The sequence below is a fragment of the Streptomyces sp. JW3 genome, from assembly GCF_052216785.1.
Classification (GTDB): domain Bacteria; phylum Actinomycetota; class Actinomycetes; order Streptomycetales; family Streptomycetaceae; genus Streptomyces.
On record NZ_JBQOUX010000032.1, the window covers coordinates 1 to 57,671 of the forward strand.

At 72.6% G+C, this 57,671-nt stretch carries 40 protein-coding genes, 3 tRNA genes and 3 pseudogenes (1 of these 46 running past the window's edge); 23 read left to right on the plus strand and 23 right to left on the minus strand.

What is annotated here, in order from left to right:
* Nucleotides 1–4,472: HAD-IC family P-type ATPase (locus tag ACTT8P_RS15410; protein ID WP_442832201.1), on the plus strand; the 4,472-nt coding region annotated here is incomplete at its 5' end.
* A gap of 19 nt (nucleotides 4,473–4,491) precedes the next feature.
* Here the strand turns inward: ACTT8P_RS15410 and ACTT8P_RS15415 are convergent.
* Nucleotides 4,492–5,349 (minus strand): oxidoreductase, encoded by an 858-nt coding sequence (locus ACTT8P_RS15415; protein WP_442832202.1) that lies wholly within the window; start codon nucleotides 5,347–5,349, stop codon nucleotides 4,492–4,494.
* Nucleotides 5,350–5,478: 129 nt separating this feature from the next.
* On the opposite strand from ACTT8P_RS15415, the gene ACTT8P_RS15420 reads away from it, so the two are divergent.
* Entirely contained in the window at nucleotides 5,479–6,132 is a 654-nt protein-coding gene (locus ACTT8P_RS15420) for a DNA-binding response regulator (protein ID WP_442832203.1), read from the plus strand.
* 29 nt (nucleotides 6,133–6,161) lie between these two features.
* On the opposite strand, the gene ACTT8P_RS15425 is transcribed toward ACTT8P_RS15420, so the two are convergent.
* Together ACTT8P_RS15425 and ACTT8P_RS15430 are read right to left on the minus strand one after the other, a co-directional pair.
* Nucleotides 6,162–7,052: an aminotransferase class IV gene (locus ACTT8P_RS15425; protein WP_442832204.1), complete on the minus strand. Its 891-nt coding sequence runs from the start codon at nucleotides 7,050–7,052 to the stop codon at nucleotides 6,162–6,164.
* 51 nt (nucleotides 7,053–7,103) lie between these two features.
* Nucleotides 7,104–8,555, minus strand: a complete 1,452-nt coding sequence (locus tag ACTT8P_RS15430; RefSeq protein WP_442832205.1) for an MFS transporter — start codon at nucleotides 8,553–8,555, stop codon at nucleotides 7,104–7,106.
* A 126-nt stretch (nucleotides 8,556–8,681) separates the two neighbouring features.
* Between ACTT8P_RS15430 and dusB the strand changes: the two genes are divergently transcribed.
* Nucleotides 8,682–9,824 carry a tRNA dihydrouridine synthase DusB gene (gene dusB / locus ACTT8P_RS15435; protein WP_442832206.1) on the plus strand — a complete coding sequence of 381 codons (1,143 nt, stop codon included), beginning with the start codon at nucleotides 8,682–8,684 and terminating at the stop codon, nucleotides 9,822–9,824.
* Here the strand turns inward: dusB and ACTT8P_RS15440 are convergent, their stop codons facing one another.
* Both ACTT8P_RS15440 and ACTT8P_RS15445 read right to left on the minus strand, forming a co-directional pair.
* Nucleotides 9,825–11,543 carry a CDP-alcohol phosphatidyltransferase gene (locus tag ACTT8P_RS15440; RefSeq protein ID WP_442832207.1) on the minus strand — a complete coding sequence of 573 codons (1,719 nt, stop codon included), beginning with the start codon at nucleotides 11,541–11,543 and terminating at the stop codon, nucleotides 9,825–9,827.
* 205 nt (nucleotides 11,544–11,748) lie between these two features.
* A complete protein-coding gene (locus ACTT8P_RS15445; RefSeq protein WP_442832208.1) occupies nucleotides 11,749–13,698 on the minus strand; it encodes an amylo-alpha-1,6-glucosidase in 1,950 nt (649 codons plus the stop codon).
* A 160-nt stretch (nucleotides 13,699–13,858) separates the two neighbouring features.
* Here ACTT8P_RS15445 and ACTT8P_RS15450 point away from each other — a divergent pair, with 160 nt between their 5' ends.
* On the plus strand, nucleotides 13,859–15,079 hold the full coding sequence (locus tag ACTT8P_RS15450; RefSeq protein WP_442832209.1) for an ROK family protein: 1,221 nt from the start codon (nucleotides 13,859–13,861) through the stop codon (nucleotides 15,077–15,079).
* A 415-nt stretch (nucleotides 15,080–15,494) separates the two neighbouring features.
* A complete protein-coding gene (gene ppdK, locus ACTT8P_RS15455) occupies nucleotides 15,495–18,224 on the plus strand; it encodes a pyruvate, phosphate dikinase (protein WP_442832210.1) in 2,730 nt (909 codons plus the stop codon).
* Nucleotides 18,225–18,684: 460 nt separating this feature from the next.
* Here ppdK and ACTT8P_RS15460 read toward each other — a convergent pair whose 3' ends face one another.
* Entirely contained in the window at nucleotides 18,685–19,404 is a 720-nt protein-coding gene (locus tag ACTT8P_RS15460; RefSeq protein WP_442832211.1) for a GntR family transcriptional regulator, read from the minus strand.
* A 67-nt stretch (nucleotides 19,405–19,471) separates the two neighbouring features.
* Between ACTT8P_RS15460 and ACTT8P_RS15465 the strand changes: the two genes are divergently transcribed.
* Both ACTT8P_RS15465 and ACTT8P_RS15470 read left to right on the plus strand, forming a co-directional pair.
* Complete coding sequence (locus ACTT8P_RS15465; RefSeq protein ID WP_442832212.1) at nucleotides 19,472–20,287, plus strand: class I SAM-dependent methyltransferase; 816 nt, start codon at nucleotides 19,472–19,474, stop codon at nucleotides 20,285–20,287.
* A 166-nt stretch (nucleotides 20,288–20,453) separates the two neighbouring features.
* On the plus strand, nucleotides 20,454–20,918 hold the full coding sequence (locus tag ACTT8P_RS15470; protein ID WP_442832213.1) for a hypothetical protein: 465 nt from the start codon (nucleotides 20,454–20,456) through the stop codon (nucleotides 20,916–20,918).
* Nucleotides 20,919–20,978: 60 nt separating this feature from the next.
* Here the strand turns inward: ACTT8P_RS15470 and ACTT8P_RS15475 are convergent, their stop codons facing one another.
* Complete coding sequence (locus tag ACTT8P_RS15475) at nucleotides 20,979–21,506, minus strand: excalibur calcium-binding domain-containing protein (protein ID WP_442832214.1); 528 nt, start codon at nucleotides 21,504–21,506, stop codon at nucleotides 20,979–20,981.
* 280 nt (nucleotides 21,507–21,786) lie between these two features.
* Here ACTT8P_RS15475 and ACTT8P_RS15480 point away from each other — a divergent pair, with 280 nt between their 5' ends.
* Entirely contained in the window at nucleotides 21,787–23,001 is a 1,215-nt protein-coding gene (locus ACTT8P_RS15480; RefSeq protein ID WP_442832215.1) for a cytochrome P450, read from the plus strand.
* Nucleotides 23,002–23,010: 9 nt separating this feature from the next.
* Nucleotides 23,011–24,093 (plus strand): type III polyketide synthase, encoded by a 1,083-nt coding sequence (locus ACTT8P_RS15485; RefSeq protein WP_442832216.1) that lies wholly within the window; start codon nucleotides 23,011–23,013, stop codon nucleotides 24,091–24,093.
* Here ACTT8P_RS15485 and ACTT8P_RS15490 read toward each other — a convergent pair.
* The 4 genes from ACTT8P_RS15490 to ACTT8P_RS15505 all read right to left on the minus strand — a co-directional run bounded on the left by ACTT8P_RS15490 (nucleotide 24,068) and on the right by ACTT8P_RS15505 (nucleotide 29,351).
* Nucleotides 24,068–25,012: an SMP-30/gluconolactonase/LRE family protein gene (locus ACTT8P_RS15490; protein ID WP_442832217.1), complete on the minus strand. Its 945-nt coding sequence runs from the start codon at nucleotides 25,010–25,012 to the stop codon at nucleotides 24,068–24,070. The two genes, ACTT8P_RS15485 and ACTT8P_RS15490, sit on opposite strands and share 26 nt — an antisense overlap.
* 180 nt (nucleotides 25,013–25,192) lie before the next feature.
* Nucleotides 25,193–25,543, minus strand: coding sequence for a nitrite reductase small subunit NirD (nirD, locus tag ACTT8P_RS15495; protein WP_442832218.1), 351 nt, complete (start codon nucleotides 25,541–25,543; stop codon nucleotides 25,193–25,195).
* On the minus strand, nucleotides 25,540–28,137 hold the full coding sequence (gene nirB, locus ACTT8P_RS15500) for a nitrite reductase large subunit NirB (RefSeq protein ID WP_442832219.1): 2,598 nt from the start codon (nucleotides 28,135–28,137) through the stop codon (nucleotides 25,540–25,542). The genes nirD and nirB overlap by 4 nt, the downstream gene beginning before the upstream one ends.
* Complete coding sequence (locus ACTT8P_RS15505; protein ID WP_442832220.1) at nucleotides 28,137–29,351, minus strand: NAD(P)/FAD-dependent oxidoreductase; 1,215 nt, start codon at nucleotides 29,349–29,351, stop codon at nucleotides 28,137–28,139. The genes nirB and ACTT8P_RS15505 overlap by 1 nt, the downstream gene beginning before the upstream one ends.
* A 128-nt stretch (nucleotides 29,352–29,479) precedes the next feature.
* Here ACTT8P_RS15505 and ACTT8P_RS15510 point away from each other — a divergent pair, with 128 nt between their 5' ends.
* Nucleotides 29,480–30,262, plus strand: coding sequence for a sulfite exporter TauE/SafE family protein (locus ACTT8P_RS15510; RefSeq protein ID WP_442832221.1), 783 nt, complete (start codon nucleotides 29,480–29,482; stop codon nucleotides 30,260–30,262).
* Nucleotides 30,263–30,268: 6 nt separating this feature from the next.
* On the opposite strand, the gene ACTT8P_RS15515 is transcribed toward ACTT8P_RS15510, so the two are convergent.
* Nucleotides 30,269–30,892, minus strand: a complete 624-nt coding sequence (locus ACTT8P_RS15515) for a class F sortase (RefSeq protein WP_442832222.1) — start codon at nucleotides 30,890–30,892, stop codon at nucleotides 30,269–30,271.
* Between the two features lie 115 nt (nucleotides 30,893–31,007).
* On the minus strand, nucleotides 31,008–31,541 hold the full coding sequence (locus ACTT8P_RS15520) for a hypothetical protein (protein WP_442832223.1): 534 nt from the start codon (nucleotides 31,539–31,541) through the stop codon (nucleotides 31,008–31,010).
* A gap of 148 nt (nucleotides 31,542–31,689) precedes the next feature.
* On the opposite strand from ACTT8P_RS15520, the gene ACTT8P_RS15525 reads away from it, so the two are divergent.
* Nucleotides 31,690–32,262, plus strand: a complete 573-nt coding sequence (locus ACTT8P_RS15525) for an NADPH-dependent FMN reductase (RefSeq protein WP_442832224.1) — start codon at nucleotides 31,690–31,692, stop codon at nucleotides 32,260–32,262.
* Between the two features lie 329 nt (nucleotides 32,263–32,591).
* Here ACTT8P_RS15525 and ACTT8P_RS15530 read toward each other — a convergent pair whose 3' ends face one another.
* The 3 genes from ACTT8P_RS15530 to ACTT8P_RS15540 all read right to left on the minus strand — a co-directional run bounded on the left by ACTT8P_RS15530 (nucleotide 32,592) and on the right by ACTT8P_RS15540 (nucleotide 36,715).
* Nucleotides 32,592–33,401, minus strand: a complete 810-nt coding sequence (locus tag ACTT8P_RS15530; RefSeq protein WP_442832225.1) for a helix-turn-helix domain-containing protein — start codon at nucleotides 33,399–33,401, stop codon at nucleotides 32,592–32,594.
* A 394-nt stretch (nucleotides 33,402–33,795) separates the two neighbouring features.
* Complete coding sequence (locus tag ACTT8P_RS15535) at nucleotides 33,796–35,916, minus strand: molybdopterin oxidoreductase family protein (RefSeq protein WP_442832226.1); 2,121 nt, start codon at nucleotides 35,914–35,916, stop codon at nucleotides 33,796–33,798.
* Nucleotides 35,917–36,013: 97 nt separating this feature from the next.
* Nucleotides 36,014–36,715 carry a SanA/YdcF family protein gene (locus tag ACTT8P_RS15540; protein WP_442832227.1) on the minus strand — a complete coding sequence of 234 codons (702 nt, stop codon included), beginning with the start codon at nucleotides 36,713–36,715 and terminating at the stop codon, nucleotides 36,014–36,016.
* 207 nt (nucleotides 36,716–36,922) lie between these two features.
* Between ACTT8P_RS15540 and ACTT8P_RS15545 the strand changes: the two genes are divergently transcribed.
* From ACTT8P_RS15545 to ACTT8P_RS15570, 6 genes are all read left to right on the plus strand, one after another.
* Entirely contained in the window at nucleotides 36,923–37,729 is an 807-nt protein-coding gene (locus ACTT8P_RS15545; RefSeq protein ID WP_442832228.1) for a sirohydrochlorin chelatase, read from the plus strand.
* 78 nt (nucleotides 37,730–37,807) lie between these two features.
* Complete coding sequence (locus tag ACTT8P_RS15550; protein WP_442832229.1) at nucleotides 37,808–39,076, plus strand: deoxyguanosinetriphosphate triphosphohydrolase; 1,269 nt, start codon at nucleotides 37,808–37,810, stop codon at nucleotides 39,074–39,076.
* 78 nt (nucleotides 39,077–39,154) lie between these two features.
* Nucleotides 39,155–40,417, plus strand: a complete 1,263-nt coding sequence (locus tag ACTT8P_RS15555) for an NAD(P)/FAD-dependent oxidoreductase (protein ID WP_442832230.1) — start codon at nucleotides 39,155–39,157, stop codon at nucleotides 40,415–40,417.
* A gap of 29 nt (nucleotides 40,418–40,446) precedes the next feature.
* Nucleotides 40,447–42,351: a DNA primase gene (gene dnaG / locus ACTT8P_RS15560; RefSeq protein ID WP_442832231.1), complete on the plus strand. Its 1,905-nt coding sequence runs from the start codon at nucleotides 40,447–40,449 to the stop codon at nucleotides 42,349–42,351.
* Between the two features lie 131 nt (nucleotides 42,352–42,482).
* Nucleotides 42,483–43,814, plus strand: a complete 1,332-nt coding sequence (locus ACTT8P_RS15565; RefSeq protein ID WP_442832232.1) for an RNA polymerase sigma factor — start codon at nucleotides 42,483–42,485, stop codon at nucleotides 43,812–43,814.
* A gap of 130 nt (nucleotides 43,815–43,944) precedes the next feature.
* Nucleotides 43,945–45,189: a GDSL-type esterase/lipase family protein gene (locus ACTT8P_RS15570; protein WP_442832233.1), complete on the plus strand. Its 1,245-nt coding sequence runs from the start codon at nucleotides 43,945–43,947 to the stop codon at nucleotides 45,187–45,189.
* On the opposite strand, the gene ACTT8P_RS15575 is transcribed toward ACTT8P_RS15570, so the two are convergent.
* The 4 genes from ACTT8P_RS15575 to ACTT8P_RS15590 form a co-directional block, all read right to left on the minus strand.
* The gene (locus tag ACTT8P_RS15575) at nucleotides 45,186–47,114 is read right to left on the minus strand and encodes an ABC transporter ATP-binding protein (RefSeq protein ID WP_442832234.1); all 1,929 of its coding nucleotides are present in this window, start codon (nucleotides 47,112–47,114) and stop codon (nucleotides 45,186–45,188) included. The genes ACTT8P_RS15570 and ACTT8P_RS15575 overlap by 4 nt on opposite strands.
* Nucleotides 47,114–48,847, minus strand: coding sequence for an ABC transporter ATP-binding protein (locus ACTT8P_RS15580; protein ID WP_442832235.1), 1,734 nt, complete (start codon nucleotides 48,845–48,847; stop codon nucleotides 47,114–47,116). Before ACTT8P_RS15580 ends, ACTT8P_RS15575 begins: the two co-directional genes overlap by 1 nt.
* Before the next feature lie 115 nt (nucleotides 48,848–48,962).
* Nucleotides 48,963–50,417, minus strand: coding sequence for a xylulokinase (locus ACTT8P_RS15585; RefSeq protein ID WP_442832236.1), 1,455 nt, complete (start codon nucleotides 50,415–50,417; stop codon nucleotides 48,963–48,965).
* A 75-nt stretch (nucleotides 50,418–50,492) separates the two neighbouring features.
* Nucleotides 50,493–50,795, minus strand: a complete 303-nt coding sequence (locus ACTT8P_RS15590; RefSeq protein ID WP_442832237.1) for a YtxH domain-containing protein — start codon at nucleotides 50,793–50,795, stop codon at nucleotides 50,493–50,495.
* Nucleotides 50,796–50,943: 148 nt separating this feature from the next.
* Here ACTT8P_RS15590 and ACTT8P_RS15595 point away from each other — a divergent pair.
* The 3 genes from ACTT8P_RS15595 to ACTT8P_RS15605 all read left to right on the plus strand — a co-directional run bounded on the left by ACTT8P_RS15595 (nucleotide 50,944) and on the right by ACTT8P_RS15605 (nucleotide 51,371).
* Nucleotides 50,944–51,016, plus strand: a tRNA-Asn gene (locus ACTT8P_RS15595).
* Nucleotides 51,017–51,022: 6 nt separating this feature from the next.
* Nucleotides 51,023–51,095: transfer RNA gene (locus tag ACTT8P_RS15600), tRNA-Asn, on the plus strand.
* Nucleotides 51,096–51,294: 199 nt separating this feature from the next.
* Nucleotides 51,295–51,371: transfer RNA gene (locus tag ACTT8P_RS15605), tRNA-Ile, on the plus strand.
* Between the two features lie 543 nt (nucleotides 51,372–51,914).
* Here ACTT8P_RS15605 and ACTT8P_RS15610 read toward each other — a convergent pair.
* Nucleotides 51,915–52,233, minus strand: a pseudogene (locus ACTT8P_RS15610) (asparagine synthase-related protein); the annotation flags it as partial.
* Nucleotides 52,234–52,296: 63 nt separating this feature from the next.
* Between ACTT8P_RS15610 and ACTT8P_RS15615 the strand changes: the two are divergent.
* A pseudogene (locus tag ACTT8P_RS15615) lies at nucleotides 52,297–52,715 on the plus strand (transposase); the annotation flags it as partial.
* 124 nt (nucleotides 52,716–52,839) lie between these two features.
* On the opposite strand, the gene ACTT8P_RS15620 reads toward ACTT8P_RS15615, so the two are convergent.
* Nucleotides 52,840–53,763 (minus strand): AraC family transcriptional regulator, encoded by a 924-nt coding sequence (locus ACTT8P_RS15620; RefSeq protein ID WP_442832238.1) that lies wholly within the window; start codon nucleotides 53,761–53,763, stop codon nucleotides 52,840–52,842.
* Between the two features lie 72 nt (nucleotides 53,764–53,835).
* Here ACTT8P_RS15620 and ACTT8P_RS15625 point away from each other — a divergent pair, with 72 nt between their 5' ends.
* Nucleotides 53,836–54,678 carry an SDR family oxidoreductase gene (locus ACTT8P_RS15625; protein ID WP_442832239.1) on the plus strand — a complete coding sequence of 281 codons (843 nt, stop codon included), beginning with the start codon at nucleotides 53,836–53,838 and terminating at the stop codon, nucleotides 54,676–54,678.
* A gap of 72 nt (nucleotides 54,679–54,750) precedes the next feature.
* Here the strand turns inward: ACTT8P_RS15625 and ACTT8P_RS15630 are convergent.
* Nucleotides 54,751–55,710 (minus strand): annotated as a pseudogene (locus ACTT8P_RS15630) (MFS transporter); the annotation flags it as partial.
* A 909-nt stretch (nucleotides 55,711–56,619) separates the two neighbouring features.
* Between ACTT8P_RS15630 and ACTT8P_RS15635 the strand changes: the two are divergent.
* Nucleotides 56,620–57,671, plus strand: the 5' portion of a protein-coding gene (locus ACTT8P_RS15635; protein ID WP_442832240.1) for a TerC family protein. It continues 1 nt past the right edge of the window; only the first 1,052 of its 1,053 coding nucleotides appear in the window; the start codon lies at nucleotides 56,620–56,622; its stop codon straddles the right edge of the window (only 2 of its three bases are visible, at nucleotides 57,670–57,671).

The following is a 57,671-nucleotide window of genomic DNA, read 5'->3' on the forward strand; positions in this document are numbered from 1 at the left end:
GCGTACGGACCGCGGACTTCGCGGCGCGGGCGGCCCGGGTGGCCCGCGCCGCACTGCCGGGCGGCACCGGCGACTGGCGGGCCGGCAACCGCGCCCACCTCGCGCTGCAGCCCGTCGAGACGGCGAAGGCGCGCCGGGCGGGCGGCGTGGAGGCCGCGGCCCGGCGGGTGGCGGCGGCGCTGGCCGCCCATCCGGACGTGGCGCTCGCCTACTGGGACACCGGACTGGCCCGCCTGGTGGTGACTGCCACCGAGGACGCGCTGACCGACCGGGTGGTGGACCGGGCGGCCGAGCTGGCCGAGGAGCACGGGCTCACCCGTGCCGACCCGGTGGAGGAACTGTCCCACCCCGGCGACCCCACCTCCGTGCGGGTCGCCGCGGCCGCGCTCGGCGCCGACGCGCTGGGCGTCGCCGCCGGGTTCACCGCCGCCGCGCTGCGGCTGCCGCCCTCGCCCCGGCTGGTGACGGCCGTGACCACCCTGCTGCGCGAGAACCCCGCCTTCCGGGCCTGGCTGCGCGACCGGCTCGGCGCCACCCGCATGGACGTGGTGCTCGCCGCCGCCAACGCCGCCGTGCACGGCGCGGGCCAGAGCCCGGCCTCGTTGGTCCTGGACGGGGCGCTGCGCGCCTGCCAGTTGGCGGAGGCGGTGGCCCGTACGGCCACCTTCGAGGTGGTCCACGACCGGCTGTGCGCGCCGGAGCGCGGCGGGCTGTCCGGCGACCCGGCGGCCCGCCCGCCGCTGCGTTCCTCGCCCGCCCAGGACTACGCCGCGCACGCCTCCACCGGGAGCGTGGCGGGCGCGCTGGCCACCCTGCTGGTCAAGCACGAGCTGAGCGAGGCGGCCGAGGCGGTGCTGGCGGGGTCGCCGAAGGCCGCCCGGTACGGGCCCGCCGCCTTCCACGCCGTGCTCAGCGGCGCGCTGTCCCGCACCGGTGTGCTGGTGCGCGACCCGGAGCGGCTGCGGCAGTTGGAGATGGCCGGCACGGTCGTGCTGCACCCGAGCGCGCTGCGGCGGCCCGGCGAGGGCGCGGATCCGTGGACCGAGGACGTGCTGGACGCGGCCCGCCGGGCCGGACTGCGGGTGGTGATGGTGCAGGACCCGGCGCTGGCCGACTTCACCGGCCTCGCCGACCAGGTCGTCGGCGCGGACCGGCCGCTGTGCGAGGTGGTCGGCGAACTGCGCGCCGAGGACGGCGGGGTCATCACCGTCGTACGCCCGGCGGATGACGACGGCGAGGTGCTCGCCGGGCTGCTCGGCGGGGACGTGGCCGTGGCCCTCGCGGACGGGGACGGGCCGGTCGCCTGGGGCGCGGACGTGCTGGCACCGCACGGGCTGGCCGATGTCTGGCGGCTGCTGCGGGCGGTGCCGGCGGCCCGCGGGGTCGGTCGGCGCGCCCAGGTGCTGGCCCGGTCCGGGGCCGCGCTGTCCGGGCTGCTGGTGGCGGTGGGGGAGACCCGGCGCGGGCGCGGGTCGCCGTTGCTGCCGGGACTGCGGCACGCGCCCGTCGACGCGAGTGCGGCGGCGGCGCTGGTGTCGGGGGTGCGCGCCGCGCTCACCGTGGCGGCGGCCCGCGCGCCCCGCCCCCGGCCCCGGGTGGCCTGGCACGAACTGGACGCCGAGGACGTACGGGAGCGGCTGGCCGGGCAGCGGGAGCCGGAGCCGTCGGCGGTGGAGCAACTCACCGCGCGGGTGCGGGCGGTGTCCCGCCGGGCGGCGCGTACGCCGGTGCTCGCGCCGGTCGCCTGGACGGTGCAGCTGGCCGGGGCGGTGCGGGGCGAGCTGGACGATCCGCTGACCCCGGTGCTCGCGGTCGGGTCGGCCGCCGAGGCGATTCTCGGGTCGGTGCTGGACGCCGCGCTGGTGGTCGGCGCGCTCGATCTGAACGCGCTGGTCGGCGGGTTGCAGCGGCTGCGCGCCGAACGGGCGCTGGCCGGGCTGCTCGCCCAGCAGAAGCAGAAGGCGCGGGTGACGACCGAGGAGGACGACGACGGTCCGGAACCGGCCGGCCGGGTGGTGGACGCGGCCAGGCTGCGCCCTGGCGAGATCATCGCGCTGAACACCGACGACGTGGTGCCCGCCGACGCCCGGCTGCTGTGGCAGGACGGTCTGGAGGTCGACGAGTCGGCGCTGACCGGTGAGTCGCTGCCGGTGGACAAGTGCCTGGACCCGACGCCGCACGCGCCGGTCGCCGAGCGGCACTGCATGGTCTTCGAGGGCACCACCGTGGTCGCCGGACGGGCCCGGGCCGTCGTGGTCGACACGGGGGAGCGTACGGAGGCGGCCCGCGCCGTCTCGCTGGCCTCGCGCACGCCCGCCGCCGCGGGTGTCCAGGCCCGGCTCCAGGAGCTGACCGGCAAGGCGCTGCCGCTGACCCTGGCCGGCGGGGCCGCGGTGACCGGGCTGTCGCTGCTGCGCGGCACGCCGATCCGGCAGGCGGTCAGCGGCGGGGTGTCGGTGGCGGTGGCCGCCGTTCCCGAGGGCCTGCCGCTGGTGGCGACGGTCGCGCAGCTCGCGGCGGCCCGGCGGCTCGGGCGGCGCGGCGTCCTGGTCCGCACCCCGCGCACACTGGAGGCGCTGGGCCGGATGGACACCGTCTGCTTCGACAAGACCGGCACCCTCACCGAGAACCGGCTGCGGCTGGTCCGGGTCGCGGACGCGGGGGGCGGTGTGCACCGCGCCGGGGGGCCGGACGCGGCGGGCGGCAAGGGCGCGGGCAAGGGTGAGGGAGCGGGCTCGGCTGCGGACCCGGACGCGGTGGACCCGGACGCGATGGACCCGGACGCGGTGGATACGGACGCGATGGACCCGGACGCGATGGACCCGGACGCGGTGGATACGGATGCGCCGGGTGCGGGTGCGGGTGCGGGTGCGGGTGCGGGTGCGGGTGCGGCAGGGGCGCCGGCCCGTACCGGCTTCGCCGCCGAAGCCGCCGAAGCCGCCGAAGCCGCCGAAGCCGCCGAGACCGTACGGATCGCCGCTCGGGCCTGTCCCCGGCTGAACGGTGACGGGACCCGGCCCACCCACGCCACCGACGAGGCCGTGCTCGACGCAGCCGGGGACGATCCGGCGTGGGAGCAGCTCGAGGGGCTGCCGTTCGAGACCTCGCGCGGTTACGCCGCCGCGGTCGGCCGGGCCGGGGACGGGACGCCCGTACTGGTGGTCAAGGGCGCCCCCGAGACCGTGCTGCCGGCCTGCCCCCGGCTGCCGGACCACGCGCACGACAGCGCCCACGACCTGGCCGGCGCCGGACTGCGCGTCCTCGCCGTCGCGCACCGCCCGTTGACGGAGGGCGAGGACCCGGCCGCCGTGCTCGAACGCCCCTTGGACGAGCTGGACCTGCGCTTCACCGGGCTGCTCGGCCTGTCCGACGTGGCCCGCGAGACGTCCCCGGCGCTGGTGCGGGGGCTGCGCGCGGCGGGCGTACGACCGGTGGTGCTGACCGGCGACCATCCAGGGACCGCCCGCGCGATCGCCGCCGAGCTGGGCTGGCCCGAGGACGCCACGGTGGTCACCGGCGACGAACTCGCCGCCGCCGACCGCCGGGGCCGGTCCCGGCTGCTGCGCGACGCCGATGTGGTGGCCCGCGTCGCACCCGAGCAGAAACTCCAGGTCGTCGAGTCGCTGCGGGACGCCGGGCGGGTCGTCGGCATGGTCGGCGACGGCGCCAACGACGCCGCCGCGATCCGGGCCGCCGACATCGGCGTCGGCATCAACGCCCGCGGCTCGGCCGCCGCCCGTAACGCCGCCGACCTGGTGGTCACTGGCGACGACCTGCTGGTCCTGGTGGAGGCGGTGCGCGAGGGCCGCGCTCTGTGGCACAGCGTCGCCGACGCCATCGCCATCCTGATCGGCGGCAACGCCGGCGAGGTCGGCTTCGGCATCCTCGGCACCGTGCTCGGCGGCGCGGCACCGCTGTCCACCCGGCAGATGCTGCTGGTCAACCTCTTCACCGACCTGTTCCCGGCGATGGCGGTGGCGGTGACGGAGACCGGCGACCCGGAACAGCAGGACGCCGACGCGGGCGCGCCGCTCGGTACGGCGGTCCTGGGCGAACCCCTGATCCGGCAGATCCGGCACCGGGCCCTGACCACGGCGCTGGGCGCGACGGTGGCCTGGCTGCTGGGCCGGTTCACGCCGGGCACCCGGCGCCGCTCGACCACGATGGCGCTGTGCGCGGTGGTCGGCACCCAGCTCGCCCAGACCCTGGCCGACCGGCGCGGCAGCCGCCTGGTGCAGCTGACCTCGCTCGGCTCGGCCGCCGCGCTGGTCGCCCTCGTCCAGATGCCGGTCGCCAGCCACCTCTTCGGCTGCACTCCGCTCGGACCGCTGGCCTGGGCGGGCGTGGCCCTGGCCATCACCGCCGCGCTGGCCGGACAGCGGGCGCTGCCGCGGGTGGAGGCGGCGGTGCTGCGGGTGTGGCCGCAGGTGGCCGAGCGGCTGCCGGGGTTCGCCCGGCCCGCCCGGACCTAGGCTCAGCCGAGGTCGGCGCTCAGCCGAGGTCGGCGAGGTCCTCCTCGGTGAGGGTGATGGCGCCGGCCGCGACGTTCTCCTCCAGGTGGGCGACGGAACCCGTGCCCGGGATGGCGAGGGTGACGGGCGAGGACGCCAGCAGCCAGGCCAGCCCGATCTGCGGCACCGTGGCGCCGTGCCGGTCGGCGACCTTGGCGAGCCGGTCGTCGGCGAGGTCGTCCCGGCCGCCGCCCAGCGGGAAGTACGGCACGAAGGCGATGCCGGCCGCCTCGCAGGCGCGCAGCAGCGCCACGTCGTCGCGCTTGGCGGCGTGGAAGTAGTTCTGCACGGCCGTGACCGGGGCGATCGCGCGGGCCTCGGCGAGATGCCCGGTGTCGATGTGGCTCAGCCCGAGGTGGCGGATCAGGCCCTCCTCGCGCAGCGCGGCCAGCGCCTCGAAGCGGGCGGCGACGGACTCGCCGTGCGGCGGCGGCGCCATGCCCCCGATCCGCAGGTAGACCAGGTCGAGGCGGTCCAGGCCGAGGGCTTCGAGGTTCTCCTCGACCAGGGCGCGCAGGCCCGCCGGGTCGGTGATCGCCTCCGCCCCTCCGCCGGGGGTGCGCACCGGGCCGACCTTGGCGGCGATGACCAGGCCGTCCGGGTAGGGGTGCAGGGCCTCGCGGATCAGGTCGTTGGCGCGCACGGAGCCGTCGCCGCTGGTGTAGAAGGCGGCGGTGTCGATGTGGTCGACGCCCAGCTCGACCGCGCGGCGCAGCACGGCCCGGCCGGTCTCCGGGTCGCGGGCCGGGCCCAGGAAGGTGTTCGTGGCCAGGCGCATCGCGCCGAAGCCCATCCGGTTGATGCGGAGGTCGCCACCGAGGCGGAAGTCGTTGCTCATGGGTCCAGCCTCGGCGGCGGCCGGTCCGGACGCGAGGCCGTGGCCACTTGCTGCCAGCGGACGGGCCGAACTCCGTGGCCAGCGGACGGGCCGAACGCCGTGGCGGGGGGAGCGGTGCAAGATGGAGGGGTGGCAGAAACGATGACCATCCGCGGTGATCTCGAGTTCCTGGCCCGCGCCGGGCACCTGTTCTCCTCCGTGCGCGAGGAGTTCGTCTGCGCCGCCGTGGACCTGCGCACCTGGCCGCGGCCCGACGCCGGCCGGTCCGCCCGCGCCCGGGTGCGGGCCAGCGGCGTACAGCACGTACGCAAGCTGATGAGCCCCCTCGCGCTGGCCGACGAGCCCGGCCGCGCGCATCTGCGCGAGATGGCCGAGGCGGGCGCCCGGGTGCGGATCGCCGCGGGCGCCCTCCCGCACGAGACGATCATCATCGACCACCGGTACGCCATCCTCGCCGGACCGGCCGACCCGCAGGGCCGTGAGTACACGGTGACCACCGCGCCGGCCCTGGTCGGCGGGGTCTACACACTGTTCGAGGCGGTCTGGGAGGCGGCCACCGACCTCGGCACGTTCCTGCGCGCCGAGCGGCCCCGGCTCGACACCGCGAGCCGGACGATCCTGCGCGCCCTGGGCTCGGGCGCCACCGACGAGAGCGCCGCCCGCGAACTCGGCATGTCCCTGCGCACCTACCGCCGCCGGGTCGCCGACCTCCTCACCGCCCTCGACGCGGGCTCCCGCTTCCAGGCCGGGCTGCGGGCGGGCGAGCTGGGCCTGAAGGGGTGAGGAAGCCCTGTAACACGCCCAACTAACCCCTACAGCTCCTCGCCCGGCACGGACGAATAGACCTCCCGCAGCGCGCTCAGTACCGGGTGCTCCACCGCCAGGGGCGTGTCGTCGACGGCCGCGAGGGCCCGGACGCCGACCGAGGTGTTGGTGGCGAAGGCGGCCCGCATGCCCTTGGCCTCGGCGAGGGTCACCGGGGCGACCACGTACTCGGTGCGTTCCCGCAGCAGCGCGGCGGTCACCCCGGGCAGCACCGGGCCGCGCGGCCAGACGACGGTGCCGCCCGCGTCGACGAACCCCACGTTCCAGGTGCCGCCCTCGGTGACCCGGCCGTCGGCGCCGACGAACAGGGCGTCGTCGAAGCCCCGGAGCCGGGCCGTGCGGCGGGCGTGCAGGGCGCCGAAGAGACCGCAGTGCTTGACCTCCGGCAGGTCACGTTCGTACCGCACGCTCATCGCGGTCAGCGGCGGTGGGGACAGCTCGCCGGCGGGGCGTACGGTCACCATGATCCGTGGCGCGGTGGCCCGCTCGGGCCGGACCAGGTCCACCGCCGGGTCGAAATGCGTGACGCGCACGGTACAGGGCCCGCCCGCCCTGCCCGGCGTACTCGCCCCGTCCGCCCCGTCCGCCCTGCCCGGCGTACTCGCCCCGTCCGCCCTGCCCGACGCACTCGCCCCGTCCGTTCCGCCCGCCCCGTTCCGGCCGTCCAGCGCCGCGCGGATCAGCTCGCGGACGCGCCCGGTGTCCACGGGTACGCCGAACACCGCCTCGCTGTCCCGCACCAGCCGTTCCAGGTGCAGGGACAGGCCCCGGACGCGGCGCTCGGCGTCGACCCGGAGCGTGGTGAAGTGTCCGTACGAGGTGAGCGCCAGCGGGAGCAGGTCCTCGGCCGTGGCGGGCGGTTGGTGCACTCGTGCCATGCCGGCCAGCATGGCAGCCGGGCGCCGCCGGCTGCTCGGCGGCCGGGTTCGTCACACCCCCGCGCGGACCGTCTCGCGGGCCTCCGGTCCGGTGGCCGCCAGCCGTTCCGCCGCCCGCTGCGCGCTGCCGCGCGCCCAGCGGCCCGTCGTCACTCCGCCGAGCACCAGCACCGCGAAGCCGCACGCGGTCAGGATCCACCAGCCGGGCCGGGCGGCCGAGACGAAGGTGGCCGCGTACGCCGATCCGCTCACGCCCGCGGCCAGCACCGCGCCGACCACCGCCACGCCGAGGGTCTGGCCGAGCTGCCGGCTGGTGGAGGCGACGGCGGCGGCCACCCCGGCCTGGGCGCGGGGCATGCCGGAGACGGCGGTGTTGGTGATGGGGGCGTTGACGAAGCCGAAGCCGACGCCGAACAGGACGTAGCCGAGGAAGAGGGTGACGTCGGACGTCTCCGCCTCGAAGGCGGCGAACAGCACCCCGCTCACCGTCATGGCGCCGCCCGCGACCAGCAGCGAGAGCCGCGGCCCCCGGCTGGCCACCAGCCGCCCGGACAGCGGTGCGCACAGGAAGGTCGGCACCGCCATCGGCAGCATCCACAGGCCGGCGTGCAGGGCGTCGAGCCCGCGCACGTTCTGGAGGTACAGCGTGGACAGGAACAGGAAGCCGCCGAGCGAGGCGAACGCACCGATCGCTATCAGCGTCGCCCCGCTGAACGGCGCCGAGCGGAAGAACCGCAGGTCGATGAGGGGTTCGCGGCGGCGCGGCTCATAGGCGAGCAGCCCGGCCAGCGCCAGCACGGCGACGATCGCGTAGGGCAGCACGGCCGCGAACCCGGCGTTCGGCGCCTCGATGATCGCGTACGTCAGCGAGCCGAACAGCGCGATCACCAGCACCTGGCCCAGCGGGTCGGGACGGCGCGCCTTGGGCGCCCGGGACTCGGGGATGAAGCGCAGGGTGAGCAGCAGGGCGGCGAGGCCCACCGGCAGGTTGATCCAGAAGATCGCGCGCCAGCCGACCGACTCCACCAGTACTCCGCCGACCAGCGGCCCGGCGGCCATCGAGATGCCGACGACGGCGCCCCAGACGCCGATCGCGCGGGCCCGTTCGCGTGGGTCGGTGAAGGTGTTGGTGATGATCGACATGGCCACCGGGTTGAGCATCGAACCGCCCACCGCCTGCACCATCCGGAACGCCACCAGCGAGGACAGGTCGGGGGCGAGGGAGCACAGCACCGAGCCGATGGTGAAGATCACCAGGCCGGCCATGAACACCTTCTTGCGGCCGATCCGGTCGGCCGTCGACCCGGCGAGCATCAGCAGCGCGGCGAGGACGAGGGTGTAGGCGTCGACCGCCCACTGGAGACCGGAGGTACTCGCGTCCAGGTCCCGTTGCATGGCGGGCAGGGCGACGTTCAGGACCGTGTTGTCGATGCTCACGATCAGCAGGCTCATGCAGCAGATCGCGAGCACGAGCATGCGGCGGCGGTGGGTCGGCTCGGGCATGGTGCCATCGTACGCCGATTTCGATAGTGTGGCTAACTAATGAGTTTTGCCATTTCATTGCCCATCTCCTTGCCCATCTCCTTGCTCATTTCATTGCCCGGCTTCGTCGCACGGCACAATGGAGGAATGTCCACGCCCGGCCCCGCGCCTCTCCAGATCGGTCCGCACACCGTCCAGCCGCCCGTCGTCCTCGCCCCGATGGCCGGGATCACGAACGCGCCCTTCCGCACCCTGTGCCGGGAGTTCAGCGCAGGCAAGGGCCTGTTCGTCAGCGAGATGATCACCACCCGGGCGCTGGTCGAACGCAACGAGAAGACCATGCAGCTGATCCACTTCGACCCGGCCGAGCAGCCGCGCTCGATCCAGTTGTACGGCGTCGACCCGGCCACCGTCGGCAAGGCGGTCCGCATGATCGTGGACGAGGACCTGGCCGACCACATCGACCTGAACTTCGGCTGCCCGGTCCCGAAGGTGACCCGCAAGGGCGGCGGCTCGGCGCTCCCGTTCAAGCGCCCCCTGCTGCGCGCGATCCTGCGCGAGGCCGTCACCGCCGCCGGTGACCTGCCCGTCACCATCAAGATGCGCAAGGGCATCGACGACGACCACCTCACCTACCTCGACGCCGGCCGGATCGCCGTCGAGGAGGGCGTCACGGCGGTCGCCCTGCACGGCCGTACCACCGCCCAGCACTACGGCGGCACCGCCGACTGGGAGGCCATCGCCCGGCTGAAGGAGGCCGTCCCGGAGATCCCGGTGCTCGGCAACGGCGACATCTGGTCGGCCGAGGACGCGCTGCGGATGGTCCGCGAGACCGGCTGCGACGGGGTCGTGGTCGGGCGCGGCTGCCTGGGCCGGCCGTGGCTGTTCGCGGACCTGGTGGCCGCCTTCGAGGGCCGCGCCGACCGCGCCCGCCCCACCCTCGGCCTGGTCGCCGACGCGATGGTCCGGCACGCCACCCTGCTCGGCGAGTGGATCGGCGACGAGGCCCGCGGTGTGATCGACTTCCGCAAGCACGTCGCCTGGTACCTCAAGGGCTTCGCGGTCGGCTCCGAGATGCGGGGGCGACTCGCGATCACCTCCACCCTGGCCGACCTGCGCGCCGGACTCGACGAACTCGACCTCACCCAGCCCTGGCCCACCGGCGCCGACGGCCCCCGCGGCCGCACCTCCGGCAACAACCGCGTCGCCCTCCCGGACGGCTGGCTCAAGGACCCGTACGACTGCGCGGGCCTCGGCGCGGACGCGGAACTGGACACCTCCGGCGGCTGATCAGCCCGTCGCGGGGACGGAACCGTACGCCGTCAGGAACCGGTCCCGGAAGGCGCTCATCTTCCACACCGGGGTGTCCGCGCCCGGTTTCAGGCCCTCCGCCCAGCCCCAGTCGTCGATCGCGGCCAGCACCTTCGGGTCCTTGGCGACGATCGAGACCGGCACGTCCCGGCTGGCGTTCTGGCCGCTGACCCGGGCGATGGGCTGGTGGTCGCCGAGGAAGACCAGGACGGTGTCGTCGGTGCCGTACCGCTCCAGCCACTGGGTGAGACTGGTGACCGAGTACTGGATGGAGCGGCCGTACGCCCGCTTGGAGCGGGTGGTGTCGGCGACCACGTCGGACGGTTTCTCGCCCGCCTCCTCGATCGGCCCGAAGATCCGTCCGTCGCCCAGTTCGTCCCAGCCGACCATGCCGGGCACCGGTGCCCACGGCTGGTGACTGGAGGTCAGGACGATCTCCGCCATCAGCGGCCGGTCGCGCTCGCGGCCGTGCTCCAGGCGCTGGAACGCCTCCAGGGCGTACTGGTCCGGCATCGTCGACCAGCTGAACTTCGGCCCCCGATAACCCAGCTGGAACGCGTTGTAGACCTTGTCCAGGCCGAAGAAGCCCGCCTCCGGCCAGCCCTTCTGCACGCCCGGCATGATCCCGACGGTGTCCCACGCGCCGGTCTTCTCGAACACCTCGGTGAGGGCGAGCCGGTCGCTGGAGGTCACCGTCCGGTAGCGTTGCTGGTTGTCGACCCACAGGCCGGACAGGAACGTGGAGTGGCCGAGCCAGCTGCTGCCGCCGTACGTCGCCGACGTCAGCCAGCCGCTCTTCGCGTGAAACCCCGCCTTCGCCAGCTCCGCGGTGCTCGCGTCCAGCGTCCGGTCGACGCCGGGCGCGATCAGCGGGTCCTCCACGGCACTGCGGCCGTAGCTCTCGATGAAGGTGAACAGCACGTCCTTGCCGCGCAGGTCCGGCACCAGCTGCCCGCCCGGGGTGGCGCCGAAGGCGTCGCTCTCGGTCTCCTTCCGGAACGCCGCCTCGTCCCGGACGGTGTCCAGCACCCGCCGGGCCTGCTGCTCCAGCGCCCCACTGGCCCGGTCGGAGGCGAGCGGCAGCCCGAACAGCTGGAGGCCGAGCGCCGAGCAGGTGATCCACACCGTGGCGGCCACCAGCGCGCCCCGCCGCGCCCGCTCCCGGTGCGCGGCCAGCACCTCGCCGAGCCGCACCACCGCCAGGGCCATGACCACCGGCAGCAGCACGGCGAGGGCGACGGCGCCGGCCGTGGCCCAGCCGGCGGTGGCCCCGCCCAGCGAGTCCGCGACGTACGACCGCGCGTCGTCCAGCAGACCCCAGTCCAGGACGAGGTTGAAACCCCGGCCCAGGTACTCCCGGAACCCGATGTCGAGCACATTCAGCACGGTCAGCGCGCCGAGCAGGGCACCGCCCAGCGCCGCCACCGCGCGGCGGGCCCGGCGCTCCAGCGCGAGCAGCAGCACGGCGCCGACGATCGCCTCCGCCGGGATGCGGGTGAAGCGGCCCGGCCGCAGCGCGGCGAGCGTGTTCGGCAGCAGCAGCGCCCCGAGGACCAGGAGCAGGGCCAGCACGGTCACCGACCGGCGCACCCCGACGGCCGTCCCCGGGTGCCGGGTGGGCCAGGCCCGCCAGTGGCCGAGGCGCGAGCGCGCGGCACCGAGCGGCGCCGCCTGCGCGAACCGCGTGAAGACAGACACCCGGGGATTCCCTCCGACGACACCGGTCCGGTGACGGACCCGGCGTGGGGGCCCCGGGTCCGCCGCACCTCAGTACGGGGAACCGGCCGCCTGCGTTCACACCGGCGCCTGGGCACCTGGTTGCCCAACCCCCGAACCCCTGGTTGCCCAACCCCCGAACCCCCGAACCCCCGAACCCCCGAGCCCCCGACCACCCGCCCCGGAATCAAGCCCCGCCCACGGCGGTGAGCAGCGCCAGTGGTGTCGCCGCCGCCCGGGATTCGCGGACACACGCGTGCGGATACGGCACCGGTTCCGGATGGGTCTCCCGTCCGTACCCGGCCAGCACCTCCGGCAGCCGGTGGCCGACCGCCGTCGCCGCGTCGACCATGCCGTGCGCCACCGTCCGCGCCTCGTCGTGCAGCCCGTAGCGGGCCAGACCGAGCGCGATCAGCGCGTTGTCGTGCGGCCACACCGATCCCCGGTGGTACGACAGCGGGTGGTACGCCGGCTGTCCGGCGGCCAGCGTCCGCACCCCCCACCCGGAGAAGAAGTCGGGTTCCAGCAGCCGCCGTCCGACCAGCTCCCCGTACTCCTTGTCCAGCAGCCCCGACCACAGCAGATGCCCGGCGTCCGAGGCCAGCGCGTCCACCCGGCGCCCCTCGCCGTCCAGCGCGAGGGCGGGGAAGGAGTGCTCCGGCATCCAGAAGTCCCGCTGGAAGCGGTCGCGCAGATCACCGGCCGCCTGTTCAAGCAGCGCCGCGTACTTCTCGTCCGCCCACACCGTGCGGGCCAGCCACGCCGTGCGGCGCAGCGCGTCGTACGCGTATCCCTGAGCGCCGGCCGCCGCGAGAGCGCCGGTCGGCCGGGTGCCGTCGGCGTGGCAGACCGCGCCGGGGGAGTCCTTCCAGTTCTGGTTGGCCAGACCGCCCCGGTCGGCGCGGTAGACCAGGTAGCCGCGCGAGGTCAGCCCGCCGTGGTCCAGCATCCAGCCGATCGCGGCCCGCGCGTGCGGCTGAAGGCGCCGGGCGGTCGCCGCGTCCCCGGTCTGCTCCACGTACGCGCCGAGCAGCACCAGGAACAGCGGTGTGGCGTCCACCGAGCCGTAGTACCGCCCGTACGGCACCTGCCCGAAGTGCGCCAGCTCGCCGTGCCGTACCTCGTGCACGATCTTGCCGGGCCGGGCCACGCCCGGGTCGGTGCCGGAGGCGGTGCGCGCGGTCGCCTGGGTCGCGGCGAGCGCGGCCAGCGTGGCGGCGGCCGGCCGGGCCCGGTAGGGCAGCGTGAACAGGGAGGTCAGCAGCGCGTCGCGGCCCAGCAGGGTCAGGAACCAGGGGGCGCCGCCGGCCGGGACGCGCAGTTCCTCGCCGTCCGGGCCCCTCGCCGGGACCTGGAGCGTGGCCAGGTCCGCCAGGCCCCGCGCGCAGGCCGCCGCCAGCTCCGGCCAGCCGGTCGGGAAGGCCACCCCCCGGGCGAGCGCGTCCTCCTCGGCGAGCAGCCGCTCGACCGCGGCGGCGGGGGAGCGCGGCACCCGCACCGCCCGCCGGTGCCCGTGCGGCCGGGCCACCACCCGCAGCACCAGCTCCGCCGTGCCGTGCGGTGCCAGGTCGAGGGTCCACACCAGCCGCCGGGCCCCGGTCCCGGTCTCCTCCACCGCGTCCGGCGCCGGTTCGGAGGTCACCGTGGTGACGGACCGCCACTCGCCGCGCCGGTAGCCGAACTCCACGCCGTGCGGCAGGACTTCGCGGGAGCGGGTGGCGCCGGGCTTGGCGTAGGTGCGGTGGTCGGCGCGGAGTTCGAACTGGTCGGCGAAGTCGGCGTCGGCGGTGAGCGCGAGATGGATCGCCGCGGGCCCCGGGCGGTTGCTGGTCACCCGTAACGTCTCGACGAACGAGCCGTCCCCGACGGCCTGTTCGCGAAAGAGCGTGTACGCCGGCGGCTCGTCGCGGCCGCCGCGCGGCACCAGCACGCAGCGGGCGCTGTCCCCGCCCGCGACGGGGGTGAGGACCTCCGGCACGGCGCCGTCGACGGTGAGCTGCCACCGGCTGAGATGCCGCGCGTCCCGGACGAACAGGCCGTCCGGCGCACCGCCGCCGCGTACCCCGCTGATGTCCCCGTGGTCACCCACGGCCGCGAACGTGCCGCCGTACACGAGCAGATGATGCCGTTCCGTCATCCCCGGTCCCCTCCCTGGTGGCCGCCATACTGAAGCCAGGGGTGCGTGAAGGACAGCCGAGCCGCCGGTGACGACCGACGGTGACCACCCTTTAGTTACGTCTATTTAACACGCATAACTCACTATGTAATGCAAGGTTGGGAAACACAAGGGGGTGCGCATGACGGAACGGCCCGTCAAGACCGGCCAGGCCAGCGCCGGCGATCTGCTCGATCTGGTGCGCAGCGGCCGGGCCACCACCCGCGGCGCGCTCCAGCAGGCCACCGGCCTGTCCCGGGCCACCGTCGGCCAGCGCCTGGACCGGCTGTTCCGCGCGGGCTGGCTGCGCGAGGGCGCGGGCGGCCCGGTCGACTCCCCGCTGGGCGGGCGCCCCTCCATCACCCTGGAGTTCGACGACGACCACGCCGTCGTCCTCGCCGCCGACCTGGACACCCGCCATGCCCGCGCCGCGCTGCTCACCCTGACCGGCGAGCTCATCGTCGAGCGCGGCGGCGTCCTGGTCGTCGAGGACGGCCCCGAGGCGGTCCTCGGCGAACTGGGCCGCTGGTTCGCCGAGCTGCTGGAGAAGGCCGGGCACGGCATCGACGAGGTGTGCGGCATCGGCCTGGCGGTACCGGGGCCGGTCGAGCGCGACACCGGCCGGGTGGTGCAGCCGCCGATCATGCCGGGCTGGGACGGGTACGACATCCGGGGCCGGCTGGCCCGCGCCGTCGCCGAGCACACCGGTCCGCCGGCCGCCTCCGTGCCCGTACTGGTGGACAACGACGCCAACCTCATGGCCTACGCCGAGCAGCGCGCCGCGCACCCGGACGCCTCGGCGTTCGTGCTGGTCAAGGTGTCGACCGGGATCGGCGCCGGGGTCGTGGTGGACGGCCACATCTTCCGCGGCACGGACGGCGGGGCCGGGGACATCGGCCACATCCGGGTCCCGGAGGGCACCCAGGCGCGGTGCCGGTGCGGTTCGTACGGCTGTCTGGCGGCCGTCGCCAGCGGGGGCGCGGTGGCCCGACGGCTGACCGCGGCCGGCGTACCGGCGGAGTCCGGCTCGGACGTGCGCAAGCTGCTGGCGGGCGGCCACCCGGAGGCGGTCGCGCTGGCCCGGGAGGCGGGACGGCTGGTCGGCGACGTCCTGGCGACCGTCGTCACCCTGCTCAACCCCGGGGTGCTGATGATCGCCGGAGATCTGGCCGGAACCCCCTTCCTCACCGGCGTGCGGGAACTGCTCTACCAGCGGGCGCTGCCGCGCTCCACGGCCCGCCTCGAGGTGGTCACCTCCCGGCTCGGCGAGCGGGCCGGACTGATCGGGGCGGGCGCGCTGGTGGTGGAGCACCTGTACGCGGCGGAACGGGTGGAGGAGCGGTTGCGGACGCTCGGGGTCTGACGCGGGTGACGGGCGTGTTTCCGTCCCGGGACGGCGTCCGCATGGTGAAATCCGGGCCGCTGTGGCAGCGTGATTCTCGCCACCCTTGATAAGGGTCACGCTCAGATGAGCGGATCATGCGCGACTGCACTTCTCCAAAATGTGGCACTCAGTGCCACCCCTTGATCGTTCATCGATCGAACTCAATCGAAGATTAAGGCGCTCAGGTGAGCGCTCGGCGGGGCTGGCATGACTTCCTGTGTTCAAGAAGTGAAAACAGGAACTGCCGGTCGCTTGCCAAGCCTTGACTTTCGATCCACTGGCGGACGAGTGGTTACGGGCTTATGACGGGCAAGTGGACGTACCCAGACGCCTTCGATCTGGGTACATTCCTCGCCGTCAGGGCAGCCACCGCGTCCTCGAGGAGTCGAGACCCGTGTCGGAAAACAAAGATCCCCAGGATCCCCAGGTAGCGAAGTTCGTTTACGACTTCACCGAGGGCAACAAGGACCTCAAGGACCTGCTCGGTGGCAAGGGCGCCAACCTCGCCGAGATGACCAACCTGGGCCTCCCGGTCCCGCCCGGCTTCACCATTACCACCGAAGCCTGCAAGACCTACCTGGACAGCGGCGCGGAACCGGCGGCACTGCGTGACGAGGTGAGCGCGCACCTCGACGCCCTCGAAGCGACGATGGGCAAGAAGCTCGGCCAGCCCGACAACCCGCTGCTGGTCTCGGTCCGCTCGGGCGCCAAGTTCTCCATGCCCGGCATGATGGACACGGTCCTCAACATCGGGCTCTCCGACAAGTCCGTGCAGGGCCTGGCCGCGCAGGCCGGCGACGAGCGGTTCGCCTGGGACTCCTACCGCCGCCTCATCCAGATGTTCGGCAAGACCGTCCTCGGCGTCGACGGCGACCTCTTCGAGGAGGCGCTGGAGAAGGCGAAGACCGCCAAGAAGGTCACGGTCGACACCGAGCTGGAGGCGGCCGACCTGAAGAAGCTGGTCACCTCCTTCAAGAAGATCGTGAAGAAGGAGGCCGGCCGGGACTTCCCGCAGGACCCGCGCGAGCAGATGGACCTCGCCATCCACGCGGTCTTCGACTCCTGGAACACCGACCGCGCCAAGCTCTACCGCCGCCAGGAGCGCATCCCGCACGACCTGGGCACGGCGGTCAACGTCTGCTCGATGGTCTTCGGCAACCTGGGCCCCGACTCCGGCACCGGCGTCGCCTTCACCCGCGACCCCGCCTCCGGCCACCAGGGCGTCTACGGCGACTACCTCCAGAACGCCCAGGGCGAGGACGTGGTCGCGGGCATCCGCAACACGGTCCCGCTGGCCGAGCTGGAGCGGATCGACAAGAAGTCCTACGACCAGCTGATGCAGATCATGGAGACGCTGGAGAACCACTACAAGGACCTCTGCGACATCGAGTTCACCATCGAGCGCGGCCAGCTGTGGATGCTCCAGACCCGGGTCGGCAAGCGCACCGCCGGCGCCGCGTTCCGGATCGCCACCCAGCTCGTCGACCAGGGCCTGATCGACGAGGCCGAGGCGCTCACCCGGGTCAACGGCGCCCAGCTCGCCCAGCTGATGTTCCCCCGCTTCGACGACACCGCCAAGGTCGAGCAGGTCGGCCGGGGCATCGCGGCCTCGCCGGGCGCGGCGGTCGGCAAGGCGGTCTTCGACTCGTACACCGCCGTCAAGTGGTCCCGCTCGGGCGAGAAGGTCATCCTGATCCGCCGCGAGACCAACCCCGACGACCTGGACGGCATGATCGCCGCCGAGGGCATTCTGACCTCGCGCGGCGGCAAGACCTCCCACGCGGCCGTGGTCGCGCGCGGCATGGGCAAGACCTGTGTCTGCGGCGCGGAGGAGCTGGAGGTCGACACCAAGCGCCGCCGGATGACGGTCCCCGGCGGGCACGTGGTGGAAGAGGGCGACGTCGTCTCCATCGACGGCTCGTCCGGCAAGGTCTACCTGGGCGAGGTCCCGGTCGTCCCCTCCCCGGTCGTCGAGTACTTCGAGGGCCGGATGCACGCGGGCGCCGAGGACGCCGACGAACTGGTCGAGGCGGTGCACCGCATCATGGCCTTCGCGGACCGCAAGCGCCGGCTCCGGGTCCGCGCCAACGCCGACAACGCGGAGGACGCGCTGCGGGCGAGGAGGTTCGGCGCCCAGGGCATCGGCCTGTGCCGCACCGAGCACATGTTCCTCGGCGACCGCCGCGGACTGGTCGAGCGCCTGATCCTGGCCGACACGGAGGCCGAGCGGGAGGAGTCCCTGAAGGAACTCCTCCCGCTCCAGAAGCGGGACTTCGTCGAGCTCTTCGAGGCGATGGACGGCCTTCCGGTCACCATCCGCCTGCTGGACCCGCCGCTGCACGAGTTCCTCCCCGACATCACGGAACTCTCGGTCCGGGTGGCGCTCGCCGAGTCCCGGCAGGAACCCCACGAGAACGAACTCCGCCTGCTCCAGGCCGTGCACCGGCTGCACGAGCAGAACCCGATGCTGGGCCTGCGCGGGGTGCGGCTGGGCCTGGTCATCCCTGGCCTGTTCACCATGCAGGTCCGGGCCATCGCCGAGGCCGCCGCCGAACGCAAGGCGGCCAAGGGCGACCCGCGCGCCGAGATCATGATCCCGCTGGTCGGCACGGTCCAGGAGCTGGAGATCGTCCGGGAGGAGGCCGACAAGGTCATCGCCGAGGTCGAGGCGGCCTCGGGGGCCCGGTTGAAGCTCGCCATCGGCACGATGATCGAACTCCCGCGCGCCGCGCTGACCGCCGGGCAGATCGCGGAGTGCGCGGAGTTCTTCTCCTTCGGCACGAACGACCTGACCCAGACGGTGTGGGGCTTCAGCCGCGACGACGTCGAGGCGTCGTTCTTCACCGCCTACCTGGAGAAGGGCATCTTCGGCGTCTCCCCCTTCGAGACGATCGACAAGGACGGCGTCGGCTCGCTGGTCGCCGCCGCCGCGAAGGCCGGCCGGGAGACTCGTCCGGACCTGAAGCTCGGCGTCTGCGGCGAGCACGGCGGCGACCCGGAGTCCGTCCACTTCTTCCACGAGGTGGGCCTGGACTACGTCTCCTGCTCCCCGTTCCGCATCCCGGTCGCCCGCCTGGAAGCGGGCCGCGCGTCGGTCCAGTCAACGGGCAGCGACCACCGCTAGCCCCGGCCGCGACCCCGGTCCGCCGCCGGTCACCCGACCACCCTCACCGACCGACGGCGACACCGGTTCCCGGGGGAGGGACGGCACCCTTGTGCGGGGGTGCCGTCCCTTCGGCCACGGGGCTGTGCCGCTCAGGGAGACATCGCCCGCCCGGCCCGGCACGACGGGCATCGGCAGGGCGGGTATCCGTCGCCCAGCGGCACCGGACCCTTCTCGGCGAGGACACTGACGGTGCCCCGATCGGCGGTTACGGTGCCGTCCCTGGTCACCCGGTAGACCCGCAAGGTCATCTTGACCTCGGGTTCCGGAGGGGTTGTAGCGTTCACGACGTTGACGCTCCTCTGCGGCGTTGGCCATGCCCCGGGGCCGTCGCGAGCGGTCGCCGGGGTCTGTGCTGTGGCGGCACCGCTGAGGAGACTGGACCGGTGGACCAGTCCAGTCAAGAGCCGCGCCGGATTCCTCACCCCATCGGGTACCGCTCGACCAGCTCGAAGACATGCGACGCCGTCACGCCCTCCTCGCACACCAGCGGCCGCTGCTCCTGGTCGTACGCCACATGCAGCACGACGGCCACGGCCGCGGGCCCCGCCACTTCCAGCAGCCGGGCCTCGTCGGCGTCGGCCAGCCGGACCGTGGTGCGATCCACGCCCGCCACCGGAAAGCGCCCCGTCTCGCGGCGCACGTAATGCGTGGTGCCCTCCGCGATCGGCCCCTTCCCGGCCAGCCGCGGCGCGGCGTCCGCGACCGCCGGCGGGAACCACGCCGTCACCAGACTGTGCGGGGAACCGTCGTCGAGCAGCACCAGGCGGCCCCTGCGCAGCGCCCGCTCTCCCGGCGTGAGCCGCAGGGCATCGGCGACGCGCGAGGGCGGCACCGTACGGTCCGGGACACCGAGGCGCCGGTACGGACCTGCGCCGCCGACCCGGTCGGACCCCGCCCGGCGACCGCCCGCGGGCCGGGCGACCGGCGTCTCCACCACCGTGAACCCGGCACCCTGCCGGGCCACGACCAGACCGTCCCGGACCAACATGTCGTACGCCTTGACCACGGTCGCCCGTGAGACGCCCCACCGCTCGGCCAGGTCACGGCCGGACGGCAGGTGCTCACCCGGCCCGAACTCGTCGTTCGCGATCCGGGTGCGCAGGTCCTCGGCGATTCGCTCGTACTTCAGCAGGGGCATGGGAGCCGCTTCCGTTCACTGTTCACTGCACTGGACTGGTCCACCTGGGAACCACCAGAATGCCCGCATGACGAGCCCAGAGGTAGCGCCGGAGATCGTGAGGTTCTACGCCGAGACCGTCGACGAGGCGGACCGGCTGACCACGACGGCCGACGGGCGCCTGGAAATGGTGCGGACCCAGGAGTTGCTGCGCCGCTTCCTCCCCGAACCGCCCGCCCGGCTGCTGGACGTCGGCGGCGGCCCCGGCGCTCACGCCCGGTGGCTCGTGCGGGACGGCTACTCAGTCCACCTCGTCGACCCCGTTCCCCGCCACCTCGAACAGGCGGCGCGGACCGGCGCCACGGTCGAACAGGGAGACGCCCGCCGCCTCACCGCCGAAGACGCGTCCTACGACGTCGTCCTCATGCTGGGACCCCTCTACCACCTGCTCGACCGCGCCGACCGCGACCAGGCCCTGGCCGAGGCGCACCGCGTCCTGAGGCCGGGCGGCCTGCTGGCGGCGGCCGGCATCAACCGGTACGCCTCCCTGTTCGAACACGCCGCCTTCGCGCACCTGCACGAGGAGGCGATGCGCGAGAGCATCGGTACTGTCCTCGACCGGCAGATCCACGACGGGAAGCGGGCGTTCACCGCCGCGTACTTCCACCGGGGCGAGGAACTGCGCGACGAGGTGGCGGCGGCCGGCTTCACCGACGCCGAGGTCTTCGGCGTCGAAGGCCCGGCCTGGTCCATGCTGGCGGCGGCGGAGCGCAACACCGGCGAGTCGTTCCGGGACAGCGCACTGTTCGAGTCGGCACTGACGGCGGCGCGGATGGCCGAGCCGTACCCGGAACTGCTGGCGGCCAGTTCCCATGTGCTGGCGATCGGCCACCGGGCGGCGTGACCACGCGGACGGGGCGCGCCCCCGGTGGTGGGGCCGTTGCCCGTGCGCCGGGTGCGCATCGGTGATCCGTCCCCCACACGGATGGCTCGCCCCCGTCCCCCGGCTGTCGTCGGTGGGTGCGGGCAGCCTCCTCCAGTCCGTACAAGTACGCCTGGAGGAAACCGCCTTGAGCGCTCCCGCACCCAACTCGTTCCGGATCACCACCGCCCCCGACCTCGTCTACGGGGTGTGGGACGACAAGCGGTTCGAGACCAAGTCGGCCGACTGGACGCAGGTGCCCGGCGCCGAGGTCCATCTCATGCTCGGCCAGGGCTGGCCGTCCCAGGGGGCCCAGTTCGTCGCGACGTTCAGCGCCGAGGCCCTGTGCTCCGACAACGACGACGACGGCCAGGGCGTGCTCCAGGCCACCGTGTTCTTCGGCGACGAGCAGGGCGAACCGGTCAGCACCAACCACCGGTTCGCCACCGCCCGGGGCAAGCCGGAGTGGTCGAGCCACACCCTGATCCGGACCGTGCGGTTCGAGCCCGACACCGCCGAGCGGGATGTCTCCGCCCGGGTCAAGCTGAAGCTGAACGGGGCCGAGGGCGGGGTGCAGAACTGGTTCCTGAAGATCGAGCGGTTCAGCCTCTGAGGTCTCTGAGGTCTCTGAGGTCTCTGAGGTCTCTAAGGTCTTTGAGGTCTCTGGAGGACGTCACTCGCAGCCGACCCCGTCCCCGTCCCGGTCCAGATGCGACCCGTAGCCGGGGTCGCCCGCGTGGACGGGGGCGGCACCCGCGGCCCGGGCGGCGTCGCAGTTCTGGTAGTAGACGGAGCCGCCGCCGGTGTCCGTGGCGTCGTCGTCGGTGTCCGCGACGGCCGCCTCCTGAGTCACCGTCTTCGTGACGGTGACCTTGACCCTGACCGTCTCCTTGGCCGTCACCGTCTCCGCCGGCCCGGGGTCTGCCGTGGCCGTCGCGGTCGCCGTTTTCGTCACGGTGGCCGTCGGTGCCGCCGCGGCGGCCGTGGTCTTCGTGTCGCCGTCCTCGCTGTCACCGCCACTGCCTATGCCGACCCCGATGAACAGGGCCAGCGCGAGCGCGGGCAGCACGTACCGCTTCCGGGCCCACTTGGGGGCGGGCCCGGAAGCGGGCGGCGGCTGGGGCGCGCCGGGATACGGCTGATAGGGCTGGGGTGGCTGGTACGGCTGGTACGGCTGGTGTGGCTGGTACGGGCTGGTCATCGGTCCCCCTGAGTGGTTGCTTGAGGGAACGACCGTACGGCGAGTGCCCGGAGTTGTGGAGGCTATGTGACGAAGGCGTGATGTATCCGTGTCGTCAGTGGCGGCCGTTTCCGCCCACTCCACTCCAAGAGCTGGTCGCGCCGTGCAATCTGCAGCCCATGCGCCAAGTACACCCTTAAGAGCGGTTTATCGCTTAATGAGGTGTTCGCCGGTGGTGGCGGGTATCGCCCCGTCAGGTCCGCGATTCGGCGGGCCGCGCGCTGAAGGGGGGATCACCGCGATGACTGCCGCGGAGACCGAAACCGAAAGGTCGTGCCCGTTCCGGCACGACGACGCTCTGGAACCCGACCCGTACCTGACCCGGATGCGTACCGAGGCCCCCGTGGCCCGGGTCCGCATGCCGTACGGGACGGGCGACTGCTGGCTGGTGACCCGCTACGCGGACGTGCAGACGGTGACCTCGGACCGGCGGTTCAGCCGGGCCGCGCTGGCCGGCCGGGACTTCCCGCGGATCACCCCGGAGCCGATCGCCCAGTCCGAGGCGATCAACCTGATGGACCCGCCCGCGCTCAACCGGGTGCGCCGCCTGGTCGTCAAGGCCTTCACCACGCCCCGGGTCGAGGCACTGCGCCCGTGGACCCAGCGGACCACGGACGCGCTGCTGGACACGATGGCCGAGCACGGCCCGCCGGCCGACCTCGTCGCCCATCTCGCCGACCAGCTGCCGCTGATGACCATCAGCCAGCTGATGGACGTCCCGGAGGCGGACCGGCCGCGGCTGCGCGGCTGGGCGATGGCGATGATGTCGATGAGCGCCGCCGACCGCTCCTCGGCACTGGAGGCGAAGGCCGCGCTGCGCGCCTACTTCACCGAGCTGACCGCCGCCCGGCGCCGCGACCCGGGCGACGACCTGATCAGCTCGATGGCCACCGCCCGCATCGGCGACGAGACGCTGGACCAGGACGAACTGGCCGTCCTCGCCATGCTCCTGCTGGTCACCGGCCACGACACCACCACCTACGACATCTGCAACAGCGTCTACACGCTGCTCACCCACCCCGGTCACCTCGCCCGGCTCCGGGCCCGCCCCGACCTCCTCCACCAGGCCCTGGAGGAACTGCTCCGCTTCATCCCGTTCCGCCAGGGCGTCGGCATCCCCAGGGTCGCCCTGGAGGACGTGGAGCTCGGCGGCCAGCTCATCCGGGCCGGCGACACCGTGCACGTGTCGTACCTGACCGCCAACCGCGACGGCCTGGTGTACGACCGGCCCGACGAGCTGGACTTCGACCGGGAGGCACCGGCCGGGCACATGGCCTTCGGCTACGGCAGCCACCACTGCCTCGGCTCCCACCTGGCGCGGATGGTTCTCCAGGTGGCCATCGGCAGCCTCCTCACCCGGTTCCCCGGGCTGCGGCTGGCGGTGCCCGCGGCCGAGGTGCGGTGGAACACCGTGTCGATCTGGCGCTATCCGCTCGCCCTCCCGGTGACCTGGTAGGGCCCGGTCGTGGCCACACTGTGCAGGCCGGCCATCGCCGTGCCCGAGCATGTCATCACCCGCGCGCAGACCCTCGACCTGGCCAGGGAACTGCACGCCGACCACCCACAGCTGAAACTGGCGCTGCGCCTGATCGCCAACACCGGGGTGCGCACCCGGCACCTGGTGCAGCCCATCGAGGAGACGCTGCGCCACCCCGGCTTCACCGCGCGCAACGCCCGCTACGAGGCGGAGGCCAAGGCCCGGGTCCCGGAGGCCGCCCTGCGGGCGCTGACCCACGCCGAACTCACGCCCCGCGACATCGACATGATCATCTACGTGTCGTGCACGGGCTTCATGATGCCGTCGATGACCGCCTGGCTCATCAACACGATGGGCTTTCGGCCCGAGACCCGGCAACTGCCGATCGCCCAGCTCGGCTGCGCCGCGGGCGGCGCCGCCATCAACCGCGCCCACGACTTCTGCACCGCCTATCCCGAGGCCAACGTGCTGATCCTGTGCTGCGAGTTCTGCTCGCTGTGCTACCAGCCGACCGACCTGGCGGTGGGCAACCTGCTCTCCAACGGCCTGTTCGGCGACGCCATCGCCGCCGCGGTGGTCCGGGGCCGGGGCGGCACGGGCGTACGCCTGGACCACAACGGCTCGCACCTGGTGCCCGGCACCGAGCGCTGGATCTCCTACGGCGTCCGGGACACCGGCTTCCACTTCATGCTCGACAAGCGGGTGCCCGGCACCATGGCCGACCTCGCGCCCGCCCTGCGCGCCCTGACCGAGCTGCGCGACTGGGACATCTCCCGGCTCGGCTTCTACATCATCCACGCGGGCGGGCCCAGGATCCTGGACGACCTGGGCAAGCACCTGGACCTGCCGCCGCAGATGTTCCGCTACAGCCGGGCCACCCTCACCGAACGCGGCAACATCGCCAGCGCCGTCGTCTTCGACGCCCTGGAGCGCCTCTTCACCGACGGCGGCGCCGACCAGGCGGCCCAGGGCATCATCGCGGGCTTCGGCCCCGGCATCACCGCCGAGATCACCCTCGGCACGTGGAGCGGCGCCGAGGAACTGGTCAGAGCGGCACCGCCACCCCGGTGAACGTGGTCCCCGGGGTCTGCGGGCTGGTGAAGCGGGCGTTGACCAGGTACAGCCGGTCACCGAAACGGGCGGCGGTGGTGGGCACGTCGAAGCGGGGGTCGGTAATCGTGCGGCGCAGGGTGGCCGTCGTGACCTTGGCGTTCAGCTCCCAGACGCTGATCAGGTTCAGGCGGTTCTGTACGACGTACAGGGTGCGGCCGATGCGCAGCAGGCCGTCGCCGTTTGCGACGTCGGCCGCGCCGGACAGCGTGATGCGGCGGGCGGCGCCGGTGCGCAGACCGACGTGGTACAGCTCGCCCGGGGTGCTCTTGACGACGATCAGACCGGTGCCGTCGGGCGAACCGACGATCCCGTTGGCGTTGTTGACGTCCGGGAGCTGCTGCCAGTCGCCGGTCAGCGGCAGCACCCGGACCTCGTCGGGCCGGCCGCGCGGGACGCCGTACAGGACCGCCTCGCGCGAGTCGGTGAACCAGGCGCGGTCGCCGAGCAGGATCACGTCGTTGATGAAGTGGCCGGTGGCGGAGGTGAGTTGGTGGGTCCGGAGTACGTCCCCGGTGCGGGCGTCGATGATCCGGGCCGTGCCGCCGCCGCCTCCGGCGACGTAGAGCAGGCCGTCGCGGTCGAGCTTGAGCCCGATGGAGGCGAGGCCGGTGGCGCCGGCGTACAGGACCTCGCCCCGGCCGGTGCGCAGGTCGGTCCGGTAGACGCCGCCGTGCGCGCGGGAGCCCTGGTAGGCGTAGGGCCGGGCGCCGATGGTGATGCCCTCGGGGAGCCAGCCGTCGGGCAGCGGGAACTCGGTGGGCCAGGGGGCCCGCGGGGCGGCCTGGGCCGGACCGGTGCCGGCGGCCACCGCGAGGGCGGCGACGGCGGCCCCGCCGAGCAGCGCGCGGCGGGACGGGCGGGCGGACGGGTCGGTCATGATGCGCCTCCGGAACGTGAGCGACGTGCGGAGCATGAGCGGACGTGCGGAACGCGAGCGCACCCAGTCAAGCGTGGTGCCCGCGCGAACTCGACGGGCCGCCCGAACCCGACAGCGAACCGACAGCCGCCCCCACCCGCCTGCACCGCCCCGGCGCACCCCACGATGAGGGAACGGCGGCTACGACGCCTTCACCTCGTACGCCGTCACCCGCACCGAGTCGTCGTCCAGGCACTGCCCGGTGGCCAGGTCGAAGCGCTGCTTCAGCAGCGGGGAGGCGACGAACGGGCGTCCCTGGTGGGTGCCGGTCAGGCCGCGGGAGAGGACCGCCGCGCCGGTGAACGGGTCGCGGTTGTCGATGGCGTACAGGTCGCCCTTGCGGTCGCGGAACAGGGCGGCCTGGCTGCCGTCGGGCAGCAGGGCGGCCACCCCGCGGCCCGGGAGCAGGGCGCCGAGGTCGCAGGCCGCGAACCAGCCGTCGCTCAGCCGCAGTTGTACCTTCAGGTCGGTCGTCTCGGGTGCCAGGGTCATCGCTGGGCGCTTCCTTCCAGGGTTTCCAGAGGGCGGTGGCCGATGGAGAGCAGCGGCAGGTCGGGCTTCATCTGGTCGCGCTCCGGGACGAAGCCGACGACCGGGTCGGGGGTGTCCGGCGCGTTGACGAAGGACACGAACCGGGCCAGCTTCTCCGGGTCGTTGATGGTCTCGGCCCACTCGTCGCGGTAGCCGGCGACGTGCGCGAGCATCAGCTGCTCCAGCTCGTCGCAGATGCCGAGCGAGTCGTGCACCACCACGTCGCGTACGTGGTCCAGGCCGCCGGGGATGCGCTCCAGCCAGGTGGAGGTGCGCTCCAGGCGGTCGGCGGTGCGGATGTAGAACATCAGGAACCGGTCGATGAGGCGGACCAGTTCGGCGTCGGACAGGTCCTGCGCGAGCAGGTCGGCGTGGCGCGGGGTGGCGCCGCCGTTGCCGCCGACGTAGAGGTTCCAGCCGCTCGCGGTGGCGATGATGCCGAAGTCCTTCGACTGGGCCTCGGCGCACTCGCGGGCGCAGCCGGAGACCGCCGACTTCAGCTTGTGCGGGCTGCGCAGCCCCCGGTAGCGCAGCTCCAGGTCGATCGCCATCCGCACCGAGTCCTGCACGCCGTACCGGCACCAGGTCTGCCCGACACAGGACTTCACCGTCCGCAGCGACTTGCCGTAGGCGTGGCCGGACTCGAAGCCGGCGTCCACCAGCCGGGCCCAGATGGAGGGCAGCTGCTCGACCCGCGCGCCGAACATGTCGATCCGCTGGCCGCCGGTGATCTTCGTGTAGAGCCCGAAGTCCCGGGCGATCTCACCGATCACGATCAGCTTCTCCGGCGCGATCTCGCCGCCGGGGATGCGCGGCACGACCGAGTACGAGCCGTTCTTCTGCAAGTTGGCGAGGAAGTGGTCGTTGGTGTCCTGGAGGGCCGCCTGCTCGCCGTCCAGCACGTAGCCGCTGGCGCCGATGGCCGGCGCGAGGGAGGCGATGATCGAGCCGACCGTCGGCTTGCAGACCTCGCACCCGTCGCCGCCGCGGGCCTCGTCCCGCCCGTGCCGGTCCAAAAGCTCCTGGTAGGAGGTGATCCGCAGGGCCAGCACGATCTCGTACAGCTCCTCGCGGGTCTGCCCGAAGCAGCCGCACAGGCCCTTGTCGACGACGACGCCGCTCGCCTCCAGCTCGGCGTCGACGAGCTGCCCGAGCACCTTCACGCACGACCCGCAGCCGGTGCCGGCCTTGGTGCACTTCTTCACCTCGGGCACGGTGACGCACTGGTGCTCGGTGACCGCATCCCGGATCGCGCCCTTGGTGACGTTGTGGCAGGAGCAGATCACCGCGTCGTCGGGGAGCGCGGACGGACCGAGCTGGATCGGCGCCCCCGCCCCGGCCGGCAGCACCAGCGACTCGGGGGAGACGGGCGGCACCGACCCGGTGAACGCCTTCAGCGTGCCGTACGCCTCCGCGTCCCCGACCAGGATGCCGCCGAGCAGCGTGCCGTCCCGCCCGATGACCAGCTTCTTGTACAGCCCCGCCCGGGAGTCGGAGTAGACGACGTCCAGGCAGCCGTCGGCCGTGCCGTGCGCGTCGCCGAAGGACGCCACGTCCACGCCGAGCAGCTTCAGCTTGGTGGACAGGTCGGCACCGGTGAAGGACGCCTCGTCGGCGGCGATCGTGGCCGCGACCGTCAGCGCCTGCTCGTAGCCGGGCGCGACCAGCCCGTACACCCGCCCGTCGGCGGCCAGCGCGCACTCGCCGATGGCGAAGACACGCGGGTCGGACACGGTCCGGCACTGCTCGTCGACCGCGATGCCGCCGCGCTCGCCGACCGTCAGCCCGCACTGGCGGGCCAGCTGGTCACGCGGCCGGACCCCGGCGCTGAACACCACCAGATCGGTGGCCAGCTCGGACCCGTCGGACAGCTTCATCCCGCTGACGGCACCGTCCGCGCCGACCACGATCTCCTGGGTGCCGACGCCCGTGTGCACGGACAGCCCCATGTCCTCGATGGTCCGCAGCAGCGCCGCGCCGCCGCCCTCGTCCACCTGGACGGGCATCAGCCGGGGCGCGAACTCCACGATGTGCGAGGTGAGCCCGAGCCCCTTCAGCGCACCGGCCGCCTCCAGGCCGAGCAGCCCGCCGCCCACCACCGCACCGGTGGTCGCGGTCTTCGCGTACTCCTCGATGGCGAGCAGGTCCTCGATCGTGCGGTACACGAAGCACCCGGTGGCGTCCTTGCCGGGGACCGGCGGCACGAACGGGAAGGACCCGGTGGCCAGCACCAGCACGTCGTACTCGAAGACCTGCCCGGACCGCGCGGTGACCGTGCGGGCCTCCCGGTCGACGGTCTCGGCGGCGTCCCCGACGCGCAGCTCGATGCCGTGCTCGGCGATGAACGCCAGGTCGGTCATCGACAGGTCGTCCGGGGTCTTCCCCGAGAAGTACGAGGTGAGGGCGACCCGGTCGTAGGCGGGACGCGGCTCCTCGCACAGCACGACCACGCGGTGCGTGGCGGTCAGGCCGCGCTCGGCGAGCGCTTCCAGGAAGCGCTGGCCGACCATGCCGTGGCCGACCAGCACGATCGTGGCCGTCTTCTCCGTGGACATCAGGAGCCTCCGTCGTTGGTGAGCAGGTGGAGCAGGGGGCCGTCGTCGGGGAGCGGCTCTGCTCCCTCCCAGGCGCGGGCGAGCGCGCCGACAGTGCCGAGTTCGCCGACGAGAACCCCGCCGACCAGGCGGTCGTCGCGGACGACGACCTTGCGGTACGTGCCCCGGGTGGCGTCGGCGAGCTGCACGACGTCATCGCCGGGAAGCGGTTCGGTCTCGCCGAACGCGGCGAGGTCGAAGGGGCTGTCCGGCCCGGTGAGGGTGAGCCGGGTCAGCGAGCGGGTGCCGGTGTAGCGGGCGGCCGGGTCACCGGCGAGGGCGCGGGCGAGCGCGTCGGCCTGTTCCAGCGCCGGGGCGGCCAGCCCGTACAGCGTGCCGTCGTGCTGCGCGCAGTCCCCGATCGCGCGGATGTCCGGATCACTGGTCCGCAGCTGGTCGTCGACGACGACGCCTTTCCGTACGTCGATCCCCGCCTCCGCCGCCAGCCCGGTGCGCGGCCGCACCCCGCAGGCCAGCACCACCAGGTCGGCGTCGAGGGCGAACCCGTCGGCCAGCTCCACCGAGCGCACCGCACCGCCGACCGAGCGCACGTCGCGCACCCGGCACTCGGTGTGCACCTCGACGCCGAGGTCCGCCAGATGCCGGCGGACCAGCCGGGAGGCGGCCGGGTCGAGCTGCCGTTCCATCAGCCGCTCGGACTGCTGGGCCAGCATCACCTGGGCGCCGCGCACGGCCAGCGCCCGCGCGGCGGACACCCCGAGCAGCCCGCCCCCGATGACGACCGCCCGCGCCCCGGGCCGTACCGCCTCCGACAGCGCGAGGCAGTCGTCCAGCGTCCGGAAGGCGTGCACCCCCCGGGGCAGTTCGGCACCGCCGGTGAACAGCCCGCGCAGCGGCGGCAGCACGGCGTTGGACCCGGTGGCCAGCACCAGCGTGTCGTATGCGATCACCGAGCCGTCGGCGCAGGCGACCGTGCGCCCGGCCCGGTCGATACCGGTGACCCGGCCCCGGACCAGCCCGGCGGGCGCCGGCAGCGCGATCACCTCGGCGGCGTAGCGCCCGGCCAGCACCTCGGCGAGCAGCACCCGGTTGTAGGGCGGGTGCGCCTCGTCGCCGATCAGCAGTGCGGGCACGCCCAGCTCGCCGAGGCGCCGGGTGAGGGTGACACCCGCGAGCCCGGCGCCGATCACCACCACACGCGTTTTCGAGGTCATGCCATTGAGCCTGCGGTGCCGGTGTTACCCGACCGCATCACGGTTGTTTCCCCGGGGGAACGCTGCCCTCAGCCGGAGCCGGGGCCGGGTGTGAGGCGCCCCCAGCTCCTCGGGCTATCGTCATGATCATGCCGGACATATCGCTGACCATGATCGCTCTGCTCTGCCTGGCGGCCCTCGCCGCCGGCTGGATCGACGCCGTGGTCGGCGGCGGCGGGCTCCTGCTGCTGCCCGTCCTGCTGCTCGGCCTGCCCGCCGGCACCCCGGCCGCGCACGCGCTGGGCACCAACAAGGCGGTGGCGATCGTAGGCACCACGGGCGCGGCGGTGACCTACGCTCGCAAGGCGCCGGTCGACGTCCGGCGCGCCGTCCGCATCGGCCTGGCGGCCCTGGCCGGCTCCTCGGCCGGCGCGTTCTTCGCGGCCGGCATGAGCACCGAGGTCCTGAAGCCGGTCATCATGGTGGTCCTGCTCGCGGTCGCCGCGTTCGTCATCCTCCGCCCGGCCTTCGGCACCGCCCCCGCCCCCGGCCCGGCCACCCGCCGCCAGACCATCTCCGCCATCGCCCTCGCGGGCCTCGGCATCGGCTTCTACGACGGCCTGATCGGCCCCGGCACCGGCACCTTCCTGGTCCTGGCACTCACCGCCGTCCTCCACCTCGATCTGGTCACCGCCTCCGCCACCGCCAAGATCGTCAACTGCTGCACCAACGCGGGCGCGCTCGCCACCTTCGCCTGGCAGGGCGCGGTGCTGTGGCAACTGGCCGCCCTGATGGCCGTCTTCAACCTGACCGGCGGCATGCTGGGCGCCCGCACCGCCCTCAAGCAGGGCAGCGGCTTCGTCCGGATCGTCCTGCTCACCGTGGTCTTCGCCCTGGTGGCGAACCTGGCCTACGAGCAGTGGCTGGCCTGAGCCGGATCACCGGCGAACGCCGGTCAGATGGGCGAAGACGACGACATTCCCCTCGTACCCCCGGCCGCGCGACCACCCGCCCCCGCACGTGATGACCCGCAACTCGGGCCGCGCCGCCCGCCCGTAAACCTTCTCGTCGGGGAAGTCCGCGGCGTCGTACACCTCCACCGCGTCCACACTGAACACGGCCACGGACCCGTCCCGCCGGTCCACCTCGACGGCGGCCCCCCGCTTCAGCGCGCCGAGCCGGTAGAAGACGGCCGGCCCCTCGGCGTTGTCGACGTGCCCGGCGACGATCGCGGTCCCCGTCTCGCCCGGGGTGGTGCCGGCCTCGTACCAGCCGGCGAGGTTGTCGTCCTCGGCGGGCGGCACGTCGAGGCTGCCGCCCGGGGTCAGTCCGAGGCCCGTCAGCGGGGCATTGACCCCGATCACCGGGATACGGACCCGGTCGGGCGGCGACGGCGGCAGCGCGGGCGCCACCACGGCCTCCTGTCCCTGCCCGGCACGGGCCTCGGCGGCGGCCGGCTGCGGCGGCCCGGCCCCGGCGTCCCCCCACAGCAGCCAGGCCCCCGAGCACAGGGCGACGGCGGTGACGCCCGCTATGACGGTGTTGCCGACCCTACGGCGCATGACGACCCCTCACCCTCTCTCCCTTCACCCCGTGTCCCCTCCGGGCCGCGAGGGGCGTCGGACCCGGAGGGGTGGGGAAGTGCGGTACCGGCCGGCGGGCGGCGGAGGACGCCCGTCAGATCCCGTCGCCTCTCGCCCGGCGATGCAGGAGCCAGGTACCGCCCGCGGCGGCGACGGCCAGAGCCGCCACACCGGCCGCGGTCTGCACGGGATCGGGGCCCAAGGCACCACCGACCCCCGTCTTCACGCTCCCCTTGGGGTACACCTGGGCCCCCGACGACAGAGTGACCACGAGGTCCCCCGTGACCTCTTTGCCGCTGCCCGCACAGGTGACGACGATCTCGTACGTCCCCGGCTGCGCGCCCGGCGGCACCCGGAACCCGCCGGTCGTCGCGCCCGCGTCGGCCTCCGCCGCCAGCGTGAACGCACCGGCCCCCACCGCACTGGCGTCTCCCGCCGCGGTCCCACCCGCCCCGCACGCCTCGGTGTCCGCCGCCGCCCGGTCGCCCGGCACCACGGAGGACGGCCGCAGCGACAGCGCACCGGACGGATCACCGCTCTCCCCGCCGTACGCGGGCCCCGCGGCGAGGAGACCGGCGCCGGCCGCGGCGAGTGCGGTACCGGTCAGCAGGCGGGCGGTACGTCGCATCGTTGCTGCTCCTTCGAGCTGTTCGGTGACCCCTGCCCCTCCGAGGAAAGTGGCACCGGTCCCGCGCCGCTCTCTGGGGAGGGTGAACGGGTGACCACTCGCCCCCCGACTTGACCTCAACCAAAGTCGAGGTACCAGGCTGCTCGCCATGAAGCCCTTGCGCACGACCCTCATCATCGGCAGCAACCGCGACGGCCGCTTCGGCCCGGTCGTCGCCGACTGGCTCCTGGCCCGCGCCCGCGCCCGCGCGGACCTGACCACCGAGGTGATCGACACCGCCGCGACCGACCTCCCGACGACCTTCGCCCGCTCCCCGCAGACGGACACCGCGCTGGCCGGAATCACCCCCCGGCTGGAAGCGGCGGACGCCTTCGTCGTCCTCACCCCCGAGTACAACCACTCCTTCCCGGCGGCCCTGAAGAACCTCATCGACTGGCACTACTCCCCCTGGCAGGCCAAGCCCGTCGCCCTGGTCACCTACGGCGGCTTGGCCGGCGGCGTCCGCGCGGCGGAACACCTGCGGCAGGTCTTCGCCGAACTGCACGCCGTGACGATCCGGGACACCGTCTCCTTCCACAACGCGGGCGCCGCCTTCGATGACGAGGGCCTCCTGAAGGACCCCGCGGGCCCGGACGCGGCGGCGAAGACGATGCTGGACCAGTTGGTGTGGTGGGGGAGGGCCTTGAAGGAGGCGAAGGAACGACGCCCGTACGGTGGTTAGTCCATACGGTGGTGAGTCCATACGGTGGTCAGGACGGTGGGTCTCGGATGAGCGGGTGGGGGACGGCACGGTCCGGATTGTTGACGCTTTTCAGTAGGGGTGGTCCGTCCAGGGGCAGCCGCTGAGCCGACCCGGCGCGTCCCCGACGCCGACCTGCTAACACTTCACCCCTAACCGTCCACACCCCGCTCATTCGAGCCCTTACAGCCCACCCTCACGAACGGCCGCCTGAAACACCCGCCATGCAACCGGCCGAAGACGAAGCGTCGGTCGCACTCCGCTTCCGGATCGCTGTGACTGGACTTGCGGAAGACGAAGCCGTGCACGGCTCAGAACTCCTTCCGGAGACGGTGGAGGAGGGTTACGGACTCCCGCTCACCGAGGGACCGTTCAGTGATCAACTCGAACAGTTCATCGTAGGCCGCAGCCTCGCCCCCGCCCTCCACCCACCTCTGTGCGAAGGGCGCCTCCACGTACACGACGTCCATGGCGCCGGGTTCGGCGAACGAGATGACGTTGAACGGCCCGTTCAAGCCGAAGTGCGTGCCCGCGTCGAACGGGAAGACATGGATGCTGATGTTGGGCAGATCGGCCAGGTGGCACAGGTGATCGAGCTGGCCGCGAGCCGTTCCCGGACCGCCGGGGAAGTTGCGCAGTACGGCTTCGTAGATCACCGTGCGGAATACCAGCGGCGTGTCGTTGTGCAGGCACTGCTGACGGGCCACGCGAGCCGCGACGAAGTCCTCGTCGGACTGCCTCCTCATGGCTACGGAAGTGATGGAGGTGTTCCGCAACGCCCTTACGTAGTCGGCGGTTTGCAGCAGACCGGGGATGAAGGCCGGCTGCCACGCCTTGATCGACGTCGCCGCGTTCTCCAGCGCGACGTACTCCCGCATGACCCCGTGCACCCTGTGGCCGTCCCACCAGCCCTTGGCCTTACGGCGTTCGCGGTCGGCCTTGGCAAGTTCCAGCAACCCCCCGACAACGCCGGGGTCATGGACGCCGTACGTCTCGCACAGCGCCCGGATGTCCGGGGCGCGGACGGGAACCCAGCCTGCCTCCAGCTTGGCGACCTTCGCTGTGGAGGCGGAGAGTGCCTTGGCGGCCTGCGGCTGGGTCAGACCCGCTGCCGTGCGCAAGGAACGACCCCTCCACTACGACCGCGTCGACTACACCCCCCTGCCCAGAAGCGTCACCCTCGCCCGCCGCCGTGCCCACGGCTCCTCATCGAATGGGACCGGCCAGAACTCGCCCCCGACGCCGCCCTCCTCGTCTCCGAGCTCGGCGGCAACGCCGTACTGCACGGCTGTCTCCACGACCGCCTCCTCCCGGTCGAACTCAGCCTGTTCCCGCACACCCTGCGCATCGACGTCTCCGACCCGAGGGGCGAACTCCTGCCCCGCCCCCGTGACGTCCCCGGGGACGCGACGTCCGGACGCGGACTGTGCATCGTGGGTGCGCTGTCCGACCGTTGGGGCACAGCCGCCCGCACGGTCGGCAAAAGCGTCTGGTGCGAGCTGGACGTACCGCGTGCTACGACCCCGCCTCCACCCGCACCGCGCACACCTTGAACTCCGGCATCCGAGACGTCGGATCCAGTGCCGGATTCGTCAACGTGTTCGCCCGCCCTTCGCCCGGCCAGTGGAACGGCATGAACACCGTGTCCGGCCGGATCCCCGTCGTGATCCGGGCCGGCGCCACCGCCCGCCCCCGCCGCGAGACGACCGTCACCGGTCCCCCCTCCACCGCTCCGATCCGCGCCGCCAGCCGGGGATGCAGCTCCACGAACGGCCCCGGCGCCGCCGCGTTCAACTCGTCCACCCGCCGGGTCTGCGCCCCGGACTGGTACTGCGCCACCACCCGCCCGGTGGTGAGCAGCACCGGGTACTCGTCATCGGGCTCCTCGGCGGACGGCCGGTGCGAGACCGGCACGAACCGCGCCCGCCCGTCCTCCGTGGCGAACCGGTCCAGGAAGAGCCGGGGCGTACCGGGATGGACCGCCGCGTCCGCCGCGTCCGCCGTGTCCGCCGTGTCCGCCGTGTCCTCGACCGGACACGGCCAGAACACCCCGCCCTCCTCCATCAGCCGCCCGTAACTGATCCCGGAGTAGTCCGCGATCCCGCCCGCACTGGCCCGCCGCAGTTCCTCGAACACCTCCTCCGGATCGGCCGGAAACCCCTTCTCCACCCCGAGCCGGTCGGCCAGCTCGTGCAGCACCTCCAGGTCGCTGCGGACACCGTCCGGCGGGCTGATCGCCCGCCGCCGCAACAGCACCCGCCCCTCCAGACTGGTCGTCGTCCCGGTCTCCTCCGCCCACTGCGTCACCGGCAGCACCACGTCCGCCAGCTCCGCCGTCTCCGACAGCACCACGTCGCACACGGCCAGGAAGTCCAGCGACCGCAACCGCGACTCGACATGGGCCGCGCGCGGCGCCGAGACCACCGGGTTGGACCCCATCAGCAGCAGGGAACGGATGTCCGAACCCAGCGCGTCCAGCAACTCGTACGCACTGCGCCCCGGCCCCGGCAGCGAGTCCGGGTCCACCCCCCACACCTCGGCCACATGCCGCCGCGCCTCGGGATCGGTCAGCTTCCGGTAGCCGGGCAACTGGTCGGCCTTCTGCCCGTGCTCCCGCCCGCCCTGCCCGTTGCCCTGCCCGGTCAGACAGCCGTACCCGGACAGTGGCCGCCCGGCCCGCCCGGTCGCCAGGCACAGGTTGATCCACGCGCCCACCGTGTCCGTGCCCTTGGACTGCTGCTCCGGCCCGCGCGCGGTCAGCACCATCGCCGCCTCGGGCGCGCAGAACATCCGCACCGCCGCCCGCAGCTCCGGCACCGGCACGCCGGTGATCCGCTCCACGTACTCCGGCCAGTGCGCCATCGCCGCCGCCCTGGCCTCGGCCCACCCGGAGGTCCGCTCGGCCACGTACGCCTCGTCCACCCGCCCCTCGGCGACGACCAGGTGCAGCAGCCCGAGCGCCAGCGCCAGATCGGTACCCGGCCGGGGCGCCAGGTGCAGGTCGGCCTGCTCGGCGGTCTTCGTCCGGCGCGGATCGACGACGATCAGCGTGCCGCCGTTCTCCTTCAGCTCGTTGAAGAAGCGCAGCGAGGGCGGCATCGTCTCGGCGAGGTTCGAGCCGACCAGGATCACGCACCCGGTCTTCGGAATGTCCTCCAGCGGAAACGGCAGCCCCCGGTCGAGCCCGAACGCCTTCGTACCGGCCGCCGCCGCCGACGACATGCAGAACCGCCCGTTGTAGTCGATCTGCGAGGTCCCCAGCACCACCCGGGCGAACTTCCCCAGCGCGTACGCCTTCTCGTTGGTCAGCCCACCGCCGCCGAACACCCCGAGCGCGTCCGCGCCGTACCGGTCGCGGACCGACCCGAGCGCCCCGGCGATCCGGTCCAGCGCCTCGTCCCAGGTGGCCGGAACCAGCTCACCGCCCTCGCGGACCAGCGGCGACGTCAGCCGCACCCGCGAGGACAGCACGGCCGGCGCGGTCCGGCCCTTGCCGCACAGCGCCCCCCGGTTCACCGGGAAGTCCGCGCGCTCGGTCACCTCGACGGTCCCGTCACCGGCGGGCGTCAGATTCATCCCGCACTGCAGGGCGCAGTACGGACAGTGCGTGGGAATCGGCGTCGCGGAGTTCTGCATGTCATCCACAGTGCGTCGGGCGTGTTACGCGCCCCGGCGGCTCCTTGTTACACGGCCGGGACGGCCACCTCCCCGCCGCCCCGCCGCCGCCGTGAGGTCAGCGCCCGGCGGCCCGCAGCGCCCGCGCCACCCCGGGCTCCCGCGGCCCGAGGAAACGCGGATCGGGCTCGAACACCACGTCCAGCGCCGCCTTCCCCGCCGCGAAGACCTCGCGGGCGGCCCCGTAGTACCAGGTCACATCGTGCTCGTCGGCCGCCCCGACGCCGTACGACGACACCCCCGCCGCCTCGCACAGCGCCACCGCCCGCCGGATGTGGAAGCCCTGACTGATCAGGACGGCCCGGTCGACCCCGAAGATCTTCTTCGCCCGGACACACGAGTCCCAGGTGTCGAACCCGGCGTAGTCACTGACGATCCGCTGGTCCGGCACCCCGTGCCGGACCAGATATCCGCGCATCGCGTCCGGCTCGTCGTAGTCCGCGCGGCTGTTGTCGCCGGTGACCAGCACCACCTCGACGCGGCCCGCCCGGTACAGCCGCGCCGCCGCGTCCAGCCGGTGCGCGAGATACGGCGACGGCTCGTCGTCCCACAGCCCCGCGCCGAAGACGACGGCCACGTCGGTGCGCGGCGCGTCGGCGAGGGTGCCCAGCCGGTCGCCGGTCCCGAGCCGCAGCCACGTCGCGGGCAGCAGCGCCAGCACGCACACCGCCACCACGGCCCGCACCAGCCGCCGTCGCCCGGCCCGGGTACGCGGCAGCCGCGGTCTGCGCAGCGGACGCATCGGACGCAGTAGACGCATCGGACGCATCGGACTCCTTCCGTGGACCGTCACTCCCGCTCCCCAGGGACGCCGCACCGGCCCGCACGGTTCACCCCGCCCCGAAAACCGCAGCCGAACCCGCCCTCGCCCCGCCTCACACCCCCGCCCACCCCACCGTGAACCCCCGGAAAACACCCGTGACCCCCGTGCAACGGGGCGGCAACCTCCCCCGGCGACCATCGACCCATGACGACGACCTTCCCGCCACCGCCACTGCCGGGCCCCGCGCACGACCCCGCCCTGGTCGTCGTGGCCCACGGCAGCCGCGACCCCCGCGCGCTGCGCACCGTACGCGCCCTGCTGGACCAGGTCCGCGCCCTGCGCCCCGGCCTCGCCGTCCACCTCGGGCACATCGAGCTGAACGAACCGCTCCTCTCCGACACGCTGGCCGCGCTCGGCGACCGCGAGGCGGTCCTCGTTCCGCTCCTGCTCAGCCGCGGCTACCACGTCAAGCGGGACATCCCCGAGACGGCCGCCGCCTTTCCGGTACGGGCCCGGGTGGCGCGCCCGCTCGGCCCGCACCCCCTCCTCGTCGACGCCCTGCACGCCCGCCTCACCGAGGCCGGCTGGCACGGGGGCCGCGGCGACGCGGTGGTTTTGGCGGCGGCCGGCTCCCGCGACCCGGCGTCCGCCGCGGACACCGGCCGCACGGCCCGCCTCCTCGCCGCCCGCCTCGGCGTCCCGGTACTCCCCGCCTACGCCTCCACGGCCACCCCGACCGTGCCGGCCGCGCTCGCGTCCCTGACCGCCGACGGCCACCGTCGCATCGCCCTCGCCTCCTACTTCACCGCCCCGGGCCGCTTCGCGACGGAGACGGCGGCAGCGGCCCCTTGGATCGCCTCGGCCCCGCTGGGCACCCACCCCGCCATGGCAGAACTGCTCCTGCACCGCTACGACGAGACACGGGCCGGTTTCCCCGCTGCGGGCGCGTCGTGGCTTGGCGCGCAGTTCCCCGCGCCCCCAAGGGGCGCCGGGCAACTGCAGCAGGCTTAAGGGGCGCGGGGAACTGCGCGAGCAGCCACAACCCACCCGCACCCGGAAAACAACCGAACCCCCCGTACTGTCGAAGACATGGAAGGCACCGCACCCCAAACCCCCTACGACCCCACGTCAGCGCACCGCTGGGCCCCCGAGCCCGACAAACGCCCAGGCCGCACCGCCTTCCAACGCGACCGCGCCCGCATCCTCCACTCCTCCGCCCTGCGCCGCCTCGCCGGCAAGACCCAGGTCGTCACCCCCGGCGACCCCACCCCCGCCTGGGACGCCAGCCCCCGCACCCGCCTCACCCACTCCCTGGAGTGCGCCCAGGTGGGCCGCGAACTCGGCGCGGCCCTCGGCTGCGACCCCGACCTGGTCGAAGCCGCCTGCCTCGCCCACGACCTCGGCCACCCCCCGTTCGGCCACAACGGCGAATCCGCGCTGAACGAGTTCGCCGAGGACTGCGGCGGCTTCGAGGGCAACGCCCAGTCCCTGCGCCTCCTCACCCGCATCGAACCCAAACGCTTCACCCCCGAGGGCCCCGTCGGCCTCAACCTCACCCGCGCCACCCTGGACGCCGCCACCAAGTACCCGTGGCCCAGGGCCGCCCACCCCACCGACCCGGCGTCGGCCAAGTTCGGCGTCTACGACGACGACCGCCCCGTCTTCGACTGGGTCCGCGCCACCGCCCCCGGCAACCACCGCACCTGCTTCGAGGCCCAGGTCATGGACTGGTCGGACGACGTGGCGTACTCCGTGCACGACGTCGAGGACGGCCTGCACGCCGGCCACATCGACCCGAACTGCCTGCTCGCCGACCCAGAACGCGCGGCAGTCTTCGCGACCGCCCGCACCCGCTACGCACCACCCGGCACCGACCCCGCCGAACTCGCCGCCGCCCTCGACCGCCTCCTCGCCCAGGACTGGTGGCCGCACGGCTACGACGGCACCGCGACCGCCCAGGCCCGGCTGAAGGACGCCACCAGCCAGCTCATCGGCCGCTTCTGCCTGGCCGCCGAGTCCGCCACCCGGCAGCGGTACGGCACCGGCCGCCTCACCCGCTACACCGCCGAACTGGTCGTGCCCCGCGCCACCCGCCTGGAGTGCGCCGTCCTCAAGGCCGTCGCCGACCGCTACGTGATCCAGCGCGCCGAGCAGGAACGCCTGCGCGCCGACCAGCGCGTCGTCGTCGCCGAACTGGCCGCCGCCCTCACCCGCCGGGCCCCGGACGGCCTGGACCCCCAGTTCCGCGCCCTGTTCGACCAGGCGCCCGACGACCGGGCCCGCAAACGGGTGCTCGTCGACCAGATCGCCGCCCTCACCGACGCCTCGGCCCGCTCCCTGCACGCCCGGCTGAGCTGATCGGACCACCCCCCTTCCCGGCGGCCGCCGGGTGCGGGACGCTCGCATGTGGCGGAACGCTGACGAGGAGGCAAACAAGTGGTCGACGCTGATCAGACATTCGTCATCGTCGGAGGAGGACTGGCCGGTGCCAAGGCGGCCGAGACACTCCGGGCGGAGGGCTTCACCGGCCGGGTGATCCTCATCTGTGACGAACGCGACCACCCCTACGAGCGCCCACCGCTCTCCAAGGGCTACCTCCTCGGCAAGGAGGAACGCGACAGCGTCTTCGTGCACGAGCCCGCCTGGTACGCGCGCCACGACATCGAGCTGCACCTCGGCCAGACCGTCGTCGCCGTCGACCGCGCCACCCGCACCGTCCGCTACGGCGACGACGGCACCCGGGTCCGCTACGACAAGCTGCTGCTGGCCACCGGCGCCGAGCCGCGCCGCCTCGACGTCCCCGGCACCGACCTGGCCGGCGTCCACCACCTGCGCCGCCTCGCGCACGCCGAGCGGCTCAAGGGCGTGCTGGCCGCCCTCGGCCGGGACAACGGCCACCTGGTGATCGCCGGGGCCGGCTGGATCGGCCTGGAGGTCGCGGCGGCGGCCCGCGAGTACGGCGCCGAGGTCACCGTCGTGGAGTCCGCGCCGACCCCGCTGCACGGCGTCCTCGGCCCCGAGCTGGGCGCCGTCTTCGCCGAGCTGCACCGGGCGCACGGGGTCCGCTTCCGCTTCGGCGTCTCGCTCACCGAGATCGTCGGCCAGGACGGCGTGGTGCTGGCCGCCCGCACCGACGACGGCGAGGAGCACCCCGCGCACGACGTGCTCGCCGCGATCGGCGCCGCGCCGCGCGTCGCGCTGGCCCAGGCGGCCGGCCTGGAGATCGCCGCCCCGGCCGACGGCGGCGGCATCGTCGTCGACGCGCGCCTGCGCACCTGCGACCCGGACATTTTCGCCGCCGGCGACGTGGCCTCCTTCCCCCGCGCCCAGGCAACCCGGCTGCGCGTGGAGCACTGGGCCAACGCCCTGAACGGCGGCCCGGCCGCCGCCCGCGCCATGCTGGGCAAGGAGATCACCTACGACCGCGTGCCCTACTTCTTCTCCGACCAGTACGACCTGGGGATGGAGTACAGCGGATGGGCGCCGCCGGGGACGTACGACGAGGTGGTGATCCGGGGGGACGCGGGCAAGCGGGAGTTCATCGCGTTCTGGCTGAAGGACCGGCGGGTGCTGGCCGGGATGAACGTGAACGTGTGGGATGTCACAGCGCCGATCCAGCGGCTGATCCGGGACGGAACCCCGGTGGACGTGGAGGCGCTGGCCGATCCGCGCGTCCCCCTCGAAAGCCTCGTCCGCTGAGTGTCGTACCGCCCCCGTAGACTCAGCACGTGGCTGGACGGATCAACGACGAGGACGTGAAGGCGGTACGGGACGCGGTCCCGATCGACGCCGTCGTCTCGGAGTACCTCCAGCTGCGGGGCGCGGGCGGCGGCAACCTCAAGGGGCTGTGCCCGTTCCACGACGAGAAGTCGCCCTCCTTCCAGGTCAGCCCCAGCAAGGGGTTCTTCCACTGCTTCGGCTGCCAGGAGGGCGGCGACACCATCACGTTCGTGATGAAGATCGACCACCTCACCTTCTCGGAGGCGGTCGAGCGGCTGGCCGGCCAGGCCGGCATCACGCTGCGTTACGAGGAGGGCGGGTACAACCCCTCCCACCAGCGCGGCGAGCGCATCCGCCTGGTCGAGGCGCACAAGGTCGCCGCCGAGTGGTACGCGGAACAGCTCGCGACCTCCCCGGAGGCCGACACCGGCCGGATCTTCCTCGCCGAGCGCGGCTTCGACCAGGGGGCCGCCCAGCACTTCGGCGTCGGCTACAGCCCGCAGGGCTGGGACCACCTCACCCGCTACCTGCGCGGCAAGGGCTTCACGGACAAGGAGCTGCTGCTGTCCGGGCTCGCGCAGGAAGGCCGGCGCGGGCCCATCGACCGCTTCCGCGGCCGGCTGATGTGGCCGATCCGCGACATCGGCGGCGAGGTGGTCGGCTTCGGCGCCCGCAAGCTCTACGAGGCGGACAACGGCCCGAAGTACCTGAACACCCCCGAGACCCCGATCTACCGCAAGTCCCAGGTCCTCTACGGCATCGACCTGGCCAAGAAGGACATCGCCAAGGCGTCCCGCGCGGTCGTCGTCGAGGGCTACACCGACGTCATGGCCTGCCACCTGGCCGGTGTGACCACGGCCATCGCCACCTGCGGCACCGCCTTCGGCACCGACCACATCAAGATCCTGCGCCGGCTGCTGATGGACAACGGCAGCGCCCGGGTGATCTTCACCTTCGACGGCGACGCCGCCGGGCAGAAGGCGGCCCTGCGCGCCTTCGAGGACGACCAGAAGTTCGCCGCCGAGACGTACATCGCCATCGCGCCGGACAACATGGACCCCTGCGACCTGCGGCTGGCCAAGGGCGACGAGGCGGTCGCCGACCTGGTCCAGCCGCGTACGCCGCTGTTCGAGTTCGCGCTGCGGCAGATCGTCGCCCGGTACGACCTGGACACCCCGGCGGGCCGCGCCGCCGCTCTGGACGAGGCGGCCCCCGTCGTCGCCCGGATCAAGAACAGCGGCGCCCAGCACGAGGTCGCCGTCCAGCTGGCCGGCATGCTCGGCATCCTGGACACCCAGTTCGTGGTCAAGCGGGTCGGCCAGCTCGCCCGCTGGGCCCGCGAGCGCGGCGACCGGGGCCCCGCTCCGGCCCGCGGCCCCCAGCAGCAGTACGCCGACGCCGCCGCCCCGGCCGGCCCCCGCGGCCCCGCCCTCAACCTCCGCAACCCCGTCTACGCCACCGAACGCGAACTGCTCAAGCTCGCCCTCCAGCGCCCCGAACTGGTCTCCCCGGCCTTCGACGCGTACGGCGTCGACGAGTTCACCGCCCCGCCCTACGCCGCCGTACGCCAGGCGGTCATGGACGCGGGCGGCGCCGAGTACGGCGTCGACGACCCGCACGAGTACCTGGTCCGGGTGCGCGAGGCGGCCCCCGACGACACCGTCCGCGCGATGGTCACCGAACTCGCGGTGGAGGCGATCATGCGCCGCGCGGTCGACGACGTGTACGCCGGCGAGGTGCTGGTCCGGGTCCGCCGGCGCGCCGTGGAGCGCCGCATCCGCGACATCCACGCCACCTTCACCCGCCTGGGCAACGGCGGCGACCCGGCCGAACTGGCCACCGTGCAGAACGAGTTGTGGGTGCTGGAGAAGTACGACCGCGCGCTGCGCGAGCAGGGTGCCGCCGCACTCTGAGCCGCCGGGCGGTTTCGACTCGCGGTGGCTGCGCACCCGTGGGGGAGATGACCGCGCGGTCACGGACCGGACGCAAAAAGTCACCGCACGCCCCTCGTGGCGGAGTTGTGTCGTACCCCACACTGGTTCCGGTGCCTGAGTCCTCGGAGCGCGGCCGGCCCGTCCCCGACGGGTCCCTGATCCCCGCGGTTCCGACCCACGCGTACGGGACGGGCAGCGGCGAGGCCGCCGACTCCGTCCCCGAAGTACCGCTGCCGCACGGCCGGGCAGCGATCACCCTGGAGGTCGCACCCGTGCAGACCCAGACCCGCGCACAGCACGACAGCAGCACCGCCGGCCCACCGGCCGAGGCCCAGCCGGACGGAGACGTCCTGGCCGCGGTACCCGGCCAGCACCGCGCCGCGCACCACCCGGAGGACCCGCCGGCCGAAGTCCTGGAGCCGGCCGACGTCCTGGAACCGGCCGCCGCCGGACCCGCCGCCGGACCCGCCGCCGGACCCGAGCCGGAACCCGTCGAGCCGTCGCCGCCGCCCGTCCGCGCCGAGACCGGCGGGCCGTCCTCGGACCTGTTCCGCCAGTACCTGCGGGAGATCGGCCGGATCCCGCTGCTCACCGCGGCCGAGGAGGTCGAACTCGCCCGCCGGGTGGAGGCCGGCCTGTTCGCCGAGGAGAAGCTGAGCGGCGCCCCCGACCTGGACAGCCGCCTCGCCCACGACCTGGACCGGCTGGTCGTCATGGGCCGGATGGCCAAGCGCCGCCTCATCGAGGCCAACCTGCGGCTGGTGGTCTCCGTCGCCAAGCGGTACGTGGGCCGCGGCCTGACCATGCTCGACCTGGTGCAGGAGGGCAACCTGGGGCTGATCCGGGCGGTGGAGAAGTTCGACTACGCCCGCGGCTACAAGTTCTCCACCTACGCCACCTGGTGGATCCGCCAGGCCATGTCCCGCGCCCTGGCCGACCAGGCCCGCACGATACGGGTGCCCGTGCACGTCGTGGAGCTGATCAACCGGGTCGTCCGCGTCCAGCGCCGGATGCTCCAGGAACGCGGCTACGAACCGACCCCGGCCGAGGTCGCCGCCCACCTCGACCTGCTGCCCGAGCGGGTCAGCGAGGTGCTGCGGCTGGCCCAGGAGCCGGTCTCGCTGCACGCCCCGGTCGGCGAGGAGGACGACGTCGCGCTCGGCGACCTGATCGAGGACGGCGACGCCGCCAGCCCGGTCGAGTCGGCCGCGTTCCTGCTGCTGCGCGAGCACCTGGAGGCGGTGCTCTCCACCCTCGGCGAGCGCGAACGCAAGGTGGTCCAGCTCCGCTACGGCCTGGTCGACGGCCGCCCCCGCACCCTGGAGGAGATCGGCCGGATCTTCGGCGTGACCCGGGAACGGATCCGCCAGATCGAGTCCAAGACCCTCAACAAACTCCGCGACCACGCCTTCGCGGACCAACTCCGCGGCTACCTCGACTAGTTCAGCTGGTTCGCAAGTTTGTTCCTGAGGTGAACGGGACAGAACAGGATCGTCCGCAAGTGAAGACGACGGCGTCCCCGGCGAGGCACCCATGTTTCTGATCCCCGAGGTGAGACGGACCGTGGCCGCCGTGGCCCTCACGCTCCTCACGGCGGCCCTCCTGGTCTCGGGCACCACGGCCAAGGCCAGCGGCAGCGGCGGCACCGCCGCCCGCTCCTGGTTCACCTCCTGGTCGGCCGCCCAGCACAGCCTCGCCCCGACCGCCCTCACCGACCAGACGGTCCGCATGGTCACCCACCTCAGCCAGGGCGGCGACGCCGTGCGCGTCCGGGTCCAGAACACCTTCGGCACCACCCCGCTCACCGTCGACGCCGCCACCGCCGCGCTCACCGACGCGAAGAGCGCCGCCACCGAGGGACGTCCGAGCCCGCTCACCTTCGACGGCCGCCGCCGGGTCGTCGTCCCCGCCGGCGGCGAGGTCTGGAGCGACGCCACCCGGCTCACCACCCGCGCGCAGAGCGACGTCGCGGTGTCGCTGTCCGTCTCCGGCACCGTCGTACCCGGCCGGCACGAGACCGCCTTCCGCACCAACTACCTCACCGAGCCCGGCGCGGGCGACCACACCGGTGACACCGACGCCGCCGCCTACACCCGGACCACCGAGTCCACCTACCTGGTCACCGCCGTCGACGTGCACAACCCCCGGCTCAAGGGCACCGTCGTCGGCTACGGCAGCTCGGTGGTCGACGGCATCGGCTCCACCAACTGCGGCAGCGGCTGCACGGAGCTGGGCACCAACCGCCGCTGGACGGACGACCTGGCCCGCCGGATCACCGCCGAACTGCCGCCGGAGGGGCAGCTCGCGATCGCCAACGCCGGCGTCAACGGCACCACCAGCGCGCCGGACTGCCCGAACCTGGCCGACCCGGTCCGCGGCCTGGACGCCGGCGCCCGCCTCGAACGGGACGTCCTGTCCCTGCACGGAGTCACCGGCGTCCTGTACTACTACGGCACCAACGACCTGCCGGCCGGCTGCGCCGCCGAACAGATCCTGGCCAGTTACCGCACCACCTTCCAGCGCCTGCACGCCGCGGGGATCGAGGTGTACGTCACCCCGATCACCCCGCGCCCCGGCTACACCGACCAGCACAACCGGATCCGGCAGACCGTCAACAACGCCGTCACCCAGTGGAACACCTGCGGCGGCACCTGCGACGGCCTGCTCCACTTCGACCAGGTCCTCAAGGACCCGGTGCGGCCGAACAGCATCGACCCGCGCTACGACACCGGCGACGGCATCCACGCCAACATCGCCGGCCAGCAGGCCCTGGCCGACACGGTCTCCCTGTCGATGCTCCGGTCCGCCACGCGCTAATCCACCTCGGCCACCGCCTGCGCGAACTGCGCCTGGTACAGCCGCGCGTACGCCCCGCCCGCCGCCAGCAGCTCGCCGTGCGCGCCCTGCTCCACGATCGACCCGTTCTCCATGACGAGGATGGTGTCCGCGTCCCGGATGGTGGAGAGCCGGTGCGCGATGACGAACGAGGTCCGCCCGTGCGCCAGCTTGGCCATCGCCTTCTGGATCAGCACCTCGGTCCGGGTGTCCACCGACGACGTCGCCTCGTCCAGGACCAGGATCACCGGGTCGGACAGGAACGCCCGCGCGATGGTGATGAGCTGCTTCTCCCCGGCGCTCACGCCGGTGCCCTCGTCGTCGATCACCGTGTCGTAGCCGTCCGGCAGCGTCCGCACGAACCGGTCGGCGTGCGCGGCCCGCGCCGCCTCCTCGATCTCCCCGCGGGTCACCTCGCGCGCGGCGCCGTACGCGATGTTCTCCGCGATGGTGCCGCCGAACAGCCAGGTGTCCTGGAGCACCATCCCGATCCCGGCCCGCAGCTCGTCCCGGGACATCCGCGCGATGTCGACCCCGTCCAGCGTGATCCGCCCGCCGGACACCTCGTAGAACCGCATCAGCAGATTGACCAGGGTCGTCTTGCCGGCCCCGGTCGGTCCGACGATGGCGACCGTGTGCCCCGGCTCCACCGTCAGCGACAGATCCTCGATCAGCGGCTTCTCCGGGTCGTACCGGAACGACACGTGCTCGAGGGCCACCCGCCCGCGCAGCTCGGCCGGCCGCTCCGCCACGGCCGGGTCGGCCGACTGCTCCTCGGCGTCCAGCAGTTCGAAGACCCGCTCGGCGGAGGCGACGCCGGACTGCACCAGGTTGGCCATCGAGGCGACCTGCGTCAGCGGCATCGAGAACTGCCGGGAGTACTGGATGAACGCCTGGACGTCGCCGATGGACAGCGTCCCCGACGCCACCCGCAGCCCGCCGACCACGGCGACCAGCACGTAGTTCAGGTTGGACACGAACATCATCAGCGGCTGCATGACCCCGCTGTTGAACTGCGCCTTGAACCCGGCCTGGTACAGCGCCTCGTTCTGCTCGGCGAACTGCGCCGCCGACTCCTCCTGCCGCCCGAACACCTTCACCAGCGCGTGCCCGGTGTACATCTCCTCGATGTGCGCGTTCAGCGTGCCGGTGGAGCGCCACTGCTGCACGAAGTGCGGCTGCGACCGCTTGCCGACCCGGGTGGCGACGACGAACGACAGCGGCACCGTCACCAGCGCGACCAGCGCCAGGATCCAGGACACGTAGAACATCATCGCGAGCACGCCGATGATGGTCAGCAGCGAGTTGATCAGCTGGCCCATCGACTGCTGGAGGGTCTGCCCGATGTTGTCGATGTCGTTGGTGGCGCGGCTCAGCACCTCGCCGCGCTGGCGCTTGTCGAAGTAGGACAGCGGCAGCCGCGACAGCTTGGTCTGCACGTCCTCGCGCAGCCGGAACATGGTCCGGTTGACCGCCCGGTTGACCAGCCGGGTGGCCACCGCCATCAGCAGCCCGGCGACCAGGAAGGTGCCCAGCGCCAGCAGCAGCACATGTCCGACGGCGGTGAAGTCGATGCCCTCGCCGGGCGTGAAGTCGGTGGAGCGCAGCATGTCGGCGACGCTGCCCTCCCCGCGCTCCCGCATCGACTGGAGCACCTGCTCCTTGGTGGCGCCGGACGGCATCTCCCGCCCGATGATGCCGGCGAACACCAGGTCGGTGGCCTCGCCGAGGATCTTCGGCCCGACCACGTTGAGGCCGACGCTGACCACCAGGCACAGCAGCAGCAGGCCGATCGTCAGCCGCTCCGGCCGGAACTGCCCCACCAGCCGCTTGCCCGAGTTCTTGAAATCCATCGAACGGGTGTCCGGCCCGCCCCCGGCCATCATCCGCCCCGCCGGCCCGGCCATCAGGCAGCCTCCGCTTCCGTGAGCTGGGAGAGCACGATCTCCCGGTAGGTGTCGTTGTCCGCCATCAGCTCGTGGTGCCGTCCGGCGCCGACCACCCGGCCCTCGTCCAGGACGACGATCCGGTCGGCGTCGCGGATCGTCGACACCCGCTGGGCGACGATGACGACGGTCGCCTGCGCGGTCTCCGCGGCGAGCGCGGCGCGCAGCGCGGCGTCGGTGGCGTAGTCCAGGGCGGAGAAGGAGTCGTCGAAGAGGTAGATCTCCGGCCGCTGCACCAGCGTCCGGGCGATCGCCAGCCGCTGCCGCTGCCCGCCGGACACATTGGTCCCGCCCTGCGCGATGGGCGCGTCGAGCCCGCCCTCCAGTCCCGCCACGAACGACTTCGCCTGCGCCACCTCCAACGCGTGCCACAGCTCCTCGTCGGTGGCGTCCGGATTGCCGTACCGCAGATTGGTCGCGACCGTGCCCGCGAACAGATATGGCTTCTGCGGCACCAGCCCGACCGTCTTCGCCAGCACCTTCTGATCGAGGGTCCGTACGTCGGTCCCGTCCACCAGCACCTCCCCGTCGGTGGCGTCGAACAGCCGGGGGACCAGCCCGAGCAGCGTGGACTTGCCGCTGCCGGTCGAGCCGATGACGGCGGTCGTCTCGCCCGGCCGGGCCGCCAGCTGGATGTTCCTCAGCACCGGCTCCTCCGCGCCCGGGTAGCGGAAGCCCGCCCCCCGGATCTCCAGATGCCCGTGCCGGCGCAGCTCGGTGACCGGCGCGAGCGGCGGCACCACACTGCTCTCGGTGCCCAGCACTTCCTCGATCCGCTCGGCGCACACCTCCGCGCGCGGCACCATCATGAACATGAAGGTGGCCATCATCACGGACATCACGATCTGCATCAGATAGGCGAGGAACGCCGTCAGATCACCGATCTGCATCCCGCCGCTGTCGATCCGGTGCGCGCCGAACCAGACCACCGCGATCGACGACAGGTTCACGGTCGTCATGACCACCGGGAACATCAGCGCCAGCAGATTCCCGGTGCCCAGCGCCACCTCGGTCAGCTCGCTGTTCGCCTTCCGGAACCGCCGCTGCTCGTACTCGTCCCGCACGAACGCGCGAATGACCCGGTTGCCGGTGATCTGCTCCCGCAGCACCCGGTTCACGGTGTCAAGGCGCACCTGCATCGAACGGAACAGCGGCCGCAGCCGCCGCACGATCAGCGTGACGCAGATCACCAGCACCGGCACCACCGCGACCAGCACCCCGGACAGCGGCACGTCCAGACCCAGCGCCAGCACCACACCGCCCACGCACATGATGGGCGCCGACACCATCAGCGTGAACGTCATCAGGGCCAGCATCTGGACCTGCTGCACGTCATTGGTGGTCCGGGTGATCAGCGACGGCGCGCCGAAGTGCGCGACCTCCCGGGCCGAGAAGGTCTGCACCCGGTCGAAGACGGCACCGCGCACGTCCCGGCCGAGCGCGGCGGCGGTCCGCGCGCCGTAGTAGACGGCCCCGATGTTGCACACGACCTGCACCAGCGAGATGCCGATCATCAGGGCGCCGTAGCTCAGGATGTAGCCGGTGTCCCCGTTGACGACACCGTGGTCGATGATGTCGGCGTTCAGGGTCGGCAGGTAGAGGGTGGCGCAGGTCTGCAGGAACTGGAGCGCCACCAGCAGCACGATGGATTTCTTGTAGGGCCTGAGATAGGTCCGCAGCAGTCGTATGAGCACGCTCGGTCTCTCGGAGTGGGCGGGAGGGGCGATTGGCTGCCCCTGGCCCCTATCGTCGGACACCGCCCCCGTGTTACCCCAACCGATTAACCCAACAGGACCTCTTAACGAGTTCTCACCCGCGGAACGCGCCAGGGTGCGTCTGTTCCCGTACGGACACGTACTGCTGACGCACCGCCTGGCCCACCGCCAGCTCCTCACCCGGCTCCAGCACCTGGGCGACCGCGCCCTGCCAGGCCGGGGGAGTGCGCGGGTCCAGTGCCCCCTGCGAGGCCCCCAGCGCCCAGGCGGCCTGCCGCGCCGCCCCGATCGCCCCGTAGTCGGCCGGCTGCGGTACGACGACCTGGACGCCGAACAGCGCGGGCGCCGCCGCCTGCACGGCCGGCAACTCGGCGGCCGGCCCCAGCAGGAAGATCCGCCGTACGTCGACCCCCCGGCCGCGCAGCACGTCCAGCGCGTCGGCGAGCCCGCACAGCATCCCCTCGAACGCGGCCCGCGCCAGATGCTCCGGCCGCATCGACTCCCGCCTCAGCCCCGCCAGCGTCCCCGCGGTGTGCGGCAGCTGCGGCGTGCGCTCCCCTTCCAGATAGGGCAGCAGCACCAGCCCGTGCGCCCCCGGCGTCGACTTCATCGCCAGCTCGGACAGCCCCTCCAGATCCGGCACCCCGAGCAGCTCGGCGGCCCCGCGCAGGGTCCGTACGGCGTTCAGGGTCGTGACCACCGGCAGCTGCATACCGGTGGCGTCCGCGAGCGCGGTGATCATCCCGGACGGTTCGACCAGCGGCTCGGAGTGCACCGCCATCACCGACCCCGAGGCGCCCAGCGACACCACCGCGTCCCCCAGCCCGATCCCGAGCCCGAACGCGGCGGCCTGCGTCTGTCCGGTCCCGGCGGAGATGAGCAGCCCCTCCGGCGTGGTCCCGGCCGCGTCGGCCGGCCCGATCACCTCCGGCAGCATCGCGTGATGCCCGAGCGCCAACTCGACAAGATCCGGCCGGTACCCGCCACTCGCCGCCGACCAGTACCCGGTCCCGGACGCCCCGCCCCGATCGGTCGTCCGCCGCACCGGCCGCCCGAGCAGCTGCCACACCAGCCAGTCGTGCGCCTGGAGCAGTACGGCGGTCCGCGCGGCGTTCTCCGGCTCGCTGCGGGCCAGCCAGCGCAGCTTGGTCACCGGCTGCGCGGCCCCCGGCACACAGCCCACGGCCTGCGCCCACGCCTCCCGCCCGCCGAGCGCGTCCACCAGGTCCGCCCCGGCGACCTGCGCCCGCTTGTCCCCGCCGACCATCGCGGGCCGCACGGTGTTCCCCTGCGCGTCCAGCGGCACCACGGCGTTGGCCTGCGCCGACACGCCGATCGCCTGCACCCCTTCCAGCAGCCCCCCGCCGGCCGCCTCCCCCAGGGACAGCAGCCACGCCTGCGGATCGACGTCGGACGGACGGCCCCCACCCTCGGGACCGTCCACCGGATGCGGCGCGTACCCCTGCCTGAGTACGGCTCCCGTGTCCGCGTCGCAGACGACGATACGAGTGAAATCGGGTGAACTGTCCAACCCGGCGACTATCCCCATGACCGAAATTCTGCCGTATCGCTGCGCTCGTTCAGGCGCCGGGAGTCACGGGAGCGGGTGTGAGCGGCACCACCCTCACGTGTTGCTGCTGCCCCAGTCGTCCCCGCCACCGCCCGCACTCCGCTCCCGCAGCGACTTCACCCGCTGCGCCACCGAGTCCGGCACCCGGTCCCCGACCTTGTCGCTGACCACGTGGTACGCCTTGTCCGCGAACTGCCGGCCCTGCTGCGCGGCCGACTCCGCGGTGTTGCGCACCGCCGGATTCTGCGAGACCTGGCGAGCGGCCTTCTTCAACTGCTCGTAACGCTCCCGTCCCGCCTTCGTGCCCAGTACGTACCCCACGGCGAGTCCGACGACGAACGTGAGCCGGTAACGCATGACGGCCATCCTTCCTTTGCCTTCTGTCTGCGGTGCCGGGGAGGACCGATTGGCGGAGCACCCCCCTGCTTGCGCTAATGTATGTGTCGCAGCGAGCGCGCGCCCCCTGGCGGATACCCAGGGAGCTACGTTCGATGCGACGAGGCGATCCTCGGTAGCTCAATTGGCAGAGCAGCCGGCTGTTAACCGGCAGGTTACTGGTTCGAGTCCAGTCCGGGGAGCTTCGATCTTCCGTAGCTCAATTGGCAGAGCAGCCGGCTGTTAACCGGCAGGTTACTGGTTCGAGTCCAGTCGGGAGAGCTTGCTGAACGAGGACCCCACGGGGTCCTTTTTCACGTCCGCGGACAGTCCGTTTCCTGGCCCGGGAACCGCACGGGCCGCACCGGAGTCCTCAAGGTCATGAGGCCGCAGCGGGAAGCCGACCACCCGGAGCAGGAGATCGTATGAGCGGCTATGCTGCGGCAGACGGCGCGCACACGTGTACGCGACACGCCGCTATGGGGCGGTAGCTCAGCCGGTTAGAGCAGCGGACTCATAATCCGCCGGCCGTGGGTTCGAGTCCCACCCGCCCCACCATCGGTTTCCTTGCGGAAACGTTCTGACCTGCGGAAACGCGAGTCCTGGATGGCGGGCGGTATGCAGCGACCGCTGCTTCGGGAGAATCCAGGACGGCGCTTGCGTGGCTGTGACCTGCGGATTCGTTTTTGCGTGCCGTGAGAGCGTCATGGAGCGGTCCCACGGCTGATGAGTGACTGCCCTTTGCCGTTGCTGATCGTGTGGGCGCCGCTGAGGGCTTCCCTGCTTCAAGTCAGTCAGGCTGTTATCGCCCTCCAGGAGGAGGGTCCCGCGCTGGGCCGGCCCTTGGTGGACATGATCGAGGGCTCGGCACTGCCCAGCCTCAAGGAACGTGGCCCTGGTTCGGCGAGGGCCACGGAGGTGCGCTTGTTGTTTGGTGTTCGACCGGATCGCCGTGTGCGCTGGCGGGTGCGGGGAGTGACGGGGTCGGAGTCGTTCCCGGCCAGGCGGGGGCCATCCCTGGCCGGTGACCACGCCGTACGTGCGCATCCAGTCGTCCAGTTGCAGCGTGGTCTCCCAAGCGGCCCGGCTCATACCCTGCTCCAGGGCCGCGGTGCCGTGGTCGTGGAGCCGAATGCGGATGTCGGGGGCGAGGAACGGGGCGAGCGAGCTGGTGCCGCTCAGAACGAGGTCGGCGAGACGTTCGCGCAGGGTGCGGTTGTAGGCGTCGGTGCGAATGGAGGGGTAGGGGGTCTTGACCCGCTGGGCGACCGCTTCAGGGAGGAGGTCTCTCATCGCGGCGCGGAGCAAGCTTCTCACGGCCGTCGAGGCTCTTCATCCCCCCGGGGATGTTGAAGGTGTACTCGATCAGGCGATGGTCGGCGAACGGCACCCGGACCTCCAGGCCGCAAGCCATGCTCATGCGGCATGCGGTCCTTGCGGTCGAAAAGGACCTGGGTGTGGCGGGTGAGGGCGAGATGGGTGACTGCCGGTGATCGCCGCGTGGAAGGCCGCACACCCCTCAGTCAGCGGCCACCCGGGCCGGTACGAGATGCGGGAGATCGTCAACGCGCTCCTCCACCAGGGCCGCACCGGCTGCCAGTGGGACCTGCTTCCGCACGACCTGCCGCGCCGGCGGGTGCGGGAGAAGGCGCGGCGGAAAGCGGACCCGAGCCTGGTAGTGCTCGACACCCAGAGCGTGCACGCGGCGGCCGGGGTGCCCGCGGGGCCGACGGAGCGTGACGCGGCAAAAAAGTACCGGGCCGCAAGCGCGGCCTGGCCGTTGACGTGTTGGGGCTGGTGATCGCGGTAGTCGTAGCTGCCGCGTCCGTGCACGACAACGCCGCCGGCATCGCGCTGCTGGACAAGGTCACAGCCGACACCGACACCGTACAGAAGGCCCTGGACAGCTCAGCCGGCGGCCGGAGCGGTTGAGGAGAACTGCCGGGTCGCGTCGGCGTCCGGCCAGGGAGTCCGCTCGTTCAGCGACCGCTCGAGTACCGAGGCGGCCCGTCAGCAGTCTGTCAGCTCACCGGTCCTGACGGGCGTACCGGCCGGGAGCCGATCCGGTAACGCGGGAAAACGCGGTGCTGAAGGCAGTGGTCGAGCCGTAACCGATCTCACGGGCGATCTCGGCGATCGACTGATCCCCCTGTCGCAGAGCGCGTTTGGCCATGGCCATCCGCCAGGACAGCAGGTACTCGATCGGCGTCAGGCCCACACGCCGGACGAACCGCTCGGCCAGGACCGATCGTGAGACCCGTGCCTCGGCCGCCAGCGTCGCCACCGTCCAGTGCCGGGCGGCGTTCGCGTGGATCGCGTGCAGGGCAGCCGCCACCGGGGGGTCGCCCAAGCCGGCCAGAAGGCCGGCCGGAGGCTGCTCCAGCGTCGCTGGAGCGCTGCGCAGCGTCTCCACCAGCATCACCTCGACGAGCCGGGTCAGCACCAGCGACGCACCGGGCCGGTCCGCGCCGGCCTCGTCGCCGATCAGCTCGAGCAGGCGCGCGATCCGCCCGGCGCCGTCAGTGTCCGCCCGCAGGTGGACCACGGTCGGCAGCAGGTCCAGCAGGAGATCGGCGTTTTCCGGCTTGATCGCGAAGTGCCCGGCGAGCAACTGCACTGCTGTCCCTCCTTCGCTGCCCAGTCTCAGGTGGTTGTCCTGGGTGCCGGCCAGTGCCCGTTCCCCGTCGACGACGTCCCCGCCGGTGTCCTCGCCGATGTCACTGCTGAAGGTGAAGGCGGGTGGGCCCGACAGAAGCAGGAAGTCTCCCTTCGCGAGCCGGACCGGGGCTCCCTCGCACTGCAGCCAGCAGTGGCCGGCGGTAACCACACCGAAGTTGACGTCGGGGTTAGCTGCGAACCGCAGCGCCCACCGCCCAGAACCCTCGATCTGTTTCCAGAGGACGACGCGCGGGTGCAGCAGACCGATCACATCGGTCAGTGGATCGGTCATTCGGACCCTCGCTAACTAATAGAAGAGTTTCAATAATAGACAGTCCGGGTCGATGGCGTCGAGACTCGATACATGAGCACACAGACCCGCAAGACCGTCCTGATCACCGGCAGCTCGTCGGGGCTCGGCAAGGCCACGGCCGCGCTCTTCCTGGACCGGGGGTGGAACGTCGTCGCGACGGCCCGCCGCCCGGCGCCGAAGGGCCCCCTCGGCCCGGACACCGAGCACCTGCTGACCTGCGCGCTGGACATCACCGACCCGGACTCGATCCAGACCGCCCTCCGGGACACCCTGGTCCGCTTCGGCCGGCTCGACTGCGTCGTCAACAACGCCGGCGCCGGGCTATTCTCCGTCTTCGAGTCCACCCCGATGGCCGCCGTCCGGGCGCTGTTCGAGACCAACGTCTTCGGGATGATGCAGGTGACGCAGGCCGCCCTGCCGATCCTCGCGGCCCAGGGCAGCGGGTGCCTGATCACGATCAGCTCCGGAGCCGCGATCGTCCCCGAGCCGCTGCTGTCGGTGTACAGCGCCACCAAGTTCGCCGTCGAAGGCTTCACTGAATCCTTGCGCTACGAGGCAGCTGCGCGCGGGGTCTCGGTCAAGCTCATCGAGCCCGGGCTGGTGCGGGGAACCAACTTCCTGGCCCGCACCGCCGAGAGCGCTCAGGCCGTCCCCGTCGCCACCGGCTACGAAACGCTCGTGCAGCAGGTGATGGGCGCGTTCGAGCAGGAGTGGCCCTACCGGCTCGCGACCCCTCAGACGGTGGCCGAAGCCGTCGTCACTGCGGCCGGCGACGACAGCACGCAGCTTCGGTACCTGGTCGGCGAAGACGTCGAGACCTCCGCCCGGGTGCGGCGCGAGACCTCCGAGAAGGACTACAACGACTGGGCCCTGGCCCGCGTCGGCGGTCAGTGAGGTCACCGGTCGTCCGCCCCTGCACCCCTAGGAGAAACAATCACGAACACAGAGATCGAGTTCCCTTCGTACGAGGGCGCCCTCACGTCGCTCGGTGATCAGCATCAGTGGCACCAGGGCCTCGACGGTGAAGTACGTGCCGGAGGTCAGCCCTCGCAGCAGTACGGCCGTCGGCAGTCCCGGGGCGCCGCGCCAGGTGCCCCTGGGCAGCAGGCGCGGCGCGAACAGGACCAGGAGGGCGACGCCGGCGAGGACGAAGGGGAGGTGGTGGGCGTCCCACTCCGACACGCCGTACTGGCCGAGGGCCGCGCCCGCGCTGAGCAGCGCCGCGATCAGCAGGGGCGGCCGGGCGGCGCGCTCCTCGGCGGGCGGTGCGTCGGCGGGTGCCTTTTCGTCGCCGGCCGTACTTCGTGCGGCGGCACCGCGCAGGACCACCACCAGTGCGAGCGTCGGGAGCGCGGTCAGCGCGGCCAGCCCGTAGAAGACCGTGCGCCATGACCACGCCTCGGCGACCGCGCCGGCCATCAGCGGTCCGACCAGGGACGGGATGACCCAGCTGGTGCTCATCATCGCGAGCATCCGGGGCCGCAGGCGCTCCGGGTAGGACTGGCCGATCGCGGTGGTCACCGACACGGCGACCATGCCCGCCGCGAGACCGTCCAGGAACCGGCCGGCCGCCAGCTGCCAGACGGACATGCTGGACGCCGAGACGAGCAGCGTCGCCACCGACAGGACCATGCCGAGGGCCAGTGGGCGGCCCGCCCCGGACCGGTCGGCCCAGTGCCCGCCGACGACTCCGCCGAACAGGCTGGCGGCGACGAAGCAGCCTGCGACCAGGGGGGAGAGGGACACCCCGTCCTGTTCCTGGGCGGCCGTCGGCAGGGTGGGCGCCACGGCCGGCGCGGCGAACCCGGTGACGAACATGACCACGGTGAACGTCATGGTCGCGGTGGCGTACCGCGGGGAGAAGAGGCCCGGCTGCGCGCTCTCCCGTTCTTCGCCCACGGCCTGCCGCTGTCCGGTCTCAGGCATCGTTCCCCCGCCGTGGTACGCCGGTCACGGCGGGGATGTCCTCGCCGTCCCACCACGCACCGGACAGGGCGTCCTTCGGCCGCGTCGACAGCGCGTCCTCCGCGCATTCCGCCGCGCCCGCACCCCGGTACACGGCCGCCGAGCTCACATGGAGCTCTCGTGCGCTTGTCTGCATGGCTTATACCAAGACGAAGAAACGCCGGCGGGCGCCCTCGACCCGCGGCTCACGCTCGCCAGGCAGGCCCTCGTCGCGAACCCGGGTGCCGAGAACGCCGACCTCATCGAGGCTGTCCAGGCCCGGACGGAGAAGTGAGTGACCGTGCCCGCTGCCCGCGCTGCGCCGGCCCGCTCTCGGTTGACCACCGACCGCGCCGTATTCGTCTGCACTGTGTGCGGCACCGACGAGACCGTTCGCGAAGCCACCGGGCAGACACCTGGGCCCTTCGGTGATCTCGGGGTGGAATATCGTCCAGCGCACCCCCGGGACCAAGGGCTTCACTCCGATCCCGAAACGGTGGGCAGTTGAGCGGACCTACAGCTGGCTGGCGGAGTCCACCGCGAGTGCCCCGGACTCCGCTTTCCTGGCCATCAAGATCCAAGTCTCTCCGGTGTCCGAATCCGGGGTCAGGGCCCGGGGCGGTTCACCGCCATGGCCGGACGAGTCGCGGGCGGGTTCGGTGCAGTGGATCGTGACTGGTCCCCTTGCCGTCGACAAGGAGCTCGACGAGTCCCGGGGGGCCGCCATGAATCCTCACGGTCACCGAGTGGTCTCCGGCATCAAGGTGGAACCTCTACTCACATCGTGCCTCCGGTCCGGCGCTGCCCGCTTGGCATGCTCCCCGGGGCGCAATGCTGGACACTCCTGTATGAGCCGGTGCATTTCCCTCGGGTCGTAGTGAGGTGTTCGTCGTGCTTGAGGTCCCGCTCTGGTTGTGGGGGGCGTTCGCCGTGACGGTGGTCGTTTCGCTGGCGGTAGATCTGCTGTCCCACCGCACCGCGCATGTCATCCACTTCAAGGAGGCAGCCGCCTGGAGCGGCCTGTGGGTGAGCCTGGCCCTGATTTTCGGCGCGGTTGTCTTCCTCGTCCTCGGCACCACTGCGGGGACCGAGTACACGACAGCCTGGTTGCTGGAGAAGAGTCTGTCGGTCGACAATCTGTTCGTCTTTGCCGTGATCTTCGCCTACTTCAAGGTGCCCCGCGCCTACCAGCACCGTGTGCTGTTCTTCGGCGTCATCGGCGCGCTCATCTTCCGCGGGATCTTCCTCTCTCTCGGCGTGGCCGTGGTCAGTCGTTTCACGGCGGTGCTGTTCGTCTTCGCGGCGGTGCTCTTCTACAGCGCTTACAAGCTCCTCAAGGATGAGGAGGAGAGTTTTGACCCGGGCGGGAGTTTCGCGGTGCGGATGCTCCGCAAGATCGTCCCAGTGCGGGACGAGTACGCCGGGGCGAAGTTCTTCGTCAAAGAAGCCGGCAAGAGGATGGCGACTCCGCTGCTCGCGGTGGTCGCGGCTATCGAGGCCGCCGACCTTGTCTTCGCTGTCGACAGCGTTCCCGCCGTCCTTGCGGTCAGCGACGATGCCTTCATCGTCTACACCAGCAACGCGTTCGCCATCCTCGGCCTGCGGGCCCTCTACTTCATGCTCGCCGGCCTTCTGGACCGCTTCCACTACCTGAGCAAGGGCCTGGCGATCATCCTCGCCTTCATCGGTGTGAAGCTCATCCTCCAGGCATCCCACAAGATGATCAGCCCTGACATCCCGGAAATTCCTTCACTGATCAGCCTCGCAGTCATCGTCGTCGTCCTGGCGGGTTCCGTGGTGCTCAGCCTCAGAAGGCCCGCCCCGGCAGGTGCTGGGGAAGGGGCTGACACGCAGGAGGCTGGCTCTGCGACCGCCGAGGAGCCCAGTTCTCCGGCTGTGCCTGAACCCCCTACAGGTCCACCAGACAGGGATCCGGGTCCTTG

Bases quoted from the DNA above. Each gene is read 5' to 3' on its own strand.
- ACTT8P_RS15415 (WP_442832202.1), bottom strand. From the start codon at position 5,349: ATGAGCAACGACTTCCGCCTCGGTGGCGACCTCCGCATCAACCGGATG.
- ACTT8P_RS15425 (WP_442832204.1), bottom strand. From the start codon at position 7,052: ATGGCACGAGTGCACCAACCGCCCGCCACGGCCGAGGACCTGCTCCCG.
- ACTT8P_RS15430 (WP_442832205.1), bottom strand. From the start codon at position 8,555: ATGCCCGAGCCGACCCACCGCCGCCGCATGCTCGTGCTCGCGATCTGC.
- dusB (WP_442832206.1), top strand. From the start codon at position 8,682: ATGTCCACGCCCGGCCCCGCGCCTCTCCAGATCGGTCCGCACACCGTC.
- ACTT8P_RS15445 (WP_442832208.1), bottom strand. From the start codon at position 13,698: ATGACGGAACGGCATCATCTGCTCGTGTACGGCGGCACGTTCGCGGCC.
- ACTT8P_RS15450 (WP_442832209.1), top strand. From the start codon at position 13,859: ATGACGGAACGGCCCGTCAAGACCGGCCAGGCCAGCGCCGGCGATCTG.
- ACTT8P_RS15460 (WP_442832211.1), bottom strand. From the start codon at position 19,404: ATGCCCCTGCTGAAGTACGAGCGAATCGCCGAGGACCTGCGCACCCGG.
- ACTT8P_RS15465 (WP_442832212.1), top strand. From the start codon at position 19,472: ATGACGAGCCCAGAGGTAGCGCCGGAGATCGTGAGGTTCTACGCCGAG.
- ACTT8P_RS15475 (WP_442832214.1), bottom strand. From the start codon at position 21,506: ATGACCAGCCCGTACCAGCCACACCAGCCGTACCAGCCGTACCAGCCA.
- ACTT8P_RS15480 (WP_442832215.1), top strand. From the start codon at position 21,787: ATGACTGCCGCGGAGACCGAAACCGAAAGGTCGTGCCCGTTCCGGCAC.
- ACTT8P_RS15490 (WP_442832217.1), bottom strand. From the start codon at position 25,012: ATGACCGACCCGTCCGCCCGCCCGTCCCGCCGCGCGCTGCTCGGCGGG.
- nirD (WP_442832218.1), bottom strand. From the start codon at position 25,543: ATGACCCTGGCACCCGAGACGACCGACCTGAAGGTACAACTGCGGCTG.
- nirB (WP_442832219.1), bottom strand. From the start codon at position 28,137: ATGTCCACGGAGAAGACGGCCACGATCGTGCTGGTCGGCCACGGCATG.
- ACTT8P_RS15505 (WP_442832220.1), bottom strand. From the start codon at position 29,351: ATGACCTCGAAAACGCGTGTGGTGGTGATCGGCGCCGGGCTCGCGGGT.
- ACTT8P_RS15510 (WP_442832221.1), top strand. From the start codon at position 29,480: ATGCCGGACATATCGCTGACCATGATCGCTCTGCTCTGCCTGGCGGCC.
- ACTT8P_RS15515 (WP_442832222.1), bottom strand. From the start codon at position 30,892: ATGCGCCGTAGGGTCGGCAACACCGTCATAGCGGGCGTCACCGCCGTC.
- ACTT8P_RS15520 (WP_442832223.1), bottom strand. From the start codon at position 31,541: ATGCGACGTACCGCCCGCCTGCTGACCGGTACCGCACTCGCCGCGGCC.
- ACTT8P_RS15525 (WP_442832224.1), top strand. From the start codon at position 31,690: ATGAAGCCCTTGCGCACGACCCTCATCATCGGCAGCAACCGCGACGGC.
- ACTT8P_RS15535 (WP_442832226.1), bottom strand. From the start codon at position 35,916: ATGCAGAACTCCGCGACGCCGATTCCCACGCACTGTCCGTACTGCGCC.
- ACTT8P_RS15540 (WP_442832227.1), bottom strand. From the start codon at position 36,715: ATGCGTCTACTGCGTCCGATGCGTCCGCTGCGCAGACCGCGGCTGCCG.
- ACTT8P_RS15545 (WP_442832228.1), top strand. From the start codon at position 36,923: ATGACGACGACCTTCCCGCCACCGCCACTGCCGGGCCCCGCGCACGAC.
- ACTT8P_RS15550 (WP_442832229.1), top strand. From the start codon at position 37,808: ATGGAAGGCACCGCACCCCAAACCCCCTACGACCCCACGTCAGCGCAC.
- ACTT8P_RS15575 (WP_442832234.1), bottom strand. From the start codon at position 47,114: ATGGCCGGGCCGGCGGGGCGGATGATGGCCGGGGGCGGGCCGGACACC.
- ACTT8P_RS15585 (WP_442832236.1), bottom strand. From the start codon at position 50,417: ATGGGGATAGTCGCCGGGTTGGACAGTTCACCCGATTTCACTCGTATC.
- ACTT8P_RS15590 (WP_442832237.1), bottom strand. From the start codon at position 50,795: ATGCGTTACCGGCTCACGTTCGTCGTCGGACTCGCCGTGGGGTACGTA.
- ACTT8P_RS15620 (WP_442832238.1), bottom strand. From the start codon at position 53,763: ATGACCGATCCACTGACCGATGTGATCGGTCTGCTGCACCCGCGCGTC.
- ACTT8P_RS15625 (WP_442832239.1), top strand. From the start codon at position 53,836: ATGAGCACACAGACCCGCAAGACCGTCCTGATCACCGGCAGCTCGTCG.